Source organism: Muribacter muris (genome assembly GCF_001038205.1).
Classification (GTDB): Bacteria; Pseudomonadota; Gammaproteobacteria; order Enterobacterales; family Pasteurellaceae; genus Muribacter; species Muribacter muris.
In genome coordinates, this window is the sequence record NZ_JWIZ01000056.1 from 1 (window position 1) to 57,671 (window position 57,671).

Genomic DNA, 57,671 nt, shown 5'->3' on the forward strand with positions numbered 1-57,671 from the left:
AAAACAAATTATTTCAATAGGTTAAAATCCGGACACACGCAGTGTGTCCCTACAAGCAAACAAAAAACAACTTTGTGCAACGGCTACATAATATTGGCATAATGTAAAAAAGCGGTCGTAACCGACCGCTTGTCTCGCTTTATTTGATGGCTCTCGCCCCTTGATTATCGACCTGACAAATGTGGATAAAACCTTCATTGTTTTGCAGATAATGGGTTTCCAAGTAGGTAACGAGTTTTTGGGCGTGTTCCAAATCCGGTGCAATCGCATACATTGTCGGGCCGGAGCCGGAAATTCCCACTGCTAATGCGCCCAAATCTTTACAGCCTTGACGCACTTCGGGGAAGTTCGGCAACAATGCTTCACGGTACGGCTCGGCAACCAAATCTTTCATCATCAATGCCGCCAGTTGTGCCTGTTGGGAATGGCAAGCGTGAACGAAGCTGCCGAGGTAGCGGGCTTGGGCGATCACCTCTTGGCGAGTATAGCTTTTCGGCAAAATCGCCCGCGCTTCGGCGGTGGAAACTTCAATGCCCGGATAAGCCAATACCCAGTACCATTCATCAAAAAACGGTAACGGTTGGCAGATATTGCCCAAAGATTGCACCATCAGTTGCACGCCGCCCAAGTAGCACGGTGCAACGTTATCGTAGTGAATTGAGCCGGAAATTCTGCCTTCCAATTCGCCCATCATTTCCAACAATTCCGTTTTTGAAAACGGGGTGTCGTGGAATTGGTTTAATGCGACTAAGGCTGCCACAATCGAGCAGGCACTTGAGCCAAGCCCTGAACCGATCGGCATATTTTTTTCAAGGGTGAGGCGGAGGTGTTTAACCTGTCCGCCCCGCAATTTCAAGCGTTCGCTAAACAGAACATAGGCTTGATAAACAATGTTTTTTTGCGGTTCTTTCGGCAGTTTACGTACGAAATAACCGGCGGTATCAAGCTGAAACGGCGTATCGCTCTCTTCAATTTGCACCACATCACCGAGCAACGAGCCGTCAATCGGTGAAATGGCTGCCCCAAGGGAGTCGAACCCAACACTTAAATTAGCACTGGAGGCGGGAGCGTAAATGCGTAAGGTTGTCATTAGTTTGCTCCTCCGTGCAAGGTGCGTAAAATATCGGCAAAAATACCGGCTGCGGTAACATCATTACCTGCGCCGTAACCCCGTAATAAGAGCGGAATCGGGCTGTAATAGCGGGTGTAGAACGCGAGGGCGTTTTCGCCGTTTTTCACTTTGAAAAGCGGATCATCACTGCCGACTGCTTGGATTGCGACACGGCATTTGCCGTTTTCGATCACGCCGACATAGCGTAATGTGTTGCCGCAAGCGGTGGCTTGTGCCACTTTTTCTGCAAACTCGGCGTCCAATTCCGGTAGCATCGCTAAAAATTCATCGGTAGTTTTGCCCTCGGAGAAGCCTTTTGGCAAGACGCCTTCGACCTCAATATCTGCCAATTCTAAGGCTAAACCGCATTCACGGGCGAGGATCAGCAACTTGCGGGCAACGTCTTGACCGGATAAATCATCACGGGGATCAGGCTCGGTAAAGCCTTTTTCTTTGGCAAGTTTGGTGGCTTCCGATAAGCTCAATCCTTCTTCGAGTTTGCCGAAAATGTAGGAAAGCGAGCCGGATAAAATTCCCTCAAACTTTTCGACCTCATCGCCGGCGGCTAACAGGTTTTGTAGATTTTCGATCACCGGTAAGCCTGCGCCGACATTGGTTTCGTATAGGAATTTATGCTGACTTTGGCGAGCATTTTCCCGCATTAGTTGATAGTAGGCATAGCTAGAAGTATTTGCTTTTTTGTTCGGGGTAACAACGTGGAAGCCCTCTTTTAACGCCCGTGCGTAAAGATTTGCCACGGATTGAGCGGTCGTGCAATCCACAAACACCGGATTGACAACGTGGTGCAGTTTGATGAATGACAATAGCACATCAAAATCGGATGGCTGGGTGGCATTCTCTAAATCGCTTTTCCAATTATCCAAATTTAAACCGTTAGCGTTGAGCAACATTTTGTTGGAATTGGCTAAGGCGCAAACACGAATTTCAATGTCCTTTTGGGAGAGATAGTCCTTTTGTTGTTTGATTTGCTCGATCAACTCGCCCCCAACACCGCCTACGCCTACAAGAAAAATATCGACCACCTTTTTGTTATTAAAGAGTGTTTGGTGGGTCGCTTTCACTGCTTCGATCGCTTTGTTTAACGGCACAACCGCCGAAATAGAGCGCTCGGACGAGCCTTGTGCAATCGCTACAATGCTGATATTAGCTTGTGCCAATGCGGAGAAGAACTGGGCGGCAATGCCTTTGGCGGTGCGCATACCGTCTCCCACCACCGACACAATTGAGAGATCTTTCATTACCTCAATCGGATCGAGCAAGTTATCCTGCAATTCTTGGGCAAATTCAGCATTTAATGCGGCAAGGGCTTTGTCCGCCGATTTCACCGGTACGCAGAAACTGATGCTGTACTCGGACGAAGATTGGGTAATCAAAATCACCGAAATACCCGCTTTTGACATTGTGGAGAACACACGAGCCGCCATTCCGACCATTCCCTGCATACCTGCGCCGGACACATTAAACATCGCCACATTATCAAGGTTGGTAATGCCTTTCACTTTGAGATCATCACTGGCAACATTGCCGTCAATGATCGTGCCTTTGCCGTCCGGATTGCCGGTATTTTTGATTAAGCACGGAATATTGAGCGGCACGAGCGGGCCGATAGTGCGAGGGTGAATTACTTTTGCCCCGAAGAACGACAGTTCCATCGCTTCTTGGTAGCTCATTGATTCTAAACAGATGGCGTCAGGCACAAGACGGGGATCGCAGGTATAAACGCCGTCCACGTCCGTCCAAATTTCACAACAATCCGCTTTTAAACAGGCGGCAAGACAAGCGGCGGAATAATCCGAGCCGTTACGCCCTAATAGCACCAATTCGCCCTGTTCGTTACCGGCGGTAAAGCCCGCCATTAGCACCACATTTTGTTTTGGAATGGCTTGTGCGTCCACTCGTTTGGTTGATTCGGCAATGTCCACGGACGATTCGAGATAACTGCCCTGTGCGAGTAATTTTTCCACCGGATTGATATGGGTTACCGTATAGCCTTTTGCTTCAAACCACGCCTGCATCATAGCAATCGAGATCTTTTCCCCACGGCTATGCACGGTGGCACTGATATTATCCGGACAAAATTGATTTTTCGCTGCGTTCGCTGCAATCGCACAAATGTCATCGAGTTCGGTTTGAATAAAGGCGGCTAATCCCTCACGATCAAATTTCGGGTTCGCTTGATGTAATCCGTTGATAATATTGTTGAAAATGTCATTTGCTTCGCTAAGGTGGGTGTCAAAGGGTTCGCCGGCTTGGGCTTTATCGACAATGGCGACAAGGTGGTTAGTGATTTTGGCGGGAGCGGAAAGTACACCGGCGGCTTGGTCGCTCAAATGGGCTTTCTCGATAATCTCCGCTGCCTGCATAAAGCGTTCTGCATTGGCGAGAGAGGTGCCTCCAAATTTTAAAACTCGCATAGGTTCTCCTAAATATCAGTTAATGTTTGCAAAAAAAGCGATAAAAAAACCCGCTTGTTGAGCGGGTTTTGTGTGTCGGTGCTGATTTTTAGCCACGAACGCCCGCATTATGCTTGCCGATAATGGTCATAATCGTGGTCGTAAGGGTAAAAATCATCATATTCAATTCGCTTGCAATGTCGCATAAAAAACGAGTGAGAGAATGGGCGAAAACGATTGCTTTGTCAAGGGGATTTTTTATCATTGTCCAGCTCTAATTCAATCCGCTCAATTTCTTGAATGAGTTGCTGTTTGGTTTCAGCAAAATAGTCGTCCCAATCGGCAATGTTATCAATGGTTTGATATTCTTCGCTCTCTTTAATCGCAAAGATTTCCGCTTCCAGTTGGCTGATTTTGGCTGGAAAGGGCGGGGAGTGTACGGTTGTCTGTCATTGTTGTTATCTTTTTTAGATGGAATACAAGCGGGCAGATTATAGCAAAAATTTGCAAAGAGATTGCAGGGAAAATGGGCTTTTTAACCGAGCAAAGCGTTCCTATCTTTCACAACCGCGAGGCTAGATAGTGTTTTTTGTTTTAGATCAAAAAATCATATCGCCACTGACTATTTTTTGCTAAAATAGCCTTGAGTTTTCACTCAACATTTTTTAAATATCACTGTAATTACCTATCATTTTGAGGATTTAAAAATGGCATACACACTCCCTGAATTAGGCTACGCCTATGATGCGTTAGAACCGCACTTTGATGCGAAAACAATGGAAATCCACCATTCTAAACATCACCAAGCCTATATTAACAATGCCAATGCGGCGTTAGAAGCGCATCCGGAATTACTTGAACAATGCCCGGGTAAATTGATTTCAAACTTAGCACAAGTGCCGGAAGAAAAGCGTATGGCGGTGCGTAACAATGTGGGTGGACACGTTAATCACACATTATTCTGGAAAGGCTTAAAAACCGGCACAACCTTAGGCGGTGCGTTAAAAGAGGCTATTGAGCGTGATTTTGGTTCTGTGGAAGCGTTCCAAGCGGAATTTGAAAAAGCGGCAACTACTCGTTTTGGTTCGGGCTGGGCGTGGCTAGTAGCAAATGAAGGCAAATTAGCGGTGGTTTCAACCGCAAATCAAGATTCGCCGTTAATGGGCAAAGCGATTGCCGGTGTGGAAGGCTACCCGATTTTAGGCTTAGACGTGTGGGAACACGCTTACTACTTAAACTACCAAAACCGCCGCCCAGACTACATTAAATCATTCTGGAACGTGGTGAACTGGGACGAAGCAAGCCGCCGTTTTGAAGAAAAAGTGGCAACCTGCGGCTGTGCGAAGTAATCGTTGGTTCGGTAAGATATGAAGAAAATGGCACGTTTGGCGTGCCATTTTTGTTTAGTCTAGCTCGGCGGACATTACGTCATTTTCACTTTCATTGCCGGCAATGCGGTTTTTTTCTGCTGCCCAGTCGCCTAAATCAATGATTTGGCAACGTTTGCTGCAAAACGGGCGAAACTCGCTTCCCGGCGACCAAATCACCTCTTTTTCACAGGTCGGGCAATTTACTATCGTCATTTTAATGTTCCTTTTGTTGCGCTAACTGTTGATAGCGTTGATGAAGTTGCTGTACTTGTTGGCGAAGATGCTCACTATTTTGTATGAGCGGGAGATTATTCTCAATCACATCATCAGCATAGGCAAGGCGTGTGGGGCGCTCCACCTGCGAGGCGATAATGTTTTTAATGGTGTCAGCGTTGCTTTGATCCCGTTGAACCGCCCGTTCAAGCTGGATTTCAGGCAAGACATCAATGACTAATACCCGATCACAAAAATCCGTGAGCCGATTTTCAATCAATAGCGGTACTACCCACAATACATAGGGTGCTTGGATTTGTTCAAACTGTGCCAACATTTCTTGGCGGATCGCTGGGTGAAGTAAGTTATTCAGCCACTGTTTGTCCTGATCGGAATGGAAAATACGTTGGCGAAGAGCAGCACGATTTAGCTCGCCCTGCTCGGTTAAAATCGTTTTGCCGAATTTCGCCGCAATTTTATCCAATAATGGTGAACCTTTCTCAACCACTTGGCGAGCGACAATATCAGCATCAATCAGAGGCACGCCCAGTTGCTGAAACATTTCGGCAATGGTGCTTTTGCCGCTGCCGATCCCGCCGGTTAAGCCGATAATATAGGGCATAATCATCCTTAATATCAGAGTCTAGGGTGGAATTTTATCAATAAAGAGTAAAAAAGTCGAAGCACTAATAAAGGGGATAAAAGGCAAGCGAGCGATTTTTTGTTTTTTTATCAACCAATATAAGCCGGAAAAGAATAAGCCTAGTAATGAGGCATATAAAATCAGCCGTAGCATTTGATCTAATTCAAACAGTGGAGATAAGGCGATAAAAAGTAAAATATCGCCCAAGCCTAAACCGGATTTTTTTAAAATTAAATTCACAAGCGGTATGATAACGGCAAAAAATAGCGAAATAATAAAAAAGCTGAAAAGATGAGGATATATATCTTTACTTGTTTCAAATAATAAATGGTAAATTATGAGTAGAAAAATAATAGCAATATATTTAATGTCGGTAAGATAATAATAGTAATCTAATTGCGCAAGATAAATGAGGATAAATAAAATAAAGAGTAAAGGATGAGATAGTGAATAAAAAATAAAGAGGGCAATAGGAAGTGTGAGAAAAAAGAGATTATTTAAAGATGACTTTTTAGGCTGTAAATTAGATTGCTTAATAAACGCATTAATATCGAGATTAAGCGGATAGAGCATTTTAATATCATTGTAACTCTGTTGATTCGTTTTAATCGGAAATGCGGTAATTTCATATTTAAACCAATAAGCAAGTAGTAATGAAATGAATAAAAGGATCATTCAACCATTGCTCCCATATCAAAAATCGGCAAATAAAGCCCGATAATAATTGTACCGACAATGATGCCCATTATAATCATTAGCATCGGTTCTAGTAATTGAGATAGCATATCAATTTGATAATCTAATTTTTGTTGATAATTCTCGCTAATATGAGCCAGCATTTGACTTAAATGACCGCTTTGTTCACCGATAGCAATCATCTGTATCACTTCATTATTGAATATAGCAGGATTTAAACTTTCAGCTAGGCGATAACCTTGTTTGAGTTGTATCAGGCAATATGCTAAGTTTTGCTGTAAAATTGGATCGCTTTGTTTATCTGCGATAAAGGAATGAATAATAGCATCTAATCGGATAGATGAATTTAACATTAAAACACTATTTTGACAGAAAAAGATAATGCGGGAATAGGTTATAATTTGGTTAAAAACGGGTAAATGAGATAATAGCTTAAATTTTAATGAGCGAATAATAGTGGTTTTCTTTGCAAGCAAATAAAATATGAATAAAAGAATACCGATAATAATTAAAAGGGTTAAGAATTGTGTTTGTAAAATTTGTGATAAATTAAATAGGATCTCAGTAATCAGCGGGAGTGAGAGATTTTTATCGCTGTAAAGTTCGGCAAATTGTGGAACAATAAAGATAAGTAATAAAATCGACAATATAAGTGAAATTGCTAAAATAAAAGCAGGATAAAATAAAATCTTTTTAACTTTTTGCGCTAATTTATCCGATTTGGCACGGGAGTGGGCTAGATTTGTGAGAATGGTGGTTAGTTTTCCACTTTGTTCGCCTATTTTTATGAGTTGAATTTCTTGTGGTGAGAGATATAGGGCTTGTTTTTCAAGAGCAGCAGAAAAGGAAAAGCCGCTTTCAATCGTAGTAATCAGCTGTGTTAGCCATTGGTGGATTTTTATGTTTTGGCTATTCTCTAACAAGATATTCAGGCTTTGCTTTAGAGGCACAGCGGCATTGAGTAGTAACGCCAGTTGCTGCACAGTTTGGGTGATCTCCGCAGCCTTTGGTTTATGAGCTAACACAAAATTACGGCTGATACGAACCCGTTGAAATCCTTGACTGAGTAGGCGTTTTTCAAGCATTTCTCCGCTTTCGGCTAAGGTTTTTCCTGTTTGCTTTTGTTGAAAGCGATTGACCGCTCGCCAACGGAATTGATAGATCTTAGGCATAACCAAGCACCCGCTCTATTTCTTTTGTATCCGTCAGTTTTTGTTCAACCTTTTGGTTGGCGCTTTCCAGTAAGGTTGGGTAATCTAAGCAAGCGGTCTGTTTGTCAAAAGTATTTGCAACACGGCTTAGGCATTGATAAATCCCGATCCTGCCTTTATAGCCTTGATGGCATTCCCCACAGCCTTGCCCTGCACATTTGGGACAATGTTTTCTAACTAGCCTTTGTGCAATGACTAGCAATAGGGCATTGCGGATTTCGTACTCTTTTATTCCGAGTTGGTAGAGGCGTTCAATCGCTGACGGCGCATCGTTAGTGTGCAGGGTGGACAGCACCAAATGTCCCGTTTGTGCGGCTCGCAGAGCGATTTGCGCACTATCTTCATCTCGGATTTCGCCGAGCATAATGACATCAGGATCTTGGCGTAAGAAAGTGCGTAGCAGTTGGCTGAAATCCAGTTGGATAGCCCGATTGACTTGGGTTTGAATCAGCCCATCTATTTCCATTTCTATCGGATCTTCCGCGGTTAGAATATGCTTGTCCGTTTGGTTGAGATAATTGAGAGCCGTGTACAGTGTAATGCTTTTGCCGCTGCCTGTCGGGCCAGTAACCAGGATAAGCCCTTGCGGCTGGGATAAATTTTTGATTAGTACTTCTTTTTGGGTGAGGGTAAAGCCGAGATCGAGAAAATCAAATTGTGCCGGTTTATTTTTCTGCAAGCGTAAAACCACTTTTTCTCCGTAGTTAATCGGCAAGGTGGATAGGCGAAAATCAAGGGTTTCGGCAAGCGCGGTAGTAAAGCTGAATTGTCCGTCTTGCGGTAAGCGGGATTCACTAATATCTAATTTGGCAAGCAATTTAAGCCGTGAAATAATCCGAGGAGCAAGGTGTGATGGCAATGCTTTATAAATATGCAGTACGCCGTCAATACGCAGTCGGATAATCAGCTTGGTTTTATGGGGTTCGATGTGAATATCGGATGCATTCTGACCTAAACAAAATTTGAACAAATTATCCAGTAATTGAATAATCGGATCGCTTAAATTTAAGGCTGAATCTTGCGGTTGCTGCTCGGTGTAACAAATATCTGTGGCGTTTGCCTGTATGTGCTGCTCAGGGGAAAGGGCATTGAGCAAGTATTTCAATTCATCGGACGCAACAAGAATCGGTTCGATCTGCTTATGGGTCATAAAGGCGAAAATTTCGCAAGCATTCAAATTATTTTCATCATCAATGGCTAACCAAATTTTGTCTGCCGTTTCCTGCACGGGAATAGCAAGATAACGCAGCAACAGATGCTTCTCATCACAATTTTTTTGCCATAAGGCTTCCGAAATTTCGAATACCCGTTGCGTATTCAGCTCACAAAGTGAATAGTTAGCCATATATTGTCCTATTAGTGAGTGCTTATTGGCAGAAATTGCTTGGGTAGAGGGAGGTATCCTCGCCACGACAACTGGTTGTCCAACTGATGTTATTGTTGGCAAAGCGAGGTGTCATTGTATAGCCGTAGCCCTCAATACTGCCTTTTCCTTCAACCGTGATGACACCGGCGGAAACCGCAACGGATTTCAGATATTTTGTATCGTCATTGGCGGCTTTTGCCGCTTGAATACCATTGCTGCCGGACGAGCAATCGGCAACAGCCCCTTTGTTATAGATACAAATTTCCACATCGGATTTATAAGGCGAAGAAGCCCGTAATATTTCCGTTAATGCGGCTTTTTGGGTGTAGCTATTGTAAGAGGGGATCGCAATCGTTGCGAGAATAGCGATGATCGCAATGACGATCATCAATTCAATCAAGGTAAAGGCGGGGGTTAATGGCTTGTATCTCATTTTTATGTTCTCCTTTTTGGGTTGGCATTAAAACAATATAACGGCATATCAGTGTGGCGATTTATTCGGAAAAAGCGATAGCCAAACTGAAATTTTACGATCGCTGTCGTAAAAATAAGATTTTTACCTGTTCAAATAGACAGTGTTTTGTTAAGATATGGCGATTTTTATGTGAGTGAGGTGAAAATGGCGAAAGCACCTAAAACTGCTTATGTGTGTAGCGATTGTGGCGCAGAATATGCGAAATGGCAGGGGCAGTGCCGAGCCTGTCTGGCGTGGAATACCATTAGCGAAGTGCGATTGATTTCGGCTAAAGAGAGTAAAGGCGATCGTTTTAGCGGCTATGCGGGGGAGACAAGCGGTAAGATCCAGAAACTTTCTGACATTGATCTGCAGGAAGTGCCGCGTTTTTCGAGCGGTTTTAATGAATTGGATCGGGTGCTGGGCGGCGGCGTTGTACCGGGGAGTGCGATTTTAATCGGCGGACACCCCGGCGCAGGCAAGAGTACCTTATTGTTACAGGTAATGTGCGGTTTAGCCGAGCATTTACCCACCCTCTATGTTACGGGAGAAGAATCGTTACAGCAGGTCGCAATGCGGGCGAACCGTTTAGGTTTACCCACAGATAATCTTAAGATGTTATCGGAAACCTCCGTTGAGCATATCTGTAATCTGGCGGATCAGGAAAAGCCGAAGTTGATTGTGATTGACTCCATTCAGGTGATGCACTTATCGGATATTCAATCCTCACCGGGCAGTGTTGCACAGGTGCGTGAATGTGCCTCGTTTCTGACTCGCTATGCGAAAACCCGCCAAGTAGCCATTATTATGGTAGGGCACGTTACCAAAGACGGTACTTTGGCAGGGCCTAAAGTATTGGAACATGCCATTGATGCTTCATTGTTACTTGAAGGTGAAGCGGATTCCCGTTACCGCACGTTGCGTAGTCAGAAAAATCGATTCGGTGCGGTAAATGAACTGGGGGTATTTGCAATGACAGAGCAAGGATTAAGGGAAGTGAAAAACCCGTCCGCTATTTTTTTGAGCCGTAGCGAAGAACAAACTTCCGGCAGCTCGGTGATGGTTATTTGGGAAGGGACGCGTCCGTTATTGGTGGAAATTCAAGCCTTGGTGGATCACTCAATGTTAGCGAATCCACGCCGCGTTGCGGTGGGGTTAGAGCAAAACCGATTATCGCTGCTGTTAGCGGTGTTGCACCGCCACGGTGGTTTACAGATGTCCGACCAAGATGTGTTTGTCAATGTGGTCGGCGGGGTAAAAGTAACCGAAACCAGTGCCGATTTGGCATTACTGCTTGCGTTGATTTCCAGCTTCCGCAATCGTCCGCTGCCGCAGGATTTAGTCGTATTTGGAGAGGTCGGATTAGCGGGAGAAATTCGTCCCGTACCCAGCGGGCAAGAACGGATCAGCGAGGCAGCAAAACACGGTTTCAAGCGAGCGATTGTACCGCACGGTAATATGCCGAAAAAAGCGATTAAAGGAATGTCAGTCTTTACCGTGAAAAAGCTCAGTGATGCGTTAGAGATTATTAGCGATTTTTAAGATTGTAAAATTGTGGGGCTGTCGTAAACGTAAAAGGCAACGATGTTGATGCAAGTGCAGGGAAATTATCCGGCTTCCGTTTAATTCTTCTTGAAGTCATTTAATGTAATGGCGGACAAGGGAATATTTTGCAATATAGGAGATCAATGGATACTACCGCAACATAATGCTAAGAACGTCACAAAACAGACCGCTTGCAGTTCCATACAAGCGGTCTGTTTATCGCTATTTTTTACAATCTTAGCCGGTGTTACGCATTCCCGCTGCAATGCCGGTAATGGTGATCATCAGTGCCTGTTCAAGAGCGGGATTTGGATTATCCCCTTGGTCCCGCAACCGATGTAGCAATTCCACTTGCAGTAGGTTGAGCGGATCGGTGTAAACATTACGCAGTGCAATAGACTCGGCAATCCAAGGCAAGTCTGCCATTAACTGACCCTCGTGAGCAAGGGATAACACTGTTTGAATATCCGCTTGTAACTGCTGGCGTAATCTCTGCCCTAAAGGGTGCAGTTCACTCGGTACAAGGCGTTGATCGTAGTGCTCCGCCAGCCATAAATCCGCCTTGCTGAACACCATTTCCAGCATTCCGATACGGGTTGAGAAAAACGGCCACTGCTCGCACATTGTGTTGAGCAAATCTTGATTGCCTTGTTCAATCAAGCTGCGTAACGCTGAACCTGCCCCAAGCCAAGCGGGGAGCATTAGGCGGTTTTGCATCCAAGCGAAAATCCACGGAATCGCACGCAAACTCTCCACCCCGCCATTCGGATTGCGTTTTGCCGGGCGAGAGCCGAGTGGTAATTTAGATAGTTCCTGCTCCGGTGTCGCTGCACGGAAATAAGGCACGAAATCCGGTTCGCCTCGTACAATGCCACGGTAAATCCGGCAGGAAATATCCGCGGCACTGTCCATTATTTGCCGCCAGCTTTGTTGTGGCTCCGGTGGTGGGAAGAGGTTGGCTTCTAAAACGGCACTCGCATATAAATCCAAACTTTCAACAGCAACCGCCGGTAAACCTAATTTAAAGCGGATCATTTCACCTTGCTCTGTTACCCGTAGCCCGTTTTTGAGCGAGCGAGGCGGTTGAGAGAGGAGTGCGGCGTGTGCCGGTGCACCGCCCCGTCCGATTGTACCGCCCCGACCGTGAAAGAGAGTGAGCTCCACCTGATATTTTTCGCATAGATTGACTAGCGCTTCTTGCGCCCGATATTGCGCCCACGAAGCAGCCAACATTCCGGCATCTTTGGCGGAGTCGGAATAGCCGATCATCACCATTTGGCGATTGCGGATAACGCCGCGATACCAACCGATATTAAACAGATCGGTCATCACTTTTTCGCAATGATCGAGATCGTCTAAGGTTTCAAATAGCGGGGCAACGGGAATTGTGGTGGTGCAGCCGGCTTCTTTTAAGAGTAAATGCACGGCTAACACATCCGAAGCCTCCCGTGCCATTGAGATCACATAAGCGGAAATCACCCCTTCAGGTTGCTCTGCCACTACTTTACAGGTGTCAAGCACCTCTTGGGTTTCGGGGCTTGGTGTCCAATTATGCGGAACAAGCGGTCGGCGGGAGCTGAGTTCTCGTACTAAAAAGGCTTGCTTGTCCGCCTCTGTCCATTGGGCATAATCGCCCAAACCGATATAGCGGGTAATCTCGGCAATTGCCGTTTCGTGCCGTGTGCTTTCTTGGCGAATATCCAAACGGGATAAGCCCAAGCCAAAACAGCGGATGCGGCGTAGGCAATCCAGTAATGCACCGTTGGCGATAATGCGCATTCCGCATTGACGAAGCGATTGGTAGCAGTCGTAAAGCGGCTCCCAAAGTTGCTCGTCTTGAGACAAAATATCGTTAGAGCTAATCGTCAGCGGTTTCCCTTCTAATAATTCGCTATAATAGGCGACCGTTTTGCTCAATTTTGTGCGTAATTGTTTGACGACGAAACGGTAAGGCTCTAAGTGATCGCCGTATTTTTCACGGAATGCCGGGGTGCAATTTACCACAGAGAGTTCATCGGCGAGCAGCTTGATGTCTTCTAAAAACAGTTCGGCGGCTTTCCAGCGTTTCATTCGCAACACTTGGCGGGTAGTTTGGGCGGTAACAAACGGGTTGCCATCACGGTCGCCGCCCATCCAAGAGGAAAAACGCACGGGCGCAAGGGCTACGTCGTGTTGCACGCCAAAGTGTTTTTCTAGGTAGAAATTGAGCTGGCGGCAGAAATCCGGTACGGCTTTCCAAAGACTGTTTTCAATCACCGCCATTCCCCATTTGGCTTCGTCCACCGGTGTCGGGCGTTGGGTGCGGATTTCATTCGTATGCCACGCTAATGCAATTAGCTGCATTAGGCGACGTTTTAATTTGGTACTTTCCGCTTCGGTTAAATCATCGTGTTCCAAGCGACTTAAACAGCGGTTGATCTCAACGTGTTTATGCACTAAGGAACGGCGGGTAACTTCGGTCGGGTGGGCGGTCAGTACGAGATCGATCAGCAATTTTTCCACAGTGTCGATCACCTTTTCCGCCGGCACATTTTGGGCTTTTAAGCGCTCAAAGAGTGCGCCCATTGAACGTTCGCCGGAGGCAAGGTTGTTCGTGTGGCGGGAAATGGTTTGATATTGTTCGGCGATGTTGGTTAAATTTAAAAATTGGCTGAAAGCACGGGCAACGGGAATCACGTTTTCGGTGGAAATATTGGCGAGCATATCCAACAGCCGCTCTCGGGCAGTTTCATCGCCGGCACGGGAGGCACGGGATAAAACCCGAATATTTTCAATCAGTTCTAAAATCTCACTCCCTTGGGCATCTCGGATGGTTTCGCCCAAAAAGTCCCCTAACATATGAATATTGCTACGCATTGATTCATAAACTTGGCTCATAAAGCTCCCCTTAAATCAATAAATATTAACGGGATATAGATATACCGAAAAAGTCGGGAAATAGCAATGTAGATTTAGTTTTTTTAATGAAATAAATTAGAAAAAGTTATGCAAATATAAACAACAAGCGGTCGGATATGACGGATTTTTGACAAAAACACAACAAATCCGACCGCTTGTTCGGCTTATTTCACCTTTCGGATCATAATTTCAGACGGAATGACGCTGCCTTGCCAATAAAGCTCGGCGGCGATTTTGGCGGCGAGTTGTGCATAGGCTTGGCTGATCTCGTGAGTCGGGTCGGCAACGACAGTCGGCGTGCCGTTATCCAAATCTTCACGCAAGCGGATATGCAACGGCATTTGCCCTAATACTTGAGTGTGATATTTTTCGGCGACTTTTTCCGCTCCGCCTGTGCCGAATAGTGGCTCGTGATGTCCGCAATTTGCACAGATATGCATACTCATATTTTCAATAATGCCCAGTACCGGCACGGAGACACGTTGGAACATCGAGATACCTTTGATCGCATCAAGCAAGGCAATATCCTGCGGAGTCGTAACGACTATTGCGCCGGTAACCGGAATTTGCTGGGAGAGCGTCAGTTGGATATCGCCCGTGCCCGGCGGCATATCGACCACTAAATAATCCAGATCCGGCCACCACGTTTCTTGCAGCAGTTGGCTCAGGGCGCTGCTTGCCATCGGGCCTCGCCAAATAGTGGCGTTGTCCGGCTCCATTAAATAGCCGATCGAGTTAGAGTAGATACCGTGGGCTTCAATCGGGGTTATATGCTGATTATCCGGCGAGGTTGGGCGTTGATCGGTTGCCCCCAGCATATGCGGAACAGATGGGCCGTAAATATCGGCGTCTAAAATACCGACTCTTGCCCCCTGCGCTTTTAATGCCAGTGCGAGATTGACCGCCGTAGTTGATTTGCCGACTCCACCTTTGCCGGAGGTTACCGCAATAATGTTCTTCACACCATTGACTGCCGGGTGATTATTGGCACGTTTTAAGGTGGCGATTTGGTAGTGAATAATCCATTTCACCGAGTCGGCTTGAGCGAGTTGTTTCAGCGGTTCGGTTAAGGCGGCTTGTAGCTGTTCAAACCCGCTTTGCCACGCAAACGGCATTGTGAACTCAAGGCGTAACACGCCGCCGCCGAGCTCGGCTTTTTTCAGCGCATTGAGGGAGATTAAATCCTGTTGTAAGGTCGGGTGTTGAAAATGGCGGAGCAGCGTTTTGATCTGCTCAAACTGTTCTGGAGTAAGAAGGTTCATTTTACTTTCCTTTTGTTCGGTATAAATCTTTGCTGTAAATCACTTCGCTGGCATTTTCAGGCAAAACGCCTTGAATATCGTTGGCAATCCACATTTTTCGTTGATATTGAAACAGCGGCAAAATGGCAATGTCATTGTCGAGTTGTGCCACAATCGCCTCAATATATTGCTGACGTTGAGCGACTGAGAGCGGTTTTTCGGCTAACTCGCTGAGGTAGCGATCGACCGTTTCATTGGCATAGCCGCTTTTATTGTCAGGACTTTGGGAATGAAATGCCGTTAAAAAGAGCATCGGATCGGCGTAATCGGCACACCAACCGCTGCGAATAAATTGAAAGGCTTTGGCGTTACGTTTTGCAAGCAAATCACGCCAATCGACCGCTTGTAGCTGTACTCTCAGCAGATCGGAGCGTCCCAAAATACCGGCGATACGTTGTGCAATGGCTTCGTGGTTGCCTTGTGCATCGTAGGTGAGCGTAAATTTCAACGGCTGCTGCGGTGTTAAGCCTAACTGGCTGAAAAGATGTTCCGCACTGACGGTAGAGAGCTGCCGATCTTGCACGGTTTGCATTGTGCGGGGTAGCACGGAATGATTAGGCAAGCCAACGCCACGGCTGACCTCCGCAGAGGAAATCATCGCTCGCACCGCTTGGCGTACGGTTTTATTGCTAAACATCGGATCGGCAAAATTAAATTCATAGAAATAGGTACAAAGGCGGGGAAGCGTTCTCGCCTCGCCTTGATAGTGTGGCAGGAGATTTTCCACGATATCAAACTGTTGCGGGTTTTGCTTACTGGTAATCAGTTGGTATGCCACCTGCTGAAAGGGCAGATCTTGGCGATTTGCCTGTAAAATAAGAGTTTGCGGGCGGTGTTCTAGCAGATGATAATCACCATTGCTGATAAAGTCGCCGTTTTCTGCCGGTTTCAGCCCGCGATAAGTTGGCAAGAGGGCGGAATGCGCTAACATTTGAGGGAGTTGCGTGTTGGCTTTACGCAGCCGAATTTGTAAGGTGTGCGGATTTAATGCCTGTACGCCGAGTGCACTGGGAGGCAAGTCGCCTTGGCTGATTTCTTTGGCATTTTGAACGCCCATATAGATGAGATAGGGCGCAAGCGGCGATTTTTGAGCTGGATCGGCAAGCCGTTGCCAACTGGCGACAAAATCCTGCGCGGTAACCGGTTCGCCATTTGACCAAGTTGCTTGTTCGTCCAATATAAAGAGCCAATTTTGTTGGTCATCGCTGAATTGTTGTTTCGCCAGCACAGGCACGGCTTGTCCTTTTGGATCGAACGCCCATAAGCCCACCAGTAAATCCCGTAGCGGTGCGGCATCGGCAGACACTTTAGCGAAATGCGGATCGAGTTGCAGATACGCTGAGTAGATTGCCCGTTTGAGCCGTGGCGGCGAGGGGCTTTGGCTCTTCTCTGCCGGGACTGTTTGCGGATCGCAGCCGGTAAGCAGCCATAAACAAGCGGTGAGTTTGGCATATTTTTTCACAAAAGCGACCGCTTGAGCGTACCAATATCCCATCATTTTAATGTATCGCCGTTAAACCGGGGAATAAATTGCTCAATCCGGCGACAATAATTTCAATGCCGAGTGCCATTAGGATTAAGCCCATAATCCGAGTTACGATGTTAGTGCCGGTTTTGCCGAGCCGTTTGATCAGTGGGGCGGAAAAGCGAAACAGAACATAACAAATCAGGGCGAAAGCGATAATCGCGATACTAAAGCCGAGATAGTCGATCCAGTGATTGTAGCGAGTGCCCCACACGATCGTTGAACCTATCGCCCCAGGGCCTGCCATAATCGGCATTGCAAGAGGAACAACGGCGATGTTGTCGTATTCGGACACATCAGCATTTTTTTCTTCTTTATTCTGTTTATGCTCGCCCAGTTTGCCGCTGATCATCGTCATTGCGATGCTGACGATCAAAAAACCGCCGGCAACCCGGAAAGAGTTGAGGGAGATGCTGAAAGCATCAAGGATAATTTTCCCAAAATAGAGGCTGACTAACAGAATCACACCGATGGAAACGGCGGTGATCAGGCTGGTTTTATTACGATCTGCTTCGTATTGATGGTTGGTCATACTGAAGAAGATCGGCAACGTGCCGAACGGATTGACAATCGCAAATAAGCCGATGAAAAACTGTAAGTAAATGGCGATGTTGATAACGGTATCCACGCAGCCCCCCAAAAAATCAAAATTGCCGAGTATTATAATCAGGAATAGCGGAAAAGGCTTGCAAAAATTTACCTCGGTCAGTCTAATCTTTTATAATGCCGTTTTTATTGCGTGGAGAGCATATAATGCGTTTAGATAAATTTATTGCGGAACAAACCGGCTTAACCCGTTCCCAAGCGGGCAAAGCCTTGCGTGCCGGTGCGGTGGCGGTGAATGGCGAGATTGAAAAAAACAGTGCGAGAAAGATCTCACAAGCCGATGAGATTGTATTTGAGGGGCAGCGACTTGACTGGCTGAACGAAGGGGTGTATGTTATGCTACATAAACCCCAACATTGTGTCTGTTCACACGATGACGGGGATTATCCCAGTGTCTTCCAATTTTTCGACTATCCCCTTAGCACTAAATTACACTGTGCAGGGCGTTTAGATGCCGACACCACAGGTTTAGTTCTCTTAACTGATGACGGACAATGGTCTCACCGTATTACATCACCCAAGCACCATTGTGAAAAAACGTATCTCGTTACCCTTGCCGATCCGGTCGAAGCCTTTTACAGCACAAAGCTGGCGGAAGGGCTGCTGCTACGGGGTGAAAAAACGCTGACTAAACCTGCCAAGCTCGAAATTCTTGATGATTACAATGTCAATTTAACCATTAGCGAAGGGCGCTATCACCAAGTCAAACGAATGTTTGCCGCATTGGGCAATAAGGTGGTGGCTTTGCACCGCTGGCGGATTGGTAATGTGGTGTTGGACGAAACGTTAGAGGAAGGCGAGTTTAGAATGTTAACTGAAAAAGAGATAGCATATTTTTATGAATAAACCCGTTAGATTAAATGGCTTTTTTGTCATTATTTTAGGCTTACTATCAATGCTGCCGCCGTTGGCGATTGATATGTATTTACCCTCTTTCCTTGATATTGCACGGGATCTGAATGTGTCCCAAGAAAAAGTGCAAACCACCCTTGCTCTGTTTACCCTTGGTTTTGCATTAGGGCAACTGTTTTGGGGGCCGGTTGCCGATAGCTTCGGGCGTAAACCGATTATTTTAATCGGGATTGCAGGCGGGGCGATAATGGCATTCTTTCTCACCAAAGTAATGGATATCGGGCATTTTTACCTTATCCGCTTTGTTCAAGGCTTATTTGGAGCTGCGCCCGCAGTGGTGTTAGGGGCATTGGTGCGGGATCTGTTTGAACGTAACCGATTTGCACGAATGATGTCCACCATTATGATCATCTCAATGGTTGCCCCGCTGATTGCACCGATTATGGGCGGCTACATCGCCAAATGGTTTCACTGGCATTCCATTTTTTATACCTTAATGGCAATGGGGATATTATGTACCGTATTGGTAATGTGGCAAATCCCCGAAACCCTTAAAGTTGAAAAGCGTGTGCCGCTGCATTTCGGTAAGGTGTTGAAAAATTTTCAGGGGCTGATTGCCCATCGAGCAACGCTCGGCTATGTATTGGTCGGCGGATTGTCCTTTGCTGGTCTGTTCTGCTTTTTGACCTCCGGCTCGATTGTCTATATCGGCTTATTTGGCGTCTCACCGGAGCATTTTGGTTATTTCTTCGTGATGAATATCGGTGTTTTGATCGTGATGACCTTTATTAACGGGCGATTGGTTACCAAAATCGGCTCGGAAAATATGTTACGCATTGGCTTAATTTTGCAATTACTGGCGGGCGTATGGTTAGCGATTTCAGCGACATTTTCCTTCGGCTTGTGGGCAATGGCTATCGGCGTTGCAGTGTTTGTCGGTATGGTGTCTACTATCGGCAGTAACGCTTCGGCAGCAATTTTAGACCGTTATCCGCAAATGGCGGGGACGGCGAATGCGCTTGCCGGCACGGCTCGTTTCGGGGTTGGCTCTTTAGTGGGGGCGGGCTTGTCCCATATCCCGTTGAGCAGCGAGCGACCAATGCTTTATGCAATGGCGCTTTGTACCCTCGCGTCTTTTGTCTGCTACTATTTTCTCTGCTGCAGCACCCATTCCGAGCAAGCCTAATCTGCTCAACAAGCGGGGCGTTTGGGGCAAATTCAGCTAAATGAACATCGTAGTGTTAAAAATTTGTTCAAATCGTTCCGCATTTTAATAAAAAAGTGCCATTTTAGAAAAAACCTTGTAATCAGACAGGCGCAAGATATGCTTGCTGATAAATAGTGCTTATTTAGCATAAAATGTTGATGAGTGGTCTAAATTAAGCCTTTTTTGCCTATCTGATAGAAGAAAAATATAAAAAAAGCGTAAAAATAGCATTTTACAATTAAATTGGCAGCAGTTATATTCTCTCACAACGATTGCAAGCGGTCAGATTTGCACATTTCTTTGCACATCGCCCCGCTTGTTGTTTTCCTCATTATTGATTGAGTTGGAATTATTATGGCAAGCAAGACCCTTTACCAAAAATTATTTGATGCCCACGTTGTTCACGAGGCAGCGGGGGAAACCCCGATTATTTATATCAACCGTCATCTTATTCACGAAGTAACCAGCCCCCAAGCCTTTGACGGACTGCGGGTTGCCAATCGCCAAGTCCGCCAAGTCGGTAAAACTTTCGGCACGATGGATCACAGTATCTCCACACAGGTGCGTGATGTGCAAAAATTAGCGGGTCAGGCTAAAATTCAAGTGCTTGAGTTAGACAAAAACTGCAAAGCGAACGGCATTTCATTGTTTGATATGAATACCAAAGAGCAGGGCATTGTACACGTTATGGGGCCGGAGCAAGGCTTGACTTTGCCGGGAATGACGATTGTATGCGGCGATTCTCATACCGCGACCCACGGCGCATTTGGTGCTTTGGCGTTCGGTATCGGGACTTCCGAAGTGGAACACGTTCTTGCCACCCAAACCCTTAAACAAGCCCGTGCCAAAAGTATGAAAATTGAGGTGCGAGGCAAGGTTGCACCGGGGATTACCGCAAAAGATATTATGTTAGCCATCATCGGCAAAACCACAATGGCAGGCGGTACGGGACACGTTGTTGAATTTTGTGGCGAAGCGATCCGTGATTTGTCGATGGAAGGGCGTATGACCGTGTGCAATATGGCGATTGAAATGGGCGCAAAAGCTGGCTTGATTGCACCGGACGAAACAACCTTTGCCTATCTAAAAGGTCGCCCGCACGCGCCTAAAGGTAAAGATTGGGACGAGGCGGTCGCCTATTGGAAAACCTTGCATACGGACGAAGGGGCTGAGTTTGATACGGTCGTAACTTTAGAGGCTAAAGATATTTCACCGCAGGTAACGTGGGGAACGAATCCGGGGCAGGTAATCGGCATCGATCAACGTATTCCTAATCCGGCACAGATGAGCGATCCTGTTGCGCGAGCTTCGGCGGAAAAAGCCTTAGCGTATATCGGCTTAGACGCAGAAACGGATCTAAAAACCATTCCGGTGGATCAAGTGTTTATCGGCTCTTGCACTAATTCCCGCATTGAAGATTTGCGAGCAGCGGCGGCGGTGATGAAAGGACGCAAAGTGGCACAAAATGTCAAACGGGTGTTGGTCGTGCCGGGATCGGGTTTGGTAAAAGAGCAAGCGGAAAAAGAGGGATTGGATAAAATCTTCATTGAAGCGGGAGCTGAGTGGCGTAATCCGGGCTGCTCAATGTGCTTGGGAATGAATGATGACCGTTTGGGCGAGTGGGAGCGTTGTGCTTCAACCAGTAACCGTAATTTTGAAGGTCGTCAAGGGCGTAACGGACGCACGCACCTTGTGAGTCCGGCAATGGCGGCAGCGGCGGCAGTATTTGGTAAATTTGTGGATATTCGTCAGGTTTCATTGAACTAAGGAGAAAAAATGGCAGGTTTTAAACAACTTTCAGGGCTGGTTGTGCCACTTGATGCAGCCAATGTGGACACCGATGCAATCATTCCTAAACAATTTTTGCAAGCGATTACACGGGTCGGCTTTGGCAAACACCTTTTCCACGAATGGCGTTATCTCGATGTGGAGGGCACTCAACCTAATCCCGATTTCGTACTCAATTACCCGCAATATCAAGGGTCGACAATTTTATTGGCTCGCAAGAATTTAGGTTGCGGTTCTTCCCGTGAACACGCGCCGTGGGCATTGGCGGATTACGGTTTTAAAGCAATGATTGCCCCGAGTTTTGCCGATATTTTCTACAATAACAGCTTAAATAACCATATGCTACCGGTACGCCTCACCGAAGAGGAAGTGGAGGAACTGTTCCAATGGGTATGGGCAAATGAAGGCAAGCAGATCGAAATTGATTTAGAAACCCAAACAGTGAAAGCGGGCGAAAAACTGTATCATTTTGAAATTGACGAGTTCCGCCGCCACTGCTTGTTAAACGGTTTAGATAATATCGGCTTAACCTTACAACACGAAGCGAAAATCGCAGAGTACGAGCGTAATATCCCGGCGTTTTTACGTTAAGTCATTTCATAAAAAAAACGCATAACCAATTGTTGGTTATGCGTTTTAGTTTTTTGATTTTTAGTGTATTATTGAGCTTGACCTGCGAATGCCCCTACACGCTCATTGGTTTTATATATACCGCCGATTTCTTTTGCATTTTCACCGAAGAAACCACCTTTCACTTGAGTGGCTGCGCCGTTTTCGGAAGCAAATTTATTGCCGTCAATTTTGGCATTAAGTTTAATATCATTAGTCAGTGTGCCGGATAAGGTTTTATCCGCGAAGTTAGCTGTGATCTTACCGTGAGCTATACCAAAGTCACTCATAGTTGCACTATTTGTTTTAACGTTATAGGTAACAACTCCGGTCGGAAGTTGTGAGACATCCGTTGCTTTACCGTTTACGAAAGCAAATACATCGCTACTGCGCATAATTCCAACGGTAACATTTGGAGAGCTTGTATAAACACTGATATCGCTAGAACCACGCTTTCCACCTACGAAAAAGTCGAAGCCTTCTGTTTTCCAACCATTGACACTTGCACCACCAATATTTGCAAGATCAATTGTTTGACCATTGATAGTTAATTGATGGATATTATTTGTATCTTTAAACTCAATATTTCCTTTGCTGCTTAGACTGTAGAAAGGGCTCGCTGTATTTTGATTTTGAACACCTTTGTTCGGGGTTTCTTGATTAACACTTGGTTTCGGGGTGTTCGCTTTCGGTGCAGCATCATTTGAAGATGAGCCACCACTACTACTGCCGCAAGCAGAAAGTAAAACTGCACAAGCAAGAATAGAGAGTTGTTTTTTCATATGAAGATCTCCTGTGTCTTAACATTACACCGCTGAATAAGCTAAGCGGCGATGATAATTTACTCGGTTTTAATTTAAATTTCAATTTTTTTAAAATGCGGTCGGATTTGTTAATTTTTAGGCAAATCCGACCGCTTGTACTTGATTATTTGAAGATAATGTCTTGTTTCGGATCGAATTTTGAGGCATCGATCGGGGAGTTTTCTTCAAAATAGGCTTTAAGCATTTCCGCATCAATAAAGCCGGTATTGACATAGCTTGGGTGCTTTTTCAATACAGGGTAGCCATCGCCGCCGGCTGCGCAGTAATCCGGCACGGACAGTTTATATTTTTTGTTTAAATCAAGGGCTTTGCCGCCGATTTTTACATCGGAGACTTGTTTGGCGGTGCGATCGACCACCATTGATACGCCGGCAAATTGCGGGTATGCCCCCATATCAACATCTTTTAAAGCGACTACATTTAAGTAATCCAACAATTCTTGACCGGTGAGATCAACTGTCGCAATCATATTGCCGAATGGCTGGACGGTGAGGAGATCTTTGTAAGTAACATTACCTTCAAGGATTGAGGTGCGGATACCGCCGGAATTCATCACCGCCAAATCCGCTTTTACCCGCTCCATTTGCGACTGGGCAATCAAGCGGCCTAAGTTGGTTTGGTGGAAGCGGATAACATCACGTTCTCCCTCTAATTTGCCACCTTTTACTTCGCCGACTTTCACGCCAAGTAATTTGTCGCCTTCGTCTTGGTATTTTTTGAGATGCTCAAACACCGCTTTATCTTCGGCAATTTCCGATTGATAGAGTTTATATTCGGATTTGCCGTCAGCAAGTTTCACTTTCTGTTTTAAGTTAATCGGGATTAACTGATAATTCACCAATTTGGTTTCGCCGTTTTTAAATTCAAAGTCGGCACGACCTAAGTATTTACCCCATTCGCCCGCTTGTACAATCCAAGTGCCGTTTTGGAAATCCGGTTTACAGGTATCGCCGGGGGTATATTTTGCTTTTAAGCCTGTCCCTTCATCGTTTAAACAGACTGTGTCGTGAGTATGACCGCCAACGATCAAATCAAACGCACCTTTTTCGAGGTTGCGAGCCATTGTTACATCGCCCGGTGCATTCATTCCGTGCTTGCCGTCAAAATAGTAGCCCATATGGGTTAGTGCAATGCGAACGTCCGGCTTCTCTTTTTCGTTTACTTCGGCAAGGGTTTGTTTTGCCGCTTCAATCGGGTTGTTAAAAATCACATTGCCGGTAACCTCCGGATTACCGAGTTTTGCCGTATCTTCCGTGGTTAAACCGACCACGGCAATTTTCAAGCCGCCTTTGTTAAATACGGCATAAGGTTTGATTAGCGGTTTGTCGGTTTTTTTGTTGATGACATTAGCGGATAAGAACGGAAAGTTTGCCCATTGCTCTTGCATTGCAAGCACTTGTAGCGGGGAGTCAAACTCGTGATTACCCAGTGCCAGCGTTTCAAAGCCGAGCATATTCATTCCTTCAATATCCGGACGGGCGTTTTGCATATCGGATTCCGGTGTACCGGTGTTGTAGTCGCCGGCGTGAAGTAACAACACTTCGCCCCCTTTGGCAGCGACCTCTTTACGCACAGCGTCAATCGCCGTTTTTTGTGCGGCAAAACCGTATTCGCTTTTATCGTTTTTCCAGAAATGACCGTGTGTATCATTGACGTGTAACACGGTAAATTGGTAGGTTTTATCCGTTTCGTATGCCATTGCCGTGGCAGAGAGCAAAGCAACGGAGAGCAGGGTTTTCTTAAATTTCATAGCAAGTACCTTTGTGTGATGAAAGGGAATATTCCCAGTGTTCATTAGGGACGAATATCAATGACCGCATTATGAATGACCGTGCGATACAGTTCGTCAATTTCTTCATTTGTTACGGCAATGCAACCGTGCGTCCAATCTTTGAGCAAATGTAATTTGCCGATGTCGCCACGCCCGTTCGGCAGCCCGTGAATTTTTATCAAACCGCCGGGGGATTTTCCTTGAGATTGGGCGTAGGCAGTATCTTGTGCATTCGGGTAAGAAACGCCCAAATTTTTATGATACGCACTGCGTGGGTTACGTTCATTTATGCGATAAATACCTTCGGGCGTTTTGCCGTCGCCCTCAAATTGTTTATGTCCGATCGGGTTGAAGCCGAGGGCTATCGGATAAATTTTGACTAATTGCTCACCTCGGTATGCCCACATTTGCCGCTTATGTTTAAATACCACAAGGCGATCAATGGAGGTATCCGCCGCAATAGCTAGCTCGCCGGCGAGATAGTCTGGCAAAATATCTGACATTATCTGTTTTACCTTGGGCAGATTAAAGCCAACCAACACGACTAAGAGACCGATAAGAATAAAAATCGCTTTTTTCATCGTTTATCTACTCCGTACAAGCGGGCAGTTCGGCGGCATTTTTCGCCTATTTAGAAAAATAAGAGTAGCAGCCAAGTCAAGCCCCACGTTACCATTGCCATAAACACGGCAGCAGAACCGATATCTTTTGCCCGTCCGGAGAGTTCGTGATAGTCCGAACCGATACGATCGACCACTGACTCCACCGCACTGTTTAACAGTTCGGCGACTAATACCAACAGAACAGATCCCGTGAGCAATACTTTTTCAACGGCGTTATCGCCTAGAAATAAACCGAGCGGAATCAATAAAAAAGAAAGCCACACTTCTTGACGAAATGCAGCTTCGTAACAATAAGCACTTTTGAGGCCTTTCAGCGAATAGCCGGCGGCTCTCAGCACACGTTGAAAATTGGCTTTATTTTCGGGCTTCATAATAGGTTAAAAAGGAATAACATTGGCGTTATTCTACCCGAAAGCTATGAAGGACGAAAATAAAATAGTGTAAAATCTCGCCTCTTTTGCAATTAAAATCACCGATTTTGCAAAATTATGCCCACAAATGACCGCTTGACTATTTCATTTTGGCGGTTTTTGGGCTAATCTCATCACTCTTTATTTTATTCGGGGGCAATTAACCTCGATTTTCTCTCCGTTAGGTCTTACAGGAAACCTTATGAGCAAACCATCATTATCTTCAAAAATCCTCGGCGGCAATCTGGTATTGCGTATCGCCGTTGGTCTTATATTAGGTGTTGTACTGGCATTACTTAATCCGACTTGGGCAGCTAATGTCGGCGTGTTAGGGCAATTTTTCGTGAAATCTTTGCGGGCAATCGCACCGATTTTAGTTTTCTGCTTGGTCATCGCCTCCATTGCGAACAAAGAGGTAGGCAGCGATAGCCGCTTAAAACCGATTTTAGTGCTATACCTTTTAGGCACATTCTTAGCGGCACTGACTGCCGTTGCAGTGAGCTATCTATTCCCGACCACGCTGGAGTTGGTAACCAGTCCGGACAACCTTGCGCCGCCACAAGGCGTGGGCGAAGTGTTGAAAGTAGTCATTTTCAACTTAGTGGATAACCCGTTGGGGGCACTGACGAATGCGAACTTTATCGGCATTTTGGCTTGGTCAATCGGGTTGGGTATTGCGTTACGCCATGCCGCACCGAGTACCAAAATCTTCCTTAACGATTTATCCGATGCGGTCTCTTTTGTGGTGAAAGTGGTGATCGCTTTTGCACCGATCGGGGTGTTTGGTTTGGTCGCTGAAACGGTCGCCGTCAATGGTCTTGAAGCCTTCCACGGCTATGCCCGCTTATTAGCGGTCTTACTAGGGGCAATGGCAATTGTGGCGTTTGTGTTAAATCCATTGTTGGTCTTTTGGAAAATCCGCCGCAACCCGTTCCCGCTGACCTTTACCTGCTTGCGTGAGAGCGGTGTAACGGCGTTCTTTACCCGCAGTTCTGCCGCCAATATTCCGGTGAATATGGGGCTTGCCAAACGTTTAGGGCTAAAAGAAGAGATTTACTCTATCTCCATTCCGTTGGGGGCGAATATCAATATGGCTGGGGCAGCGATTACCATCACGGTCTTAACCCTTGCCGCTGCTTATACACAGGGCATTACACCGGATTTTGCCACAGCATTGCTATTAAGTGTGGTGGCGGCGATCTGCGCTTGCGGTGCGTCCGGTGTTGCCGGCGGTTCGCTGCTGTTAATTCCGCTTGCGTGTAGTTTATTTAATATCCCGAATGATGTAGCGGCGCAGGTGATCGGTGTTGGCTTTATCATTGGTGTAATTCAAGACTCTGCCGAAACGGCGTTAAATTCCTCGACTGATGTACTCTTTACCGCAGCGGTCAGTATGGCAGATGATAAATAATTGCTAATCAATTCCTCTAAAAAGCACGTTCCGAGCAACGTGCTTTTTTATTTTTGTGATCTCGATCGTAAACCCCCCCTTTAGCCGTTGTATATCGGCAAACTTCCTTTCAAACTGCTTGATATTTTTCTTACCGTAATGCAATGAACCTCGATCGATTTTGCCTGCTGTTTGTGTTGTCCCTCTTGCCGATATTATGGCTGCCACACGCCTTTTTATCTGTCGGAATGGGCATTGCGTGGCTGTTTTTTCTGGTCGGCTTAGTCAAAAGAGCAGGACTGCCTTTGTTACTAGCACTATTGATTGCTGTCAGTTACGGGCAGGTGATGAAAATTGCTCACAAGGCGGAGCATTTTCCGACAGGCAAGCGGGTTGAATCGATTCATATTTTGCAAATTCTCAAGCAACAGGATTATCAAACGGCGATTGCCGAATTGGCAGACGGCACACGCTTATTTTTGGCTTGGCAAACGGAAACGCCGTTGCAGTTTGATGCCCGTTACCAAGCCACCTTGCATTTACGCCCGATTTCAGGACGTTTAAATCACGGCAATTTTAATCGGCAGAAATGGTATTTCGCCCAACATATTCACGGGCTTGGTACGGTCAAGCAGGCGCAGTTGCTTTCGCCGCCGACATCATTACGGGCAAATTGGCTCTATCGGGTACAACAACAGACCGCCGACTTGCCGAACCAAGCACTACTGTTGGCTTTAGCCTTTGGTGAGCGGGCGTGGTTATCTATTAAGGCGTGGCAAGGTTTTCAGCACACCTCAACGGCACATTTGATGCGATCTCAGGCTTGCATATCGGGCTGGCGTTTGGCTTTGGCTTTTGGTTGGCAAAGGCACTGCAATGGGGATTGTTACGTTGGGGCAGATTGCACGGGGCTGGGCAATCTCTGTCTTGGGCAAAATGGTGCGGATTGTGTTTTGCATTTGGCTACAGTTTTTTAGCCGGTTTTGCGATCCCGACTTTGAGGGCGTTAGTGGCAATTTGTACGGTACTCGGCTGCCAGCAACTACGCCGTTACTATACGCCGTGGCAACTATGGTGGCGAGTGGTGGCGCTGCTACTGCTTTTCGACCCGTTGGCACTTTTGTCGGAAAGTTTTTGGCTATCGGTATTAGCAGTTGCTACGTTGATTTTTTGGTATCAATATTTTCCGCTCAATCATTGGTATGATAGGCTCTTTTGCAAAAAATGCCCGAAATCTGTCCGCTTGTGCATTGCGTTGTTGCATTTGCAGTTGGGCATTTTGCTGGTGTTTACTCCCGTTCAACTGTGGTTTTTCGAGGGCATTTCACCCGTTGCATTTTTCGCTAATATGTTGATTGTGCCACTGTATAGCTTTGTGCTTGTCCCGACAATTTTATTTAGTTTGGTGAGTGATAACCTTTTGGCGAGTTGGACGCTGGCAGATTGGATCGCCCAATTTAGCCTGTGGCTGATTACGCCGCTGTCAGAGAACTGGTTGCCGTTATCCCAAGCCCGGCAGCTCGGCGTGGCTAGCTTTAGTTTATTGGGGTTAGCGGGGATTTATGGTTGGCTATGGCAAAAAAGCAGAGGTTACTGGCTTATCAGTGGTATGTTATTTGGGTTGGTTAATCGTGGCAGTGTTATCGTCGATTTGGGGCGAAAGCAACCGATTGCCGAATGGCTGCATTTTGATGTCGGGCAAGGCTTGGCAATGGCGTTGGTCTATCAGGCAAGCGGTCAGAAACGGGCGGTTTTTTACGATACCGGTGCGAGTTGGTCTGCCCGTTCCGTTGCCGAGCAGGAGATTTTGCCTTATTTAAGGCGAGAAGGCATTGAGATTGAAGCGATTTTTGTCAGCCACGATGATAACGATCACGCCGGCGGTGTCAGTGCGTTACTCAAGGCATATCCGCAGGCGCGGCTGATCTTATCGGGGCGTAACCGCTATGCTGATAGGGTGGCTGAACCCTGTCTGGCAGGCAAAAAATGGCACTTTGGGGCAATGTCGATACAGGCGGTTTACCCGGAACATCTCGCTGTGCGGGCGACAAACCGTGATTCTTGTGTGTTGAAAGTAGAGATTGGGCAGCACCGTTTGGTGTTTACCGGCGACAGCGAAATCGCACAGGAACGGCACTATGCGGCACAGATTGGTAAGGTAGATTTTTTGCAGATCGGGCATCACGGCAGCCGAACCAGTACCAGCCAAACCTTATTAGCCCATCTTCAGCCTCAATATTCACTGATTTCGGCGGGGCGTTGGAATCCTTGGCATCACCCGCACCCCAGTGTAACCGCCCGTTTACAAGCACATTCTATTCAGGTGTTTAATACGGCGCAGCACGGAATGATCCGAGTATACTTCTTTCCGACACGCTACCAAATTGAAACGACCCGCCATATATATCACCCTTGGTATAGTGCTTATCTAGGCGAGGCACGCAAAAATCATAGTCATTTTGCTCATAACCGATTAGAATAACCCCTTACGATTGATGGATTTGAAAGGAGAGATAGTGAAAAGCCGCCCGTTTATTTTTCTGATAATAGCCTCGGCACTGTTTTTCGGCACACAACAATACAGTGTGGCGAATGATCTGTCTCAAATTCAACAGCGGATTGAGCAACAGCAAACTAAGATAGCCGAGCAGAAAAAAAAGCGGGACAGTTTGCAATCTACCTTGAAAAATCAAGAAATTGAAATGGGAAAAGTATTAAATGAGCTGAAAAAGACACAGCTTACCCTTACGGAAACCCGCCAAGCGATCGCCCGAACCGAGCAGGAGATCAAGCGGTTGGAAAAATTGGAAAAAGAGCAAAAGGAGCGGCTGAAAGAGCAGTTGGACTCGGCTTATCGCTCGGGGATTCACCCCTCCGTGTTAGAACGCTTACTCTCGGAGGAGGCTAAAAATGCCGACCGAATGGGCGCATACTATGAACATATCAATCAAGTGCGGATTGATGCCATTTATGATCTACGCCGCACTCAACAAGAATTAAAAGCCCGCCGAGACGAGCTGAAAGGGCAGCAAAAAGGGCAGCAAACCCAGTTAAACGAGCAGAAAAAGCAGGAAAAAGATCTGCAAAAAGTGAAAAACGAGCGGGAGAGTACGATCCGTTCGCTAGACAAAACCCTTGCGCAAGATCAAAACCGCTTGGACGAATTGAAAGCGAACGAAAATGCGTTACGCAATCAGTTAGCCAAAGCAGCAAATGAAGCGGCGCAGCAGGAAAAGCGTGAAATTGCCAAGCTGGAACAGAAGAAAAGCAGCGAAGAAAAACGGCAACCGACCGAACAGGAAAAACAGCAGGTGCGTGCTGGCAGTGGTTTAGGCGGGGGCAAATATGCGATGCCGGTAGCGGGCAAAATTGTCAATCGCTTTGGTTCGACCCAAATGGGTGAGCTGAAATGGAACGGGATCGTCATTCAGGCGGCGGCAGGCTCGGCAGTTAAAGCGATTGCGGGCGGGCGGGTTATCCTTGCCGATTGGTTGCAAGGTTACGGTCAAGTCGTGGTGATCGACCACGGAAACGGCGATATGTCGCTTTATGGCTACAACCAATCGCTATCGGTACGCAAAGGCAGCCGTGTTCAACAGGGGCAAACCATTGCCAGCGTGGGAAATTCCGGCGGGCAAAGCCGCTCGGCATTGTATTTTGAAATTCGCCGCAAAGGGCAAGCGGTCAATCCGTTACGTTGGGTAAATTAGTATGAACAAGCGCTGGCTTTTCCCCCTTTTTTTGCAAATTTTGTGTCTGTTCGCACCGCTTGTACAGTCGGCAAAATTGGCGATCGTCATTGATGATATTGGTTATCGCACAAAAGAAGATAGCGAAATTTATGCGTTACCCAATCAAGTGAGCGTAGCGATTATTCCCGTTGCACCTTATGCCACGGCGAGAGCGAAGCAAGCCTTTGAACAGAAACGGGATATTCTCATTCATCTGCCGATGCAGCCGCAAAATAGCCATCAACCGATTGAATCCGGCAGCTTAAAAGTGGGAATGGACGAGCAAGCCGTTGCCCAACTTATTCAGTCTGCCAGCCGCCAAGTACCGCACGCTATCGGTTTGAATAATCATATGGGCAGTAAAGCGACCACCGATCAACAGACAATGACGTATTTGATGAAAGCACTGGTCAGCCGTCAATTATTTTTTCTGGATAGCAAAACCGCAGGGAATAGCGTTGCTTATCAAACGGCAAAAAAAGTTGGCGTAAAAGCGTTGGAACGTCATCTCTTTTTAGATGACAGTAATGAACTTGCCGATGTACAACGGCAATTTAATGCAGCGATTCATTATGCTCGTAAGCACGGGACGGCGATTATCATCGGGCATCCCCGTAAACACAGTGTGGCAGTGTTGAAACAAGGCATTGCCAATTTACCCGATGATATTGAATTGGTCAGCCTTAGTCAGTTATGGCGAGATGAGCCGCTTGCCCCGCCGAAGCCGTTTATTATGCTATTTGATATTGAACCGGCACTAACCTCCGTTGAACCCTATCAATCAGTCCCTTTACTTAGAGGTGTGCCGAAGGAGTAACTATGAAAATGATCCGACAGATATTGAATCGCATTAATATTGCTGAAATCGTCAAAACACACCCTATTGAGATTGTGATAACCTGTGTGCTGACGCTCTTTTATCTATTCCTAAATCCAGCATATTTTAATAAATATTCTGATGAGAATATGTTAGGGCTTTTTCAGGCTTTTCCTTTGCTTTTTATGATGAGCTATATCCTCTCCGCTTATCGAAAATGGTATGGATTGTCGGTAATTTACGCTATTTTAGGGATTGGCGTTGTTATGTATGTCGGTTTGGATAGCCGTCTTTATACTCATAGTCCAATATATTGGGGATTATTATATATTCATTTTATCTTGTTTATTGGACAAGGTTTTTATAAAGATAATAAAGCACTGGTTTCCAGTAGTGTGAGAATTTTATTGCATTTAGGGTTTGCATTATTCTTATCAGTTATTGTGCTATTTATGGTACTTTTTCTGGAATATGCTATTGAATTACTATTTGGGATAACGGATTTCTCTGATAATAAGGCGATAATTATTGTTTATTCTTTCTGTATGCCGATTTTCTTTCTTTATTTTGAACAACAAAAAGAACAATTTATCAATAATCAGGCTATATTAAGATTAGGCAGTATTGTTGTTAATTTTATTATTTCCCCTTTTGTTATTCTTTATACAGTGGTTATATACGCCTATATTTTAGGTATTTTGATTAATTTCAGTCTGCCAAATGGTAAAACAGCAAATATTATTCTGCCCTATTTATGTCTTGGAGCATTATGTATTGCACTGAATTTAGTATTAAATGTGTCAAAATGGCAGAAGTTTTATCGTTATTTCCATTGGTTATCTATCCTACCATTAGGACTATTGTGGTTTGCGGTTGCACAACGTGTTACTCACTACGGCTTAACAGAATCACGTATTTACTTGATTGCATATTCTCTTGGTATATCTATTTACATATTATATTGTTTTATACCTAAGTTATTTTTCTACCGTATATTTTATGCTATTGCGATAGGTATTATTTTTTTCACAACAATGGTTATTTCACCAAAAGATATTGCGATGAATAGTCAATATGCTCGTTTTATGCGAATTGCAACTGAATTAGAATTAATTGATCATCATAATCAGATTAAGCCGGAAGTATTACTGAAGGATTACAGCATAAAATTTGAGCATGGCAAAAAGTATAAGGAACTTGTGGGCATTATTAATGCCTATATAACCAAGCAACCTCAATGGGTAAATTTATATGGTAAAGCGCATTTAGATAAACTTAGCGATTTAAATGTTCAGCAAGATTTGAAATATTTCTCGATAAGTATAGACAATACGAGATATGCTTTTATTGACTTGAATAAATATCGACGTTTTTTACCGCTTGATCGTTATTTTTCCTTTTATGAATCCCCAGATGAGGAGGGATTTGATTTTACAAAGACTTTCCTGATATTGAGTGATACTGTTAATGATAAAGAGAGGAAAATCGAAATTGACGGTCATCATATTCTTCAATTTTTTAGAAAAAGAGGGATTGATTTAACCCAAAAGCTTCGAAATATTGAAGTAATCGAGAAAGATAGTCTAGATTTACTCTATTTGCCAACACTTGATGGAGGATTAGTGATTTTAGATGATCTCTCTTTCCGCTTTAAGGAAGACGATGACGTTAAAGGCTACAAACTGCGATCCTTTAAGGTAATAGGCTATTTTGAACCGAATAATTAAGAGAAAATTATGCTAAAAACCAAATTACATTATCTGGCATTATTGGTAGCAACGCCGTTGGTATTTGCCGAGCAGACGGTTAGGCTCAAAATTGAAGGAATTGAGGATAAAGAACTTTATAACAATGTGCGGATTTTTTTGTCCCAAGTGAGCAACGATGAAGCAGACGGCTCGGAGCGTTATCAGTATGTGGTTCGGGAAACCGTCGATAAGGCGTTGCGGGCATTGGGTTATTACAACACCCAATATCATTTTCATTTAACACCACGCAAAGCACCAGCAAAAGATCTGCTGACGTTAAAGGTAAGCCTAGATAAACCGGTTAGATTAGACGAGCGGGAGGTCGATATTCAAGGGCAAGCGGCACAGGATAGCGATTTTCAGCAGTTGCTGGAAAAGGACATTCCGGCAAAAGGCACTCGCCTGAATCACGAAACTTACGATAATTTCAAGAGCAATATTGAGAAACTTGCCCAATCCAAAGGCTATTTTGACGGGAATTGGCGTTATCACCGTTTGGAAGTCTACCCTAGCTCTCACACGGCGGATTGGCGTTTGGGTTATTACAGCGGTGAACGCTATCGTTATGGCGATATTCGCTTTAAAAACAGCCAAATTCGTGAGGATTATTTAACTCAAGTTTTACGCATTCAGTCAGGTGATGAATACCACATCAATGATCTCTCAAAATTATCTAGCGATTTTTCATCGAGTAATTGGTTTGTTTCGGTATTGGTTGAGCCGGAATTGGACAGCGAGAAAAAGACGGTGGATCTGAACGTATTATTACAGCCGAAGAAAAAAAATGATGTGGAGATTGGTATCGGCTATATGACGCAGGTTGGGCCCCGTTTCCAATTAAACTGGAAAAAACCGTGGATCAATGATCGCGGACATAGCTTGGAAATGAACAGCTATTTTTCGCCGAAAGAACAAAAAATCGAATTTGGGTATAATATTCCGCTGAAAAACGATCCGATTAACCATTATTACCAAATCTCCGGCGGTTTAGAGCGGGAAAAGCAGAACAATACCAAATTTACCGGTGCTAATTTGGCATTTCAGCGGTTTTGGAATTATGAATCCGGTTGGAATTTTTCGTTAGGAATGAAAGCCCGTTATGATGCCTTCGAGCAGGCAAATGATAAATTTAAAACGCTTTTACTCTATCCGACCGCCTCATTAAACCGCACTCGTAGTGATGGGCAGCGTTTTCCATTGTGGGGGGATTCCCAAAAGCTGACGGTAAATTGGGGCAGTAAACTATGGGGATCGGATGTGAATTTTTATTCTGCGAAAGCATCAACAGCTTGGATCAGAACCTATGCCGATGCGCATCGCTTTTATCTGCGAGGTGAGCTCGGTTACTTAAAAGCAGGCGAATTTGGGCGTATTCCGCCGGCGTTACGTTATTTTGCCGGTGGGGATATGAGTGTGCGGGGCTTTGGTTATAAGAAAATTTCGCCGAAAAATAAGGACGGCGAACTGACCGGCGGTTCACACCTTGCCACTGCCACAGCGGAATATCAGTACCAAGTTTACCCGAATTGGTGGGGAGCTGTATTTTATGATACAGGGCTTGCCACTCGTCAATATAAGGCTAAGGAACTGCATTCAGGCGTTGGGGTAGGCGTGCGTTGGGCATCGCCGATCGGTGCAATTAAATTTGATCTTGCCACGCCGGTGCGTTCGCCGAGCAATGAAAAAGGGATTCAATTCTATATTGGATTAGGTTCAGAATTATAATTTATTATCACTATGCAGCACGAACAGACGACAACATCGGCTCATTCAGACACTCACGAGCAAACCACGCCGACAGCGAAAAAATCAAAATGGCGTTGGCTATGGCGGGCAATTATCGGGCTGATCCTCTTACTGGTATTGCCACTTCTGTTTTTGACAACGGCAACGGGGCAGCGAACATTATTGCACTGGGCGGATAAATGGGTGGACGGGCTAACGATAGGCACGGTGGAAGGCAGCTTACAAGAGGGATTGCTGCTATCCGATACACAATTTCAGACTGACGGTGTCAAGGTGAATGTCGGGCAGGCGGAGCTGCATATCGGTTTTCAATGTTTATGGGAGCGCCGTGCCTGTATCGAAAATATGTCGCTGCGGGATACGGCTATTGACATTGATACTGCTAAATTACCGCCTGCCGCCCCTAAAGAGGAGAAGCCGCTCGGCGAGATTGAGTTACCCTTAGGCGTTGCCCTCAAACAGATTGCGCTGAATAATGTCAGCGTCAAAGTGGATGATATGGTAATTCACCTTCAACATTTTCAGTCGGGCATTACCGGACAAGGTAAGCAGCTAAATTTAGAGCCGACCCAATTAGCAGGGCTGACTCTGTCTTTACCGCAAGCGGTCGAAAATCCGCAAAAATCTGCAAAATCTACCGTTTCGGCGACACAACCGATCGATTGGAATGCACTAAAAGCACAATTTGCCGAACCGTTACTGACGAAACTTGACCCGATAAAATTGCCGTTAAATGTCAATATTGCGGATTTTTCGGCAAGGGATATACGGTTGGAGCGTCAAACGGCAGAGAGCCACGAATCGTTATTGAACGTTGCAGAACTTCAACTAAAAGCCCATTCCGATGAAAAATCGGTGGCATTAGAACATTTATTGTTTAAAAGTGATAAGGGCGATCTGAACGGGCAAGGGCTGCTGACGTTAGCGAAAAATTATCCGTTAGGTTGGAAATTAAATGCGAATATGCCGGCATTGCCTGATTTTCAATTACCGGCAAGTGAAGCTGAAATGACGTTATCCGGTGAGCTGTTTGACGCAACTCATTTAAAGCTCACAACGTCAGGGGCAATCAATGCCGATTTACAAGGTAGCGTACAGCTTGCCGAACCGAAAACACCGTTTAATTTGGCGTTGAAAAGTGCAGCGATCCGTTACCCCTTTATTAGCGAAAAAGGGCAAGATCCGTTGCAACTCAAACAGGTCGATTTAGCCATTCAGGGGGATTTGCTGGATTACCGTCTTGATACGCAGTTAGAAGCCGCCGGTATGGGCGTGCCGAAGAGTGCGTTACAGCTCAAAGGGCAGGGCGGTTTGACCCATTTTAATGTGGCGGATCTCACACTCAACACCTTACAAGGCAAAGCGCAGCTAGCGGGTAACATCGATTGGCAAACCGGCGTGGAATGGCAATCAGCATTGCAGTTGAACGATATTCATACCAAATCGCTCATACCGGAATGGGCGGCGGTATTGTCGGGGGCATTGAAGTCCCGTGGCTATGTGGCACGAGGGGAAAAGGGCGAGCAATGGGCGGTTGAGCTATCTGATGTCGATCTGCACGGCAATCTCTTTCAAAAGCGGTTACAACTGACCGGTGCATTGAAAGCAGATGCACAAACCCTACTGAACGTGCCGGCAGCCAATTTAATTTATGGCGAAAATCGGATTGAGTTAAAAGGGGTTATCGGCGATAAATCCGATTTTAGTGCGGATATCAACGCCCCGAATTTGAAAGGGCTTGTGCCGAATTTTAATGCTGCAGTACAGGGCAAAGTGAAAATGTTGGGTAAATTAAGTGAACCGACCTTGGATCTTGATGTGAGTGCGAATAATGTCAGCTATGAACAGTTTAAATTTCAACACCTCACCGCAAAAGGCAATATCAGCTCGGCAAATGAGATCAAGGGCGATTTGACGGTGGGGCTGCGTCAATTTGCCTACGATGACGTGAAAATCAGTAATGCCAACCTTACCGCAAGCGGGAGTGAAGCAAATCATCAGGTAAAATTGATTGCCCAAGGCGAACCGGTTGGGGCAAATTTGCAAATTTCCGGTAAATTCGACCGCTTGCAGCAGCGTTGGCAAGGAAAACTGCAAAATGTCGCTATTCAGTCGCCGGCCGGGGAGTGGAAAAACGAGCAAGCCGTAGCAGTTGCTTATCATCACTCGCAACTCAAAGCGGATATCGGCGCACATTGTTGGCGTAATCCAAATTTACAGCTCTGCTTCCCACAGGCGTTTAGTGCTGGTAAAGAGGGGAAAGTGCCTTTTGAGCTCAAACGGTTTGACTTAGCGATGGTTCAGCCGTTTCTAGCCAAAGAAACCCAAGTTGCAGGTATTATCAATGCGAACGGTACGGCATCGTGGTTTGCCGATAAAGCCCCGCAAGTAAACGTGGAGTTAGGCTCGAACAGCATTAAAGTGGTGCAACAGATCGACCATCGCCGCTTTCCGATCCATTTGACGCCGGTAAAACTACGGGCAAAATTGGCGGATAATCAACTTAATTTGCAGACCGATATTCAGCTTGAGAAAAACGGGCGAATCAGCAGTGATTTGGTGATGAAAGATCTGGCAAACAAACGGGCATTGTCGGGTAAACTTAATCTTGAGCAGCTTAACCTCAGCGTGATTTCACCGCTGTTAAGTGCGGGGGAAAAGGTCGGTGGCGAGATAAACGCACGCCTAACCTTAGGCGGTACGGCATTATCGCCGTTGCTTTACGGCAATTTGAATTTGAGTGCATTGACGGCTCGTTCCAATATTATGCCGTTTGAGGTAACAGGCGGTGGGTTAAGCCTGAATTTTAACGGGGCAACCTCCACACTCAACGGCAATGTACAAACCAAAGAGAGTAACCTCGTGCTGGAAGGGGATGCCAATTGGCAAAAATTAGAGGCGTGGCATACCCGTATCAAAGCGAGGGCAGAGCGTTTTCGGGTTGATATGCCGAATATGGCAAAAGTGGATGTTAGCCCGAATATTGAAGTAAAAGCGACTCCGAAAGCCTTGATTTTAAGCGGTAAAGTGGATATTCCGTGGGCAAGAATTGCCGTAGAAGCGTTGCCGGAAAGTGCGGTGGCGGTCAGCCAAGACGAAGTGATTATGGACGGGCGTGGCAAAGCTCGACAAAAAGCGGCGGCAATCTTGAGTCAGCCGCCGGCACAAACTCATTCCGGTATGGCGATTCAAGCCAATATTGATATTAATGTCGGTAATGATGTCAAAATTGATGCCTACGGGCTGAAAAGTGATCTCAACGGCAAGGTGAAAGTTCGCCAAGGGGATAAAGGACTAGGGCTATACGGACAAGTGAATTTGCAGAACGGCACATTTGCGTCGTTCGGGCAGGATTTGGTGATCCGCAAAGGCTTAATCTCGTTCACCGGATCACCGACTCAGCCGACATTAGATATTGAGGCGATCCGCAATCCTGAAGCGATTGAAGACAGCAAAGTGACAGCGGGTGTCAAAGTTACGGGAATTGCCGATGCGCCGGAAGTGAAACTGTTCTCCACCCCGTCAATGCCGCAGGATCAAATCCTCTCTTATATTCTCACTGGGAGAGGGCTGGAAGGCAGCGGCGATGCGGGGTCGAGCAATTCCATTGCCGCCGCTTTAATTGGTATGAGCCTATCAAAAAGTAGTAAGATGGTCGGCGGGGTCGGCAGTGCGTTCGGTATCAATGATCTGAATGTCAGTACCGCAGGGATTGGCGACAACACCAAAGTGGTGGTAAGCGGTAGCTTAACACCGAAATTTCGGGTGAAATACGGGGTCGGGATTTTTGCGCCGCTGACGGAATTAACCCTACGCTACCGTTTAGCGCCAAATCTCTATTTACAATGGGTTTCAAGCATCAATCAAGCGGTCGATTTGATGTATCGGTTTGAATTTGACTAATTTTTCTGCGCAATTAACACGCATTTATGGATAAACAACGACAACAACAGCTGCAAAAATGGCTACGCAGACAGCAAACAATGATAAGGAAATGGCTCTATCTTAACGTACTCTTGGGGGCAATCAGTGCGTTATTGATGGTCGGGCAAATGTGGCTGCTTGCCGCAATGTTGCATAAAATGATTGTAGAGCATCAACACCCTGACCAATTTATTCCACAATTAGTCGGATTACTCGGCTGCTTTATCGGGCGGGCAATTTTAGTCTGGTTGCGGGAAAGAGCCGGTTTTAAAGCAGGACAGGCACTGCGTTTGCATTTACGCCGTGTGGTGTTAGATAAACTGGCACAAATCGGCCCGTTAAGTATTCAACAACGTCCGGCGGGTAGCTGGGCGGCGTTGATGCTTGAACAGGTGGAAAATATCCATAACTTTTATGCACGCTATTTGCCGCAGCAATTTTTATCGTTGATCGTCCCGCTTGTTATCCTCTGTTTTGTCTTTCCGCTGAACTGGGCGGCAGGGCTGATCCTGTTTGGCACATTGCCGTTATTGCCGATTTTTATGGCACTGGCCGGAATGAAAGCAGCCGAGGCAAACCAACGCAACATCGGCGTATTATCTCGTTTAAACGGGCAATTTTTAGATAGTTTAAAAGGGCTGGACACTATCCGCTTGTTTGGGCGAGGAGAACATCAAACCGCAGAAATTTATCAGCGCACGGAAGATTTTCGCCTTAGCACGATGGACGTGCTGAAAATGGCGTTTCTCTCCTCGGCGGTACTGGAGTTTTTTACCGCCGTTTCGATTGCAGTGATGGCGGTCTATTTCGGCTTTATCTATTTGGGCGAATTGGATTTCGGCTATTATGAGGTTGGCGTGAGCTTGTTTGTCGGCTTTTTCTGTTTAATGTTAGCGCCCGAGTTTTATCAACCGTTACGGGAATTGGGTGTGTATTATCACGATAAGGCGGCGGCAATCGGCGCGGCGGATAGTCTTGAGGCTTTTTTAACTCAACCGATAATGACCCAAGCAAGCGGGCAGATCCGCTTAAAAAATAGCAAAATAGAAATTCAAGCAACCGATTGCGTGATTTTATCTCCGCAGGGGAAACCGCTCACCCAACCTCTGAATTTTTGCTTGGCATCTCACCGAAAAATAGCCCTGGTTGGTCAAAGCGGCGCGGGTAAAAGCTCGTTAATGAATATGCTATTAGGCTTCTTGGCTTATGAAGGAAGTTTGAAAATCAACGGGGTCGAACTGCGAGAGTTGGATATGGCAGACTGGCGGGCAAAATTAGCGTGGGTCGGGCAAAACCCGCAGTTGATGCGGGGAACGTTGCGGGAGAATTTACTTCTTGGGCATTCAACGGCAAGCGAAGCCGAGATTGCACGAGCGTTGGTGTTATCCAAAGCCGATGAGTTTGTGTATCGGCTCGGCTTGGATAGCGAGGTAAAAGACGGCAATGCAGGCATTTCCGGTGGGCAAGCCCAGCGGATTGCCATCGCCAGAGCTTTACTTCGCCCTTATCAGCTACTCTTATTGGACGAACCGACTGCCAGCCTCGATTTGCAATCGGAGCAACAAGTGCTGGCGGCGTTGCATAATTTAAGCCGTGAACAGACCACCTTGATGATCACCCACCGCATAGAAGATCTCAAACAGTGCGATGAAATTTGGGTGATGAAACAGGGGCAGATTGTGCAACAAGGGCAATTTGCCGAGCTTGAACAACAAGGCTTTTTTGCCGAATTACTAGCCACTGCCAACCCACAATTAGAAGGATAACAATGCGCGCGCTTTTCCCTTTTTTCTCCCTTTACCGCACCCATTGGGGACGGCTGTTCCTAGGCACAGTGCTGGCGATAGTCGGTTTAACCGCCAGTATCGGTCTATTGAGCTTATCCGGCTGGTTTTTGGCGGCTTCTGCTTTGGTCGGCTCAAGTCTGCTCTTCAACTTTTTCTATCCGTCTTCAGGGGTGAGAGGGCTGGCGATTGGGAGAACTATTTCACGCTATTTTGAACGCTTGGTCACCCACGATGCTACGTTTCGTGTGCTGGCAAACTTGCGGGTGTCGGTCTTTAAAAAGCTGATTCCGCTTAGTCCGGCAGGCTTGAGCCGCTATCGTCATAGCGAACTGTTAAACCGTTTGGTTGCTGATGTGGATACCCTTGATACCCTGTATCTGAACCTACTCTCACCGTTTATCAGTGCGCTAATGGTGATCGTGTTTATGGCGATTGGGCTATCCTTTATTTCACCGTTATTAGCGTGGGTTGTTTGTTGCACGTTAGCCGCATTATTGCTGATTTTGCCGACTATTTTCTACCATTTAGGCAGAAAATTAGGGCAGATTGCGGTTCATACCCGTGCCGCTTACCGTAGCCAATTTATCGAATGGATCGAACTCAACGCCGAATTTTTATTGTTCGGCGTGCAGCAGACGATGCGTGAGAAATTACATCAGACGGAACATCAATGGCTGGCGGTACAGGGCAGAGAAAGCCAACTGGGCAGTTTATCCAATGCGTTGCTCATCGTATTAAACGGCATATTGGTAACGATCACCTTATATTTATCGGCAACGGCAATCAATGTTGAAAATGCAGAGCAACCGCAGGCGCTGATTGCTTTGGTGGTTTTTTGTGTGCTGGCATCACTGGAAATTTTAATGCCGATTGGCATTGCGTTTTTGCATTTAGGGCAGGTGATTAGTGCAGCAGAACGCATTGGCGAGATTACCGAGCAAATGCCCACTGTGGTTTTCCAAGGGAAAGCCGTTTGGCAAAAAATAGCGGAAAACCGACCGCTTGTTCGCTTTGAAAAAGTCGATTTTCATTATCCGCAGCGGACCGACAGAATATTAAACAACCTCTCTTTTGAGATAGCACCACGCCAAAAGATCGCGATTTTAGGCAAAACCGGCAGCGGCAAATCCACCCTTTTCCAACTCTTAAACCGCAATTACGACCTGACAAGCGGTCAGATTTTGTTAAACGGTTGCAAAATCGAAACCTATCCGGAACAAACATTGCGGCAGCATTTGGTTACTCTTAGCCAACGTGTCCATATCTTCAGCCAATCGCTACGTGATAATTTGCGGATAGGCAATCCAAATGCAACGGATAGCGCGCTTAATCAAGTGCTGGCGGATGTCGGGTTAGCCTATTTGACAGAGCAAAGTGGACTGGATGTGTGGCTGGGAGAAGGCGGACGACCCCTTTCAGGGGGCGAACAACGCCGCTTAGGATTAGCACGCTTATTGCTAAGCGAGGCGGAAATCGTGTTGTTAGATGAACCGACCGAAGGTTTGGATCGAGAAACGGAGCAGCACATTTTGCAACTGATTTTCAATCATTGCCGACACCGCACCCTCTTAATGATCACCCACCGCTTGAACGGTTTAGAGCGTTTTGATCGGGTTTATAGATTAGATCAAGGGGAATTGGTTGGCTCAAACTGAGCGGGAGAGTCCGAGTCCAATAACATCTTATTTTCTTTCTGCCAGATTGTTTTTTCGGCGAAGGTATGCTTATTTTGAGTATGTTTAATCTCGTTAAAAGCAATTTCCCAGACATCACTGGGTAGCTGTTTAGCAACGGGGAAACGCATCAAATAGCTTGCTAATGCTTTTTGCTCTTCAACTGAATCGGAAAGGTAGCGAGCCGTCGCCCGAAATTGAATCCCTTAGTATTTAAGTGTGGACATAGGGAGCTTCTCCATTTGAATATCATCAAGGCTAGGTTCTATCCTGTGACCTGGGTATAAAAATGTTAACTTTAGAGAAATTGATATTATAGATATGTAAGGAAATTTACAGTATGTGAAACAAGTTGAAAAGCCAACTAGCTAACTTTTGTGTTAAACATATCTTCGATCTACTTTCACAAAATGATAAAAATAATTTCAGCACACATTGAAAAATATGAAATATATATCTTTGAATTTGAAAGAGAATTTTTAGATAACAAAAAGGTAGATTTTAGGCTATAATCTACCCTCAATTTAAGATTGTCAAAATCTGTCAAGAACCCCTTGCTATTCTGTACTCAGGAGGACTTATGGTTGCTATTCGCCGCTCACACCTACTCGAACCGACCAATTTTGAATTGGCTAGTTGGAGTGCGGCTTTGAAGATGTCGCCGATTACTTTTGAGGAATTACAGAGTGCTTGGCAGTATGCGCAGGAGAAATTGGACACCGACCAATTCCACTTGATGTGGTACGGCATTGAAATGGTCGAAATTCTGCACGGGCTGAATATGGATGATGACAGTCTAATCGCCGCCCTACTTTTTCCGTTAGTCAAGCAGCATATTATTGATTTGGTGCAAGTCAAAGAGCATTTCGGCAATCAGGTCAAAAATTTGGTGAAAGGCGTGCTTGAAATGGATAATATCCGCCAGCTCAACGCCAGCCACACTTCTGATCTGCAAATCGACAATATCCGCCGAATGTTACTGGCGATGGTGGACGACTTCCGCTGCGTGGTAATCAAACTCGCCGAGCGGATTGTCTATCTGAGAGATGTGGAACGTTGCAGCGAAGAAGATCTGGTACTCGCCGCCAAAGAGTGTTCCCATATCTATGCACCGCTGGCGAACCGCTTGGGCATCGGTCAGCTCAAATGGGAACTGGAAGATTACTGTTTCCGAGCTTTGCATCCCAAAGAGTATCGTCAAATTGCCAAATATGATTTGGCGGAGCGGCGGCTCGATCGGGAAAAATATATTGCTAATTTTGTCGCCGATCTGACCGCTTGTTTAAAAGAAGAATTGAATGAGGTGCAGGTTTACGGTCGCCCGAAACATATTTACAGCATTTGGAAAAAAATGCAGAAAAAACATTTAACCTTCAATCAGTTATTTGATGTGCGGGCGGTACGGGTCATCGTCCCGACCCTTGAGGATTGCTACACGGCACTCGGCGTTGTCCATACCCAATACCTGCATTTAGCGGAACATTTCGATGACTATATTTCCAACCCGAAACCGAACGGCTACCAATCCATTCATACCGTCGTTTTAGGCAAGGGCGATAAGCCGATTGAAGTGCAGATCCGCACTCAAAAAATGCACGATGATGCCGAGTTAGGCGTGGCGGCACACTGGAAATATAAAGAGGGGGCAGCGGCAGGTCGTTCCGGTTACGAAGAAAAAATCGTCTGGTTACGCAAACTGTTGGATTGGCAAAAAGATATTGCCGATTCCGGTGATGTTTTGGCAGAAATGCGCTCGCAAGTTTTTGATGATCGGGTGTATGTATTTACCCCGAAAGGCGATGTCGTCGATCTGCCGAATAATGCCACCTCGCTTGATTTCGCCTATACGATCCACAGTGAAATCGGGCATAGGTGCATCGGTGCAAAAGTCGCCGGCAGAATCGTACCCTTTACCTATATTCTGCAAATGGGGGATCAGGTTGAAATCATCACCCAAAAAAATCCAAATCCAAGCCGAGATTGGCTCAATCCAAGTCAAGGCTTTGTGAATACCGCCAAAGCCCGCTCCAAAATTATTGCGTGGTTTAAAAAATTGGATCGGGAAAAGCACATTCCGATCGGCAAAGAAATGCTGGAAGCGGAAATGGCGAAATATCAGTTTAACTATAAACAGATCGAAGAATTTGCCCTGCCCCGCTATAATTTAAAACAGCTTGACGATCTCTATGCCAGCATTGGCGGCGGCGATATCCGTCTCAACCAGCTAATGCACTATTTGCAAAACAAACTGGTCAAAACCACTGCCGAGCAAGCCGATGAAGCAGTGTTAAAGCAAGTGGCAAATAAAAACCAAAGCCCAAAACCGCACAAAAACGGCTTTATCGTGGTTGAGGGGGTCGGCAATCTAATGCATCATATCGCCCGCTGCTGCCAACCTATCCCCGGTGATGACATTGTTGGCTATATCACGCAAGGGAGAGGGATTTCCATTCACCGAGCCGATTGCGAACAACTGTTTGATCTACAAAGTAACAGCCCGGAACGGGTGGTCGATGCCGAATGGGGCGAGCATTACGCCACCGGCTTTAGTCTGACGATCCGTGTGATTGCAAACGATCGCAACGGCTTATTGCGTGATGTCAGTGCTATTATGGCAAACGAAAAAATTAACGTACTAGGTGTTTCCAGCCGTACCGACACGAAACGGCGCATTGCCACCATTGATGTGGAAGTCGAATTGAATAATATCCAACTGCTAAGCAAATTGACCGCCCGCATCGTCCAGCTAGACGATGTGATCGAAGCAAAACGCTTGTCAAATTAAAGGAAATAAGAATGAAAAAATTGGTGATTTTAGGTTCAACCGGTTCGATTGGCAAAAGCACGCTCTCAGTCGTCGCACATAATCCGACCCAATACCACGTCTTTGGATTGGTCGGCGGCAAAAATGTTACCTTGATGACCGAGCAATGCCAGCAATTCCAGCCCGAATTTGTCGCAATGGACGATCCTGCCGCTGCCAAGCAATTAGCCGATAATCTTCGCCAATTAAAGATCAACAGTGAAGTATTGACAGGGCAGAAGGCGATCTGTGAACTATCTTCACATCACGAGGTGGATATGGTAATGGCGGCGATTGTGGGGGCAGCCGGTTTATTGCCGACATTAGCTGCCGTGAAAGCCGGCAAACAGGTTTTACTCGCAAACAAAGAGAGTTTGGTAACTTGCGGACAAATTTTCATTGATGAAGCCCGCCAATCCGGCGCAAAATTATTACCGGTGGATAGCGAGCATAATGCAATATTCCAATCTCTGCCGCCCGATGCGCAAAATAAAGTCGGCTTCTGCCCGCTTGCAGAATTAGGCGTGAGCAAAATCATCTTAACCGGTTCAGGCGGCCCTTTCCGTACCAAGCCTTTAACCGAATTTGCCACCATTACTCCCGCCCAAGCGGTTGCCCACCCGAATTGGTCAATGGGGCAAAAAATCTCGGTGGACTCCGCCACAATGATGAATAAAGGGTTGGAATATATCGAAGCACGCTGGCTGTTTAATGCCAGTGCGGACGAAATGGAAATCATCATTCACCCGCAATCCATTATTCACTCAATGGTTCGTTATATTGACGGCAGCGTAATCGCTCAAATGGGTAATCCCGATATGCGTACCCCGATTGCACATACAATGGCATACCCAAACCGCATTTCAGCGGGTGTTGAACCGCTAGATTTTTTCAAACTTAACCAACTGACCTTTATTGAGCCGGATTTTGCCCGTTATCCGAACTTAAAATTAGCGATTGACGCCTTTGCCGAAGGGCAATACGCCACTACCGCAATGAATGCCGCCAATGAAGTAGCCGTAGCCGCTTTTCTGAATAACGCTATCCGCTTTACCGATATTGCCAGCATCAACCGCACAGTCGTTGAAAATATCGCCCCGATTCAAGTCAGAGAAATTGCCGATGTGATCCATATCGACAAACTGGCTAGAGAACTCGCGCAACAGGCTATTTTATCGGTTTAGGCTAAATTAGATAATAGTGGGATTATAAAATCCTCTATATACAACAAAACGGTAGAGCCTTATCCGTCAAAGCTCTACCGTAATTTCTTTCAACCAAATTATTTAGTTATCACTTGGGATCACACAAGGACTAGACCATTACAGCGCTAATCCTCATCTATAATAACTCTCTTTCTCAATTTTGATTTTAAGCGTCTTCAATCACCCACTCGAACCAATCAATAACATCTTTTTCGTGAATACCGTTTGCAATCAAAATATTGGCTTGTTTGACGGAATCAGGATTATTAGAAATTAACGGGTGCCAATCGAATAGCGGTTTGCCTTCATAAATCAAGCGGTAAGCGCAGGTTGTAGGCAGCCAGCTAAAATCCGGCAGGTTTTTCTTGGTAAGTTTGGTACAATCCGTTTCCAGTTGGAAACGATTGGGATAATTGGTGCATTTGCCCGTTTCAACGTCCAATAAATTGCACGCAATGCGGGTGTAATAAAGCCGCTCCCGCTTTCCTCTCCCTTGAATGTATTTGCGATAGCAACATTTGCCGCAGCCATCGCATAGGGCTTCCCATTCCGCTTCATTCATTTCAAACAATGATTTCGTCTGCCAAAAAAACGGGGCGATCGTTACGTTTTTTTGCAACATTATCGTACAACCACCGCAGTGCCTGTTGCCACCACAATGAACATACCTTTGTTTCCGCCCATTGATTGATAATCAATAGATACGCCGACAACGGCGTTTGCACCTTTTTTTCTTGCTTCATCCGCTAATTCTTGCAAGGCTTCTTGGCGAGAGCTGTTGAGCTTGCTTTCGTACATACCCGAACGTCCGCCGATAATGTCGGTGATACCCGCAAAAAAATCCCGCACAATGTTTGCGCCGGACACGACTTCGCCAAAAACTAAGCCTTTATATTCGCTGATTTGTTTGCCTTCAATCGTTGGTGTAGTGGTAATAATCATTGAGTTTCCTTATTGAGAGAGTTGTTGTTTCAGAGATTGCAATGCCATTGCACGATGCGAAATACGTTTCTTTTCCGCCGTATCCAGTTCGGCAAAACTGCATTGTTTCGGCGGGTAAAAGAATAGCGCATCGTAGCCAAAACCGTTTGATCCTTTTTCTTCCGTCAAAATTGAACCGGCACACTCACCCATTGCAATTTTGGGAGTCGGATCGTTTTCGTGCTGTAAAAAAACGATACAGCTCACAAATTTTGCCTGTCGCTTATCGTATGGCACATTTTCCAATGCTTTGAGCAATTTTTGCCGATTTGCCGCATCGTCGCCTTCTACCCCCGCATAACGTGCAGAATATAACCCCGGTGCACCGCCTAATACTTGCACAGATAAGCCTGAATCATCGGCTATCGCCGGTAAGCCGCTGATTTTGCTGGCATAACGGGCTTTGATTAACGCATTTTCGACAAAGGTCAATCCCGTTTCGTCAGGGCTTACAATCCCAAATTCGCTTTGAGCGACAACTTCAAAGCCAAATGCGGACAGTACGTCCGCCATTTCTCTCACTTTTCCTGCATTGCTTGTTGCCAATACAACTTTGGTTTTTTCCATCTTCTCACTCCGTTTTGCCAATTTTGGCTCTAATCCGACCGCTTGCTGTCGTATAAACTTGGGTCATTTTCATTTGGGCGGGTTTTAAAGCGGCGGTGCAGCCACATATACTGGCTCTGCGCCTGCATAATTTCCGCCTCAACCAACCGATTCATTCGATCGGCAGTATCAACCTCATTTTCACAGGCAGAAAAATCAACCGGAGGGCTAATTTTTACCGTATAGCCGGAAAAATCGGCATTTCGCATCGGTGTAAAAGGCACGACAACGCTTTTCGGCGCAGAGCGTAACAACATTCGTGAACCGGTTGTCGTACACGCCTGCGGCATTGCAAAAAACGGCACAAATATACTGTTTTTGCGCCCGTAATCGTGATCCGGCGCATACCAAATTGTTTCACCCGCCCGCAGCGCTTTAATCATTCCCCGTAAATCTTTGCGGTCGAGCATTGCTTTATTGGAGCGTACTCGCCCACGGAACTGAATCCAGTCTAGTAGCGGATTATCATTCGGGCGGTACACCCCGATACCTTGATGGTGCAACCCCACAATTCTTGCCCCCAACTCTAACGTCAAAAAATGTACGCCGACAAAAATCACCCCGCTATCTTCCGGTTGGTTAAGGTGCTCTAAACCTTCCACTTTTGACCATTTGAGAATACGTTTATCCGACCAAAACCACGCCATTCCCGTTTCAATAATCGCCATTCCGACAGAGAGTTGGTTTTCTCTCAAAATCGCCTCAATTTGTGCATTAGAATAATCGGGAAAGCACAATTCAAGGTTACGGCGGGCAATTGCCATTCGCCGTTTTCCAAATTTTAACGCACCAAACAGTTTCCCCAAACCAATGCCGATTTTGACCAACATCGGATAAGGTAAACACAATACCAGTCGAAATAGCCCGACAGCGAGCCATAATCCCCAATATTTCGGGTGTAAGAACGCCCGTTGAAACGGCGGTAATCGTTTCTCGTTTTCCATCTTGTTCCTCTTTAATATCAGCAGAGATTATAATCAATAACGCTAAAAAAGTGTTAACTAGATCAAATTTTTACGTTTTACCCGGTTTTTCAGCTTGAAATTATGCGCCAAAAGGCATAACTTGAGGTTATATGAAATCGTCATCAACAAGAGGAAAATGCTATGACAATCAACATTTCAAGCAAACAAATGGATGTTACACCGGCAATCCGCAACCATATTGAAGAGCGTTTGGCAAAACTGAACAAATGGCAAACTCAGTTGATTAACCCGCATTTTATGATCCACAAGCTCCCGAACGGCTATGAAGTAGAAGCCGCGATCGGCACACCTGTCGGGGATTTATTCGCCAAAGCACAAAACGAGGATCTCTATCAGGCGATTAACGATGTCGAACAAAAATTAGAAACCCAACTCAATAAACAAAAACATAAAGGCGAAGCCCGCCGGGCAAATGAGAGTCTTAAGACCTTAAACGAACAATAACCTTAATTCAACGTAATAAGCCCAGCTTGACAACCGGGCTTATTTATTATTCGGTATTTAAAGACGCTCTTAGAATGGTTATTTATATATTATCATACAGTGTAAATTATAAAATACTTTAAAATTAATCAATTAAATATTGACTTGTTAAGTTGAAGTATAAATACGTAAAAATAAAGTATAAAAGACTAGATTTCAGATTTTATTTTTTACAGTATATGTAATACTAATGAGATAGTACGTTGCAAAAGCGATTTTGCCGAGTGTACAGATTGAAGTCGTTTTATTCTTCGTAGCATTACCTAATATAGCCATATAGTCCTTATTAGACATTGAAACACTACGTTGGTTTTGATAGACGGTTGCTAATTGAGGCGTAATACGATGAATTAGGTAGAAAATCGAAGGTTATTTTCTAAATAAACAGAACCAAATCGAAAATCTTGTGCTGTAAGCCACCGCAATTAACATCGCAAAAAAGTCAAAATAAAAGACAGCTTGCACTTCATCATAATTGAAGTAGGCAAAATCCACTTGGAGCAATAAATAGGGTAACAACTCTCGTTGTACAAAAACGAAAATACTATAAGAAGCGATAATCAGCCAACAAGCAGGAATAAGCCTACGCGCAAGCCAATGTTCAAGATCTAAACGGTAGCCGTTTGCCAATAAATTCGCAATCGCTTTCCAATGTAACCTCAAATGGACGCTCACTAAAATTTGCAACCAATGTGTGTTGGTCATATGCATTTTTCGCATTAAATCTGTAGTAGAGTGGAACGGCATTTCCGCCAATAGATACTTAGAAAGCATAATTCCACTGATACAAGCGGTTAAAAACAACAAAAACGTTACAAAATTAATCGTACTTTGCAAAATACGATAGCTGTTATAACTGCCCGAAAAGGTCTTTTTGAGCCACCACGTATTCAGTGAAAGATGAGAAATAATCAATGCGAAAAAGACTAATCCCAGCCATTCGTGCGTGATTTCTTCATACAGATGATAACCAAAAAGCGAGAGCAGTATTGCCGTCAGAACGAGATCTTGAGCGAGTTGGAAGAGATGTTTTTTCTTCATAAAATTGAAATTTAAACGGCATTATGTAGCAGTTGCACAAAATTCACAACTCCTACGAAAGTCTGTTAAAATTTACAGCTAAATTTTAGCAGATCATTTCTTTAAAATCGACAAAAACGCCCTACACACGAATAAAATGCACAGGGCGTTTCATTTTTGCTAAATTCAAGACGAGCTTACCCAATCCACTTGCTTTCAAGTAGAAATTTAACCATTTCAAAAACCAATTAAACCGTCAGATTTAGGCTTTACGCCACCAACGAGAAAAACTCATCCTGTTCGTTCGTACTCATCTCATTCAACCGCATCGCGTATTCTTTCGAAATCTCTTGGGGCGAAAACGCATCCATTCCGATAATTTCACCTAAACGATGATTTCCTTGCCAGTAGCCTACCCATTCTCTTAACGGTAATACCCACAAACAGCGTTGCAGCACATCTTTAAAGAGTTGTCCGTTGGATTTGCGGCGATTGTCCGACATATAGGCGGCTTGATTGGCATAAAGTAAGGCGTATTTGTTTGAGAGATGGTGATGCACACCTCGCGTTAAATCGCGTTCACGGGCATTAAAGGATTCGACTAAATTGTTGTTTACGCCGCATTTACTGTACGCTTCCTGATGATTGACCGACCAAACGTTGTAGTGGAAATCTAACTGTTTGTAGGCAGGGTTTTCATCGCAGAAAATATCGCTACCTTGCTTCACAAAGCGTTTGTTCATCGCAAAAATGGTGTCGGCGTTTTCGGAATAGTCCATCGCCACAATAGTTCGGTTTGAGCCATTCAAATTAGAATCGTTGGCGGCACGCTGCACCAAACTGATGATACAACGCTTAGTCGGGCGGAATTTGGGATAGCCTGTTTTCTTTTCTCTCTGTTTGGCTCTATTATTACGGAAATTGGCTTTACGTTGACGAAAGTTAATCCACATCCCGTCCTGATGAATTTCGCCTTGTAAGGGCGATAAATCACGTGTTTTAAACAAGGCTTCGCGCAGCTTTTGACAAAGGACGTAAGCCGTTTTATAGCTAACACCCAAATGGCGACTCATCGTAATAGCCGATATGCCTTTGACTTCATTTACAAATAAGGTAATAGCCGCGAGCAAATCCACGAGAGCCAGTTTATGAAAGGCGAAAACGGTGTTCGTGGTGATATAAAAATCGCGCGAGCAATGTTTGCACGTCCAACGTTTACGAGACGATAAGAAATAGGCGTGATGACGAGTATTGCAGTACGGGCAACAGACATCATTCAGGTTATCGGAATTGCCCCAACGTGCGCCTTTCATCAGGCGAAGGACAGCATCGTCTGACAAGCGGTAAATCGTTTTAAGTTTGAGTGTACGAGATTGGGGAGAAAGCAAGAAGTGCTGCATCGTGAAACCTTTGTTTTATTACATAACTTCCCACTGCATATTCAACGTATGCAGTGATGTAACAAAACAACACAAAGGACTTACTACACAGTAAATCTCTTTTAAAGGAAACACAAAAGAACTCGTTAGACTACCTGCCTAACGAGCCTTTAATCTATCAAAAAATGAGTAATTTGTCAATGGGAAGTGCTAGTTTACCAACTCCAATTTCCGTTGATACACCTCGTGGCGTTCCAACACATAACGTGTTATTTCATCGTCATCGTAGAGCCACTCAATCAGACTATCGACTTCTGCAATCGCTTTCTGAGCCTGCTGCAACGCATAGGCGTGGGTATCAGTAGGGAAGATTTGATGATGAAACGGATCGCGTTCATCATAGCTCTGCCATTTATCATAGTCGGCTTGTTTTCTTCTCGTCTCGATGACTTCCCAGTCAATCCTTTCTCCCTGATACGGCTCTAATTTTGGCTCTGGTTTATTCTGTAAGATACGAATGAGTGTCTGCGTTTCATCGTCAAGGTGAAAATCCTCAAACCAGATTTCAGAAAACAAGCTACGGTTGAATGTAAAAGATCTCATCATTTCCTCTCCAAATAGGCTTCTCGTTTCGCTCTATCTTTTGCTGAAAAAATCCAGTTTTTCGACACAAAGCAGTACATGGGCATTTCTTTGCGTGAAGTAGCCACTTCAGGAAAATACGGAATAAGCTGAATCCCCATAATGAAGCCTTCCATACTGCATACGAGCTTACTTAACCGTCCGTAATCGCGTAAAAAGGCGATGTCGCTTTTCATCAACCACAATGACAGGCTAACGAATATGCTCATCAAAATGAGATAGTAGAGGGGCTTTAAGGCTAAGGTGCGCCGACAAAGCCAGATTAAGAGGGGGATCGTAACAAGATCAAAGAGAAATGACATAATGGTTTCCTTCTATGTGTTGATGAATCATCGGGTATGAAGGAATCCATAAAAAATAGTCTCTTCATTACCACTTTTTTCAAGCCTTTTAAGACTTAAAAAGCAAGTAATGAAGGGACTATTGTCCGTGGGCAAAAGGTATTAGTTATAGGGGCCTTTGTCAAGCGAAATTTTGCTATACATTTTCTCGCCAAAATCGACTTAAACCCTGATGAAATCGCAAAAGCACCTTGTCAAGAAAAATCTTTTTTGCAGTTTGATTGCAGATATTTTGTTCTAATGGGAAGTGATTTGCTTGTGTTTTATACAGTATTCAGATGTGGTATAATGTGGCGAATTGCAAAGGAATAGGACAATCTAAATGCTTTATATTCCACCGACAAATCCTGATTATTATGTCAGCAGTATCGTAGCGCTGAATGTGATTAGTCCTGAAAATACGGGCGATTGGCACAGCGCTGCGGCATTAAGCGCCAACGCTTATCCGCCTGAGTTCTATCTCTATGGCGAAAATTAGCCGAAGAATACCCACCATTTATTGGGGCAGCAAGGCATTATTGACGGCACGCAGCGGCTCAATGAGATGGGCTATTACCCTGAACATACGCCAGTTTGGATGGCAGACCATCCAAGAGCCTGTGTGGATTATCTCTATTACGCCGTACTGAAAACAGGTTCGATTGGGCGTGTTACCCTTGATGATTGGTTTCCAAGCGATGAGGATAAAGAATCGGTTTATACTCTGATTAGTGCGCTAGAGCCTAATTTAACGGAAAGTGAAAAGGAGAACTTACGATTATGGAAAAACGAGAATCCAATAATGTAAACGAACGTGATAAACAACACGAACGATTGATGCGTGGTGTATTGTCTCAATTAGTCGAAACCCCACTTGTGTTGAAAGGCGGCACAGCCCTTTATTTAGGTTATGGGCTAAATTGCTTCTCCGAAGATTTAGATTTTGACTCCGATAAAAAGCTCAACCTTATCAGCAAAATTAAAAGTGCTGCGCCCCACGGCATTATTATTGATGAGATCAACGTGAAGAAAGATACCGATACAGTCAGTCGCTATATGGTGAATTATCACGTTCGAGATACAGGGCATAAAGACTCTCTCAAAATTGAAATTTCCAGCCATATATACCAAAAGAACCTAAAGCTCAATCACTCATTACTATGCGATTAGTCGCTCAAGTGTTACGAGAAACTCCAGATTGGATACTGTGTAGTGAGATTGCTGAAAAAGTTTTAGCGTTGTTGGGAAATCCACAATGTGTGAATGTTGGGGATAAACATTATAACGTGGTTAATCGCATATTAGTGAAATTACATAAAAAAGGGATTGTTGAATGTGGTTGCGGATTTTGGCGGTTAAAACCACTTGAACAGGGATAAAAGAAATACCGCTATTTTTGTTTCCATTGCCAATAGACTTCCCTACGGCTAATTTGCGTTCGGATTACCCAATCTCTTTGGTAGAACGCATTGAGTTGCTTGCGAACGGAACCCTGATGCTTTTCGGTGGGAATATTTTGATTTCCCTCTATATCAAAAATTCGTTGCGTCAGTTCAGCAACGGTAAAACCCTTGCTTGATTCATTGCGTAGAATTTGAACAAGGTATCTACGGATTTTTCCTTTGAATAATTTATGTCTTTGTCGATAAGTAAAGTTTTCCGTATTGTAACGTGCAATATCTTCTTCTGTTTTCATCAACGCAATGGCTTTTTGAACGGTGGCAATTTTTACGTTCAATAATGCGAGATGTTCCAGTACCTGTTTTCGCTCAAATTCAAGGTGTTTAAGTTTTTGGTCAAGTTTATAAGCCATTGTCATTCCTACTGCCAAATAGGTTCTTGTATGGTGTATTTACGCTGCCAGTAACTGCACCATTCGTTGTTTTCGTTAGTCGTATTCAAGCATTTGCTGAGAACATCTTTGAACTGCCAATCATTCAATTTTCTACGGTTATCTTCCCGATACGCGACTTCATTGGCATACCCCAATAAATAGAGATTGCTCATTTTGTGCATTTGTCCGTAGTACATTCGTTTAAATCGGCTGAAATAACTTTCCGCTTGGTTGTTTGTAATGCCTGCATCACTACGGTATTCGTCTTTATGGTTGACGGCATAATGTTCGTAAAACGGCATTAATACATTGTAAGCATGACTTTCATCAGTATGGATGCGAGAACCTCGCTTAATGAACTTATCGGCAAATTGTTTCACGATAGATGGTGTTTCGGAGTAGGTAATAAAAACGTGAGTATGTTTTGCACCTTTGGCATATTGATTGGTTTCTTTTTCTGTTGCGGTATAATGTTCACGAGCAACCATCACACAGCGTTTATCGGGACTTTGATTTTCTTTTAAGCGATAATCAATGCGGTCTGCTTTCTTATTTGCCTTACGAGGTGCAGGATGAACATAAGTACCGTCCACCTCCACAAGCCCTTGAAATTGTTTAAAATCTCGCTGTTCAAGCAAGGCTTTACGCAATTTTTGTGCTAAAACATAGGCAGTTTTATATTGAACATCTAAATCCCGTGATAACTGTAATGCTGGAATCCCTTTTACCGCATTAACAAACAAAGCTATCGCCAGTAAATAGGTTTGAATCGGTAGCTTGTGATTTGCAAAAATCGTGCCTGATGTAATGCTAAAGGTGTGTTTACAATGTTTGCACCGCCACTGCTTACGAGTAGAAATGAAATAGGCTTGATGTTGTATACCGCATTTTGGACAAATTTGTTCATGCTTACTTTTCCAGCGCAATTCATGTAATAAAGAAAATACGTTTGCATCAGATAATTGGATTATTTTAGGCAAGCTTAGTTTTCTTGCAGAGCTAGATAACAAAAAATGTTGTGGCATACCTTATAAACCTTGCTATTGAGATAGAATTAGATAGAATAGCACTTATCGAAAAGTTACCCGATTGAGTAACTAATTTAAGTAAATATTACCACTTCGAGTAAACAAGGTCAAGCAGAGTTACTCATTTGAACATTTCAGATCGACTTAACCAACTTATTGAGCTTAAAAAGCTCAATATCAAAGATTTTGCTGAACAATGCGATATCCCTTATCGCTCTATGTACAACTATGTGCGTGGTGAACGTGAACCGAATTTAGAAGCCCTTTCTAAAATCGGTCAGACATTTAATGTGAATTTAAATTGGCTAATTACTGGCAATGGCGAGATATTTAAAGGTGTTTCCAATAAGCTTTTTTCTGTTGAAGAGAACCAACTGATTGAGGCTTATAGAACAATGGGAATGGAAGTAAAAGATGCTTTTCAAATTGCGTTTAAGGCAATAAAAACTTATACAAAATAACATTTATATCAAAGGAATTATTATTTATGGATCATAACCAAATTCAAGCAGAGCTAAAATCAGCCTTGCAAATTTGTAATTATGTTTGGGCAGATGAAGCCAAAACTGAGCTTGCCTATAACCTTTTATTAGACAAGCTAGATAATCATGATACTGAAACGATGACTGCATTATTGAGTAATGCTGAGTTAAAGCGCCATTTTTTTGTAGAGATTGCAGGGGCATTAGTATTTAAAAAGGCGGATTTTCAATTTTTCTTGTCGCAAAGCAAAATCAGTCACTCATACACTCGATATAAAAATCGCATTGGCTTGACAAACGGTAGCTGCTTTTTGAAAGATAGCACGGATATTGTATTAGATTTTCCATTTAAAGATTGTGTATTGAATGGTGGGCAAAGCTCAGAAGAAGGCAAAGAAGTGTTTTTTGAACGCAATAAAGACGCTCAGCTCAGCTCAGCTCAGCTCAGCTCAGCTCAGCTCAGCTCAGCTCAGCTCAGCTCAGCTCAGCTCAGCTCAGCTCAGCTCAATTGTACACTAAAAAATCCCGTAAACGCCAAGAAATTTTCTTTAATCAAGTTTTAGCTCTTGATGAAATTGATCGCTTATTAGATCCAAAAGCCCTTTCAAATTTCTCTCGCCACACAAAAGATGGCAAGCAAGCCGTTGGTACGCTTAAACGCAATGCTGACGGTACACTTGCGGAAAATCTGATTATTAAAGGTAATAATCTCGTTGCGTTGCATTCACTGGCTACGCAATTTAAAGGCAAAGTAAAATTGATTTATATTGATGTTCCATTTAATACAGGAAATGACTCCTTCAGTTATAACGATAAATTTAGCCGCTCTACTTGGCTAACGTTTATGAAAAATCGCCTTGAAGCTGCTAAGAATTTACTTACTGATGATGGTGTAATTTTGGTTCACTGCGATTATAACGAAGATGGCTATTTGCGTGTTTTATTAGACGAAATTTTTACTGAAGATAATTTTGTTGCAAATATTGCAGTTCGTTCTTCCACTCCAAGTGGAACAAAAACAGTACATAAAGATAAAAAACTAATTAAGCAAAAAGATACAATCCTATTTTATAAAAATGGAGAGTTAAAATTAAAACCACAATATACAGCTAGAGAAAGTTGGGATTCACATTATAGTCTATACTTAACAAACGAAAACGGGAAAGATAAATTTATAAATCTAATTGATATTCTCAATGAAAATGGATTTAATTATAAAAATTTAAGTGAGATAGACCCAAGAGATGAAAAAATTAGGAACTTTATTGTTAAAAATAAATATAAAATTGGAAGGTTAACATCTCATAAAAACAAAGAAATAGAACGTATAAGCAGGAATGAATTTAAAGATAAAATATATAAAAATATAGTAAATAATGAAGTTATAGGGGTTTATTATAATGGACAAATGTTTTCTCCAATATCGCAGGGGATAAATAAAATTATTGTAGGGAAAAACTTGAAAGATTATTGGTCTATTTTAGTTTGTGATTTTTGGGAAGATATTGATTTCCAAAATACTCAAAATGAAGGTGGAGTCAGTTTTCCAACAGGCAAAAAACCAGAAGCCTTATTACATCGTATTATAGATATGACAACGCAAGAAGGCGATATTGTACTTGACTATCACTTAGGGAGTGGAACTACAG

The 57,671-nt window shown here is 44.7% G+C and carries 52 protein-coding genes (1 of these 52 running past the window's edge); 25 read left to right on the top strand and 27 right to left on the bottom strand.

Annotated elements, in window-relative coordinates:
* Positions 1-139: 139 nt before the first annotated feature.
* The 3 genes from thrB to RO21_RS12900 all read right to left on the bottom strand — a co-directional run bounded on the left by thrB (position 140) and on the right by RO21_RS12900 (position 3,790).
* On the bottom strand, positions 140-1,090 hold the full coding sequence (gene thrB / locus RO21_RS08630; protein ID WP_047977388.1) for a homoserine kinase: 951 nt from the start codon (positions 1,088-1,090) through the stop codon (positions 140-142).
* Complete coding sequence (thrA, locus tag RO21_RS08635) at positions 1,090-3,546, bottom strand: bifunctional aspartate kinase/homoserine dehydrogenase I (RefSeq protein ID WP_047977389.1); 2,457 nt, start codon at positions 3,544-3,546, stop codon at positions 1,090-1,092. Before thrA ends, thrB begins: the two co-directional genes overlap by 1 nt.
* An 88-nt stretch (positions 3,547-3,634) precedes the next feature.
* Positions 3,635-3,790, bottom strand: a complete 156-nt coding sequence (locus RO21_RS12900) for a hypothetical protein (RefSeq protein WP_157019713.1) — start codon at positions 3,788-3,790, stop codon at positions 3,635-3,637.
* 442 nt (positions 3,791-4,232) lie between these two features.
* On the opposite strand from RO21_RS12900, the gene sodA reads away from it, so the two are divergent.
* Positions 4,233-4,874: a superoxide dismutase [Mn] gene (gene sodA, locus RO21_RS08640; protein ID WP_047977390.1), complete on the top strand. Its 642-nt coding sequence runs from the start codon at positions 4,233-4,235 to the stop codon at positions 4,872-4,874.
* A 54-nt stretch (positions 4,875-4,928) separates the two neighbouring features.
* Here the strand turns inward: sodA and yacG are convergent, their stop codons facing one another.
* From yacG to RO21_RS08670, 6 genes are read right to left on the bottom strand one after another with little or no spacing between them, the layout of a single operon-like run.
* On the bottom strand, positions 4,929-5,108 hold the full coding sequence (gene yacG, locus RO21_RS08645; RefSeq protein ID WP_047977391.1) for a DNA gyrase inhibitor YacG: 180 nt from the start codon (positions 5,106-5,108) through the stop codon (positions 4,929-4,931).
* A 1-nt stretch (position 5,109) separates the two neighbouring features.
* A complete protein-coding gene (gene coaE, locus RO21_RS08650; RefSeq protein WP_047977392.1) occupies positions 5,110-5,730 on the bottom strand; it encodes a dephospho-CoA kinase in 621 nt (206 codons plus the stop codon).
* Positions 5,731-5,751: 21 nt separating this feature from the next.
* Positions 5,752-6,426, bottom strand: coding sequence for a prepilin peptidase (locus RO21_RS08655; protein WP_047977393.1), 675 nt, complete (start codon positions 6,424-6,426; stop codon positions 5,752-5,754).
* Entirely contained in the window at positions 6,423-7,619 is a 1,197-nt protein-coding gene (locus tag RO21_RS08660; RefSeq protein WP_047977394.1) for a type II secretion system F family protein, read from the bottom strand. The genes RO21_RS08655 and RO21_RS08660 overlap by 4 nt, the downstream gene beginning before the upstream one ends.
* Positions 7,612-9,003 carry a GspE/PulE family protein gene (locus RO21_RS08665; RefSeq protein ID WP_047977395.1) on the bottom strand — a complete coding sequence of 464 codons (1,392 nt, stop codon included), beginning with the start codon at positions 9,001-9,003 and terminating at the stop codon, positions 7,612-7,614. The genes RO21_RS08660 and RO21_RS08665 overlap by 8 nt, the downstream gene beginning before the upstream one ends.
* A gap of 22 nt (positions 9,004-9,025) precedes the next feature.
* Positions 9,026-9,457 (bottom strand): prepilin-type N-terminal cleavage/methylation domain-containing protein, encoded by a 432-nt coding sequence (locus RO21_RS08670; protein WP_157019719.1) that lies wholly within the window; start codon positions 9,455-9,457, stop codon positions 9,026-9,028.
* A gap of 186 nt (positions 9,458-9,643) precedes the next feature.
* Here RO21_RS08670 and radA point away from each other — a divergent pair, with 186 nt between their 5' ends.
* Positions 9,644-11,020, top strand: coding sequence for a DNA repair protein RadA (radA, locus tag RO21_RS08675; protein ID WP_047977397.1), 1,377 nt, complete (start codon positions 9,644-9,646; stop codon positions 11,018-11,020).
* A gap of 240 nt (positions 11,021-11,260) precedes the next feature.
* Here the strand turns inward: radA and ppc are convergent, their stop codons facing one another.
* From ppc to RO21_RS08695, 4 genes are all read right to left on the bottom strand, one after another.
* Positions 11,261-13,900 carry a phosphoenolpyruvate carboxylase gene (ppc, locus tag RO21_RS08680; protein ID WP_047977398.1) on the bottom strand — a complete coding sequence of 880 codons (2,640 nt, stop codon included), beginning with the start codon at positions 13,898-13,900 and terminating at the stop codon, positions 11,261-11,263.
* Positions 13,901-14,085: 185 nt separating this feature from the next.
* Positions 14,086-15,183 carry an iron-sulfur cluster carrier protein ApbC gene (apbC, locus tag RO21_RS08685; protein WP_047977399.1) on the bottom strand — a complete coding sequence of 366 codons (1,098 nt, stop codon included), beginning with the start codon at positions 15,181-15,183 and terminating at the stop codon, positions 14,086-14,088.
* A gap of 1 nt (position 15,184) precedes the next feature.
* Positions 15,185-16,720, bottom strand: coding sequence for a peptide ABC transporter substrate-binding protein (locus RO21_RS08690; RefSeq protein WP_047977400.1), 1,536 nt, complete (start codon positions 16,718-16,720; stop codon positions 15,185-15,187).
* 1 nt (position 16,721) lies between these two features.
* Entirely contained in the window at positions 16,722-17,375 is a 654-nt protein-coding gene (locus tag RO21_RS08695; RefSeq protein WP_047977401.1) for a YchE family NAAT transporter, read from the bottom strand.
* A 125-nt stretch (positions 17,376-17,500) separates the two neighbouring features.
* On the opposite strand from RO21_RS08695, the gene rsuA reads away from it, so the two are divergent.
* The 4 genes from rsuA (at position 17,501) to leuD (ending at position 21,791) form a co-directional block, all read left to right on the top strand.
* Positions 17,501-18,199 (top strand): 16S rRNA pseudouridine(516) synthase RsuA, encoded by a 699-nt coding sequence (gene rsuA, locus RO21_RS08700; protein ID WP_047977402.1) that lies wholly within the window; start codon positions 17,501-17,503, stop codon positions 18,197-18,199.
* A complete protein-coding gene (locus RO21_RS08705; RefSeq protein WP_047977403.1) occupies positions 18,192-19,391 on the top strand; it encodes a Bcr/CflA family multidrug efflux MFS transporter in 1,200 nt (399 codons plus the stop codon). The genes rsuA and RO21_RS08705 overlap by 8 nt, the downstream gene beginning before the upstream one ends.
* Before the next feature lie 375 nt (positions 19,392-19,766).
* Complete coding sequence (gene leuC / locus RO21_RS08710) at positions 19,767-21,179, top strand: 3-isopropylmalate dehydratase large subunit (RefSeq protein ID WP_047977404.1); 1,413 nt, start codon at positions 19,767-19,769, stop codon at positions 21,177-21,179.
* Positions 21,180-21,188: 9 nt separating this feature from the next.
* Positions 21,189-21,791: a 3-isopropylmalate dehydratase small subunit gene (gene leuD / locus RO21_RS08715; protein WP_047977405.1), complete on the top strand. Its 603-nt coding sequence runs from the start codon at positions 21,189-21,191 to the stop codon at positions 21,789-21,791.
* 68 nt (positions 21,792-21,859) lie between these two features.
* Here the strand turns inward: leuD and RO21_RS12190 are convergent, their stop codons facing one another.
* From RO21_RS12190 to RO21_RS08735, 4 genes are all read right to left on the bottom strand, one after another.
* Entirely contained in the window at positions 21,860-22,591 is a 732-nt protein-coding gene (locus tag RO21_RS12190) for a transferrin-binding protein-like solute binding protein (protein ID WP_053067754.1), read from the bottom strand.
* A 145-nt stretch (positions 22,592-22,736) separates the two neighbouring features.
* A complete protein-coding gene (gene ushA, locus RO21_RS08725; protein WP_047977406.1) occupies positions 22,737-24,383 on the bottom strand; it encodes a bifunctional UDP-sugar hydrolase/5'-nucleotidase UshA in 1,647 nt (548 codons plus the stop codon).
* A 44-nt stretch (positions 24,384-24,427) separates the two neighbouring features.
* Complete coding sequence (locus RO21_RS08730) at positions 24,428-24,985, bottom strand: L,D-transpeptidase family protein (RefSeq protein WP_047977407.1); 558 nt, start codon at positions 24,983-24,985, stop codon at positions 24,428-24,430.
* Between the two features lie 50 nt (positions 24,986-25,035).
* Positions 25,036-25,398 carry a diacylglycerol kinase gene (locus RO21_RS08735; RefSeq protein ID WP_047977408.1) on the bottom strand — a complete coding sequence of 121 codons (363 nt, stop codon included), beginning with the start codon at positions 25,396-25,398 and terminating at the stop codon, positions 25,036-25,038.
* Between the two features lie 241 nt (positions 25,399-25,639).
* On the opposite strand from RO21_RS08735, the gene sstT reads away from it, so the two are divergent.
* The 12 genes from sstT to ispC all read left to right on the top strand — a co-directional run bounded on the left by sstT (position 25,640) and on the right by ispC (position 46,240).
* Entirely contained in the window at positions 25,640-26,848 is a 1,209-nt protein-coding gene (gene sstT / locus RO21_RS08740) for a serine/threonine transporter SstT (protein ID WP_047977409.1), read from the top strand.
* A 143-nt stretch (positions 26,849-26,991) separates the two neighbouring features.
* On the top strand, positions 26,992-27,804 hold the full coding sequence (locus RO21_RS13700; RefSeq protein ID WP_338151726.1) for a DUF4131 domain-containing protein: 813 nt from the start codon (positions 26,992-26,994) through the stop codon (positions 27,802-27,804).
* Entirely contained in the window at positions 27,687-29,309 is a 1,623-nt protein-coding gene (locus RO21_RS08745) for a DNA internalization-related competence protein ComEC/Rec2 (protein ID WP_338151727.1), read from the top strand. Before RO21_RS13700 ends, RO21_RS08745 begins: the two co-directional genes overlap by 118 nt.
* 13 nt (positions 29,310-29,322) lie before the next feature.
* On the top strand, positions 29,323-30,537 hold the full coding sequence (envC, locus tag RO21_RS08750) for a murein hydrolase activator EnvC (RefSeq protein WP_047977410.1): 1,215 nt from the start codon (positions 29,323-29,325) through the stop codon (positions 30,535-30,537).
* Position 30,538: 1 nt separating this feature from the next.
* The gene (locus RO21_RS08755) at positions 30,539-31,375 is read left to right on the top strand and encodes a divergent polysaccharide deacetylase family protein (RefSeq protein ID WP_047977411.1); all 837 of its coding nucleotides are present in this window, start codon (positions 30,539-30,541) and stop codon (positions 31,373-31,375) included.
* Between the two features lie 2 nt (positions 31,376-31,377).
* Positions 31,378-33,102 (top strand): DUF4153 domain-containing protein, encoded by a 1,725-nt coding sequence (locus tag RO21_RS12195; protein WP_053067755.1) that lies wholly within the window; start codon positions 31,378-31,380, stop codon positions 33,100-33,102.
* Between the two features lie 9 nt (positions 33,103-33,111).
* The gene (gene tamA / locus RO21_RS08765) at positions 33,112-34,848 is read left to right on the top strand and encodes an autotransporter assembly complex protein TamA (RefSeq protein ID WP_047977412.1); all 1,737 of its coding nucleotides are present in this window, start codon (positions 33,112-33,114) and stop codon (positions 34,846-34,848) included.
* Between the two features lie 6 nt (positions 34,849-34,854).
* Positions 34,855-38,772, top strand: a complete 3,918-nt coding sequence (gene tamB / locus RO21_RS08770; RefSeq protein WP_064774267.1) for an autotransporter assembly complex protein TamB — start codon at positions 34,855-34,857, stop codon at positions 38,770-38,772.
* 26 nt (positions 38,773-38,798) lie between these two features.
* A complete protein-coding gene (cydD, locus tag RO21_RS08775) occupies positions 38,799-40,559 on the top strand; it encodes a heme ABC transporter permease/ATP-binding protein CydD (RefSeq protein ID WP_047977414.1) in 1,761 nt (586 codons plus the stop codon).
* A gap of 2 nt (positions 40,560-40,561) precedes the next feature.
* Positions 40,562-42,235, top strand: a complete 1,674-nt coding sequence (cydC, locus tag RO21_RS08780; protein ID WP_047977415.1) for a heme ABC transporter ATP-binding protein/permease CydC — start codon at positions 40,562-40,564, stop codon at positions 42,233-42,235.
* Positions 42,236-42,833: 598 nt separating this feature from the next.
* Positions 42,834-45,038 (top strand): GTP diphosphokinase, encoded by a 2,205-nt coding sequence (relA, locus tag RO21_RS08790; protein WP_047977416.1) that lies wholly within the window; start codon positions 42,834-42,836, stop codon positions 45,036-45,038.
* A gap of 11 nt (positions 45,039-45,049) precedes the next feature.
* The gene (ispC, locus tag RO21_RS08795; RefSeq protein ID WP_047977417.1) at positions 45,050-46,240 is read left to right on the top strand and encodes a 1-deoxy-D-xylulose-5-phosphate reductoisomerase; all 1,191 of its coding nucleotides are present in this window, start codon (positions 45,050-45,052) and stop codon (positions 46,238-46,240) included.
* A 187-nt stretch (positions 46,241-46,427) separates the two neighbouring features.
* Here ispC and RO21_RS08800 read toward each other — a convergent pair whose 3' ends face one another.
* The 4 genes from RO21_RS08800 to RO21_RS08815 are packed head-to-tail and all read right to left on the bottom strand — an operon-like array spanning position 46,428 to position 48,792.
* Complete coding sequence (locus RO21_RS08800) at positions 46,428-46,883, bottom strand: YcgN family cysteine cluster protein (RefSeq protein WP_047977418.1); 456 nt, start codon at positions 46,881-46,883, stop codon at positions 46,428-46,430.
* A complete protein-coding gene (locus tag RO21_RS08805; RefSeq protein WP_047977419.1) occupies positions 46,883-47,203 on the bottom strand; it encodes a YbjQ family protein in 321 nt (106 codons plus the stop codon). Before RO21_RS08805 ends, RO21_RS08800 begins: the two co-directional genes overlap by 1 nt.
* A 9-nt stretch (positions 47,204-47,212) precedes the next feature.
* Positions 47,213-47,809, bottom strand: coding sequence for an RdgB/HAM1 family non-canonical purine NTP pyrophosphatase (rdgB, locus tag RO21_RS08810; RefSeq protein WP_047977420.1), 597 nt, complete (start codon positions 47,807-47,809; stop codon positions 47,213-47,215).
* Positions 47,810-47,838: 29 nt separating this feature from the next.
* The gene (locus RO21_RS08815; RefSeq protein ID WP_047977421.1) at positions 47,839-48,792 is read right to left on the bottom strand and encodes a Kdo(2)-lipid IV(A) acyltransferase; all 954 of its coding nucleotides are present in this window, start codon (positions 48,790-48,792) and stop codon (positions 47,839-47,841) included.
* A 162-nt stretch (positions 48,793-48,954) separates the two neighbouring features.
* Between RO21_RS08815 and hpf the strand changes: the two genes are divergently transcribed.
* Entirely contained in the window at positions 48,955-49,278 is a 324-nt protein-coding gene (hpf, locus tag RO21_RS08820) for a ribosome hibernation-promoting factor, HPF/YfiA family (protein ID WP_047977422.1), read from the top strand.
* 408 nt (positions 49,279-49,686) lie between these two features.
* Here hpf and RO21_RS08825 read toward each other — a convergent pair whose 3' ends face one another.
* From RO21_RS08825 to RO21_RS13510, 4 genes are all read right to left on the bottom strand, one after another.
* Positions 49,687-50,358 (bottom strand): DUF4405 domain-containing protein, encoded by a 672-nt coding sequence (locus RO21_RS08825; protein ID WP_047977423.1) that lies wholly within the window; start codon positions 50,356-50,358, stop codon positions 49,687-49,689.
* A 248-nt stretch (positions 50,359-50,606) separates the two neighbouring features.
* Positions 50,607-51,737, bottom strand: a complete 1,131-nt coding sequence (locus tag RO21_RS08830) for an IS1595 family transposase (RefSeq protein ID WP_047977424.1) — start codon at positions 51,735-51,737, stop codon at positions 50,607-50,609.
* A 189-nt stretch (positions 51,738-51,926) separates the two neighbouring features.
* Positions 51,927-52,322 (bottom strand): hypothetical protein, encoded by a 396-nt coding sequence (locus RO21_RS08835; protein ID WP_241482464.1) that lies wholly within the window; start codon positions 52,320-52,322, stop codon positions 51,927-51,929.
* On the bottom strand, positions 52,319-52,660 hold the full coding sequence (locus tag RO21_RS13510) for a hypothetical protein (protein ID WP_241482466.1): 342 nt from the start codon (positions 52,658-52,660) through the stop codon (positions 52,319-52,321). Before RO21_RS13510 ends, RO21_RS08835 begins: the two co-directional genes overlap by 4 nt.
* Positions 52,661-53,021: 361 nt before the next feature.
* Between RO21_RS13510 and RO21_RS13515 the strand changes: the two genes are divergently transcribed.
* Genes RO21_RS13515 through RO21_RS08845 form a run of 3 tightly spaced genes read left to right on the top strand, consistent with a single transcriptional unit; the run spans position 53,022 to position 53,848 of the window.
* A complete protein-coding gene (locus tag RO21_RS13515) occupies positions 53,022-53,177 on the top strand; it encodes a hypothetical protein (RefSeq protein WP_241482468.1) in 156 nt (51 codons plus the stop codon).
* 21 nt (positions 53,178-53,198) lie between these two features.
* Positions 53,199-53,486, top strand: a complete 288-nt coding sequence (locus RO21_RS13520; protein ID WP_241482470.1) for a hypothetical protein — start codon at positions 53,199-53,201, stop codon at positions 53,484-53,486.
* Positions 53,459-53,848, top strand: a complete 390-nt coding sequence (locus tag RO21_RS08845; protein WP_084724279.1) for a nucleotidyl transferase AbiEii/AbiGii toxin family protein — start codon at positions 53,459-53,461, stop codon at positions 53,846-53,848. The genes RO21_RS13520 and RO21_RS08845 overlap by 28 nt, the downstream gene beginning before the upstream one ends.
* 220 nt (positions 53,849-54,068) lie before the next feature.
* Here RO21_RS08845 and RO21_RS08850 read toward each other — a convergent pair whose 3' ends face one another.
* Positions 54,069-54,491 carry a hypothetical protein gene (locus RO21_RS08850; RefSeq protein WP_047977425.1) on the bottom strand — a complete coding sequence of 141 codons (423 nt, stop codon included), beginning with the start codon at positions 54,489-54,491 and terminating at the stop codon, positions 54,069-54,071.
* A gap of 8 nt (positions 54,492-54,499) precedes the next feature.
* Positions 54,500-55,537, bottom strand: a complete 1,038-nt coding sequence (locus tag RO21_RS08855; RefSeq protein ID WP_047977426.1) for an IS1595 family transposase — start codon at positions 55,535-55,537, stop codon at positions 54,500-54,502.
* 128 nt (positions 55,538-55,665) lie between these two features.
* On the opposite strand from RO21_RS08855, the gene RO21_RS08860 reads away from it, so the two are divergent.
* The 3 genes in view from RO21_RS08860 to RO21_RS13280 are tightly spaced (at most 26 nt apart) and all read left to right on the top strand, a layout consistent with a single transcriptional unit that may run on beyond the window.
* Positions 55,666-56,001: a helix-turn-helix domain-containing protein gene (locus RO21_RS08860; protein WP_047977427.1), complete on the top strand. Its 336-nt coding sequence runs from the start codon at positions 55,666-55,668 to the stop codon at positions 55,999-56,001.
* A gap of 26 nt (positions 56,002-56,027) precedes the next feature.
* Entirely contained in the window at positions 56,028-56,585 is a 558-nt protein-coding gene (locus tag RO21_RS13275; protein WP_047977428.1) for a site-specific DNA-methyltransferase, read from the top strand.
* On the top strand, positions 56,531-57,671 hold the 5' portion of the coding sequence (locus RO21_RS13280; RefSeq protein ID WP_157019722.1) for a site-specific DNA-methyltransferase. It continues 479 nt past the right edge of the window; only the first 1,141 of its 1,620 coding nucleotides appear in the window; it begins with the start codon at positions 56,531-56,533; its stop codon lies beyond the right edge, outside the window. Before RO21_RS13275 ends, RO21_RS13280 begins: the two co-directional genes overlap by 55 nt.

Coding starts and splice junctions, on each gene's coding strand:
- thrB (WP_047977388.1), bottom strand. CDS start 1,090: ATGACAACCTTACGCATTTACGCTCCCGCCTCCAGTGCTAATTTAAGT.
- thrA (WP_047977389.1), bottom strand. CDS start 3,546: ATGCGAGTTTTAAAATTTGGAGGCACCTCTCTCGCCAATGCAGAACGC.
- RO21_RS12900 (WP_157019713.1), bottom strand. CDS start 3,790: ATGATAAAAAATCCCCTTGACAAAGCAATCGTTTTCGCCCATTCTCTC.
- sodA (WP_047977390.1), top strand. CDS start 4,233: ATGGCATACACACTCCCTGAATTAGGCTACGCCTATGATGCGTTAGAA.
- yacG (WP_047977391.1), bottom strand. CDS start 5,108: ATGACGATAGTAAATTGCCCGACCTGTGAAAAAGAGGTGATTTGGTCG.
- coaE (WP_047977392.1), bottom strand. CDS start 5,730: ATGCCCTATATTATCGGCTTAACCGGCGGGATCGGCAGCGGCAAAAGC.
- RO21_RS08655 (WP_047977393.1), bottom strand. CDS start 6,426: ATGATCCTTTTATTCATTTCATTACTACTTGCTTATTGGTTTAAATAT.
- RO21_RS08660 (WP_047977394.1), bottom strand. CDS start 7,619: ATGCCTAAGATCTATCAATTCCGTTGGCGAGCGGTCAATCGCTTTCAA.
- RO21_RS08665 (WP_047977395.1), bottom strand. CDS start 9,003: ATGGCTAACTATTCACTTTGTGAGCTGAATACGCAACGGGTATTCGAA.
- RO21_RS08670 (WP_157019719.1), bottom strand. CDS start 9,457: ATGAGATACAAGCCATTAACCCCCGCCTTTACCTTGATTGAATTGATG.
- radA (WP_047977397.1), top strand. CDS start 9,644: ATGGCGAAAGCACCTAAAACTGCTTATGTGTGTAGCGATTGTGGCGCA.
- ppc (WP_047977398.1), bottom strand. CDS start 13,900: ATGAGCCAAGTTTATGAATCAATGCGTAGCAATATTCATATGTTAGGG.
- apbC (WP_047977399.1), bottom strand. CDS start 15,183: ATGAACCTTCTTACTCCAGAACAGTTTGAGCAGATCAAAACGCTGCTC.
- RO21_RS08690 (WP_047977400.1), bottom strand. CDS start 16,720: ATGATGGGATATTGGTACGCTCAAGCGGTCGCTTTTGTGAAAAAATAT.
- rsuA (WP_047977402.1), top strand. CDS start 17,501: ATGCGTTTAGATAAATTTATTGCGGAACAAACCGGCTTAACCCGTTCC.
- RO21_RS08705 (WP_047977403.1), top strand. CDS start 18,192: ATGAATAAACCCGTTAGATTAAATGGCTTTTTTGTCATTATTTTAGGC.
- leuC (WP_047977404.1), top strand. CDS start 19,767: ATGGCAAGCAAGACCCTTTACCAAAAATTATTTGATGCCCACGTTGTT.
- leuD (WP_047977405.1), top strand. CDS start 21,189: ATGGCAGGTTTTAAACAACTTTCAGGGCTGGTTGTGCCACTTGATGCA.
- RO21_RS12190 (WP_053067754.1), bottom strand. CDS start 22,591: ATGAAAAAACAACTCTCTATTCTTGCTTGTGCAGTTTTACTTTCTGCT.
- ushA (WP_047977406.1), bottom strand. CDS start 24,383: ATGAAATTTAAGAAAACCCTGCTCTCCGTTGCTTTGCTCTCTGCCACG.
- RO21_RS08730 (WP_047977407.1), bottom strand. CDS start 24,985: ATGAAAAAAGCGATTTTTATTCTTATCGGTCTCTTAGTCGTGTTGGTT.
- RO21_RS08735 (WP_047977408.1), bottom strand. CDS start 25,398: ATGAAGCCCGAAAATAAAGCCAATTTTCAACGTGTGCTGAGAGCCGCC.
- sstT (WP_047977409.1), top strand. CDS start 25,640: ATGAGCAAACCATCATTATCTTCAAAAATCCTCGGCGGCAATCTGGTA.
- RO21_RS13700 (WP_338151726.1), top strand. CDS start 26,992: ATGAACCTCGATCGATTTTGCCTGCTGTTTGTGTTGTCCCTCTTGCCG.
- envC (WP_047977410.1), top strand. CDS start 29,323: ATGGATTTGAAAGGAGAGATAGTGAAAAGCCGCCCGTTTATTTTTCTG.
- RO21_RS08755 (WP_047977411.1), top strand. CDS start 30,539: ATGAACAAGCGCTGGCTTTTCCCCCTTTTTTTGCAAATTTTGTGTCTG.
- RO21_RS12195 (WP_053067755.1), top strand. CDS start 31,378: ATGAAAATGATCCGACAGATATTGAATCGCATTAATATTGCTGAAATC.
- tamA (WP_047977412.1), top strand. CDS start 33,112: ATGCTAAAAACCAAATTACATTATCTGGCATTATTGGTAGCAACGCCG.
- cydD (WP_047977414.1), top strand. CDS start 38,799: ATGGATAAACAACGACAACAACAGCTGCAAAAATGGCTACGCAGACAG.
- cydC (WP_047977415.1), top strand. CDS start 40,562: ATGCGCGCGCTTTTCCCTTTTTTCTCCCTTTACCGCACCCATTGGGGA.
- relA (WP_047977416.1), top strand. CDS start 42,834: ATGGTTGCTATTCGCCGCTCACACCTACTCGAACCGACCAATTTTGAA.
- ispC (WP_047977417.1), top strand. CDS start 45,050: ATGAAAAAATTGGTGATTTTAGGTTCAACCGGTTCGATTGGCAAAAGC.
- RO21_RS08800 (WP_047977418.1), bottom strand. CDS start 46,883: ATGTTGCAAAAAAACGTAACGATCGCCCCGTTTTTTTGGCAGACGAAA.
- RO21_RS08805 (WP_047977419.1), bottom strand. CDS start 47,203: ATGATTATTACCACTACACCAACGATTGAAGGCAAACAAATCAGCGAA.
- rdgB (WP_047977420.1), bottom strand. CDS start 47,809: ATGGAAAAAACCAAAGTTGTATTGGCAACAAGCAATGCAGGAAAAGTG.
- RO21_RS08815 (WP_047977421.1), bottom strand. CDS start 48,792: ATGGAAAACGAGAAACGATTACCGCCGTTTCAACGGGCGTTCTTACAC.
- hpf (WP_047977422.1), top strand. CDS start 48,955: ATGACAATCAACATTTCAAGCAAACAAATGGATGTTACACCGGCAATC.
- RO21_RS08825 (WP_047977423.1), bottom strand. CDS start 50,358: ATGAAGAAAAAACATCTCTTCCAACTCGCTCAAGATCTCGTTCTGACG.
- RO21_RS08830 (WP_047977424.1), bottom strand. CDS start 51,737: ATGCAGCACTTCTTGCTTTCTCCCCAATCTCGTACACTCAAACTTAAA.
- RO21_RS08835 (WP_241482464.1), bottom strand. CDS start 52,322: ATGATGAGATCTTTTACATTCAACCGTAGCTTGTTTTCTGAAATCTGG.
- RO21_RS13510 (WP_241482466.1), bottom strand. CDS start 52,660: ATGTCATTTCTCTTTGATCTTGTTACGATCCCCCTCTTAATCTGGCTT.
- RO21_RS13515 (WP_241482468.1), top strand. CDS start 53,022: ATGCTTTATATTCCACCGACAAATCCTGATTATTATGTCAGCAGTATC.
- RO21_RS08845 (WP_084724279.1), top strand. CDS start 53,459: ATGGAAAAACGAGAATCCAATAATGTAAACGAACGTGATAAACAACAC.
- RO21_RS08850 (WP_047977425.1), bottom strand. CDS start 54,491: ATGGCTTATAAACTTGACCAAAAACTTAAACACCTTGAATTTGAGCGA.
- RO21_RS08855 (WP_047977426.1), bottom strand. CDS start 55,537: ATGCCACAACATTTTTTGTTATCTAGCTCTGCAAGAAAACTAAGCTTG.
- RO21_RS13275 (WP_047977428.1), top strand. CDS start 56,028: ATGGATCATAACCAAATTCAAGCAGAGCTAAAATCAGCCTTGCAAATT.